This is a genomic window from Pseudomonas sp. Irchel s3a10 (assembly GCF_900187525.1).
GTDB lineage: Bacteria > Pseudomonadota > Gammaproteobacteria > Pseudomonadales > Pseudomonadaceae > Aquipseudomonas > Aquipseudomonas koreensis_G.
This window is the reverse complement of the sequence record NZ_FYDR01000010.1, coordinates 1-57671: the sequence shown is the minus strand read 5'-3', so window position 1 is coordinate 57671 and position 57671 is coordinate 1. Positions and strand designations below refer to the sequence as shown.

At 62.9% G+C, this 57671-nt stretch carries 20 protein-coding genes and 1 pseudogene (1 of these 21 running past the window's edge); 12 read left to right on the top strand and 9 right to left on the bottom strand.

From position 1 onward, the window contains the following. Positions 1-1263: the 3' end of an aminopeptidase N gene (pepN, locus tag CKW11_RS23595; protein WP_095139615.1), read on the top strand. Its footprint begins 1395 nt before the window's first position; only the last 1263 of its 2658 coding nucleotides appear in the window; its start codon lies off the left edge, out of view; it ends in the stop codon at positions 1261-1263. 212 nt (positions 1264-1475) lie between these two features. On the opposite strand, the gene katG is transcribed toward pepN, so the two are convergent. Continuing rightward, positions 1476-3752, bottom strand: a complete 2277-nt coding sequence (katG, locus tag CKW11_RS23590) for a catalase/peroxidase HPI (RefSeq protein WP_095139614.1) — start codon at positions 3750-3752, stop codon at positions 1476-1478. A 270-nt stretch (positions 3753-4022) separates the two neighbouring features. Between katG and CKW11_RS28375 the strand changes: the two genes are divergently transcribed. Further along, entirely contained in the window at positions 4023-4433 is a 411-nt protein-coding gene (locus tag CKW11_RS28375) for a hypothetical protein (RefSeq protein WP_143500091.1), read from the top strand. Between the two features lie 40 nt (positions 4434-4473). After that, complete coding sequence (locus CKW11_RS23585) at positions 4474-4908, top strand: hypothetical protein (RefSeq protein WP_095139613.1); 435 nt, start codon at positions 4474-4476, stop codon at positions 4906-4908. A gap of 42 nt (positions 4909-4950) precedes the next feature. Here CKW11_RS23585 and CKW11_RS23580 read toward each other — a convergent pair whose 3' ends face one another. Beyond that, positions 4951-7182: an LTA synthase family protein gene (locus tag CKW11_RS23580; protein ID WP_095139612.1), complete on the bottom strand. Its 2232-nt coding sequence runs from the start codon at positions 7180-7182 to the stop codon at positions 4951-4953. Positions 7183-7491: 309 nt separating this feature from the next. Here CKW11_RS23580 and CKW11_RS23575 point away from each other — a divergent pair, with 309 nt between their 5' ends. Next, positions 7492-8508: an ABC transporter substrate-binding protein gene (locus CKW11_RS23575; RefSeq protein WP_095139611.1), complete on the top strand. Its 1017-nt coding sequence runs from the start codon at positions 7492-7494 to the stop codon at positions 8506-8508. 39 nt (positions 8509-8547) lie between these two features. Here CKW11_RS23575 and CKW11_RS23570 read toward each other — a convergent pair whose 3' ends face one another. Further along, positions 8548-8745, bottom strand: coding sequence for a helix-turn-helix transcriptional regulator (locus CKW11_RS23570; protein WP_003224191.1), 198 nt, complete (start codon positions 8743-8745; stop codon positions 8548-8550). Further along, on the bottom strand, positions 8742-9116 hold the full coding sequence (locus tag CKW11_RS23565) for a hypothetical protein (RefSeq protein ID WP_095139610.1): 375 nt from the start codon (positions 9114-9116) through the stop codon (positions 8742-8744). Before CKW11_RS23565 ends, CKW11_RS23570 begins: the two co-directional genes overlap by 4 nt. Positions 9117-9299: 183 nt before the next feature. Here CKW11_RS23565 and CKW11_RS23560 point away from each other — a divergent pair, with 183 nt between their 5' ends. Then, positions 9300-9794: a hypothetical protein gene (locus tag CKW11_RS23560; RefSeq protein WP_095139609.1), complete on the top strand. Its 495-nt coding sequence runs from the start codon at positions 9300-9302 to the stop codon at positions 9792-9794. Between the two features lie 69 nt (positions 9795-9863). Here CKW11_RS23560 and CKW11_RS23555 read toward each other — a convergent pair whose 3' ends face one another. The 4 genes from CKW11_RS23555 to CKW11_RS23540 form a co-directional block, all read right to left on the bottom strand. After that, positions 9864-10343, bottom strand: coding sequence for a copper chaperone PCu(A)C (locus tag CKW11_RS23555; RefSeq protein WP_095139608.1), 480 nt, complete (start codon positions 10341-10343; stop codon positions 9864-9866). Next, positions 10343-10948, bottom strand: a complete 606-nt coding sequence (locus CKW11_RS23550; RefSeq protein ID WP_047599796.1) for an SCO family protein — start codon at positions 10946-10948, stop codon at positions 10343-10345. The genes CKW11_RS23555 and CKW11_RS23550 overlap by 1 nt, the downstream gene beginning before the upstream one ends. Before the next feature lie 156 nt (positions 10949-11104). Then, a complete protein-coding gene (locus tag CKW11_RS23545; protein WP_095139607.1) occupies positions 11105-12511 on the bottom strand; it encodes an efflux transporter outer membrane subunit in 1407 nt (468 codons plus the stop codon). 84 nt (positions 12512-12595) lie between these two features. Beyond that, on the bottom strand, positions 12596-13390 hold the full coding sequence (locus CKW11_RS23540; RefSeq protein WP_095139606.1) for a helix-turn-helix transcriptional regulator: 795 nt from the start codon (positions 13388-13390) through the stop codon (positions 12596-12598). Between the two features lie 488 nt (positions 13391-13878). Here CKW11_RS23540 and CKW11_RS23535 point away from each other — a divergent pair, with 488 nt between their 5' ends. The 7 genes from CKW11_RS23535 to CKW11_RS23505 all read left to right on the top strand — a co-directional run bounded on the left by CKW11_RS23535 (position 13879) and on the right by CKW11_RS23505 (position 56423). Next, positions 13879-20292, top strand: a complete 6414-nt coding sequence (locus tag CKW11_RS23535) for a non-ribosomal peptide synthetase (RefSeq protein ID WP_095139605.1) — start codon at positions 13879-13881, stop codon at positions 20290-20292. Between the two features lie 268 nt (positions 20293-20560). After that, complete coding sequence (locus CKW11_RS23530) at positions 20561-33574, top strand: non-ribosomal peptide synthetase (protein ID WP_095139604.1); 13014 nt, start codon at positions 20561-20563, stop codon at positions 33572-33574. Beyond that, the gene (locus tag CKW11_RS23525; protein ID WP_095139603.1) at positions 33571-51414 is read left to right on the top strand and encodes a non-ribosomal peptide synthase/polyketide synthase; all 17844 of its coding nucleotides are present in this window, start codon (positions 33571-33573) and stop codon (positions 51412-51414) included. Before CKW11_RS23530 ends, CKW11_RS23525 begins: the two co-directional genes overlap by 4 nt. A gap of 66 nt (positions 51415-51480) precedes the next feature. After that, positions 51481-52629 carry a macrolide transporter subunit MacA gene (gene macA / locus CKW11_RS23520; protein ID WP_095139602.1) on the top strand — a complete coding sequence of 383 codons (1149 nt, stop codon included), beginning with the start codon at positions 51481-51483 and terminating at the stop codon, positions 52627-52629. A 2-nt stretch (positions 52630-52631) separates the two neighbouring features. Then, positions 52632-54590: a MacB family efflux pump subunit gene (locus tag CKW11_RS23515; protein WP_095139601.1), complete on the top strand. Its 1959-nt coding sequence runs from the start codon at positions 52632-52634 to the stop codon at positions 54588-54590. Between the two features lie 961 nt (positions 54591-55551). Next, positions 55552-55923, top strand: coding sequence for a DUF6124 family protein (locus CKW11_RS23510; protein ID WP_095139600.1), 372 nt, complete (start codon positions 55552-55554; stop codon positions 55921-55923). A gap of 140 nt (positions 55924-56063) precedes the next feature. Then, on the top strand, positions 56064-56423 hold the full coding sequence (locus CKW11_RS23505) for a DUF6124 family protein (protein ID WP_095139599.1): 360 nt from the start codon (positions 56064-56066) through the stop codon (positions 56421-56423). Between the two features lie 193 nt (positions 56424-56616). Here CKW11_RS23505 and CKW11_RS28685 read toward each other — a convergent pair. Further along, positions 56617-57671 (bottom strand): annotated as a pseudogene (locus CKW11_RS28685) (hypothetical protein); the annotation flags it as partial.

Genomic DNA, 57671 nt, shown 5'->3' with positions numbered 1-57671 from the left:
ACCTACAGCCTGACCTTCCGCCAGAGCTGCCCGGAAACCCCGGACAAAGTGGAAAAACTGCCGTTTGTGATCCCGGTCGAACTGGGGCTGCTCGACAGCAAAGGCAACGAGATTGCTCTGCGTCTGGCCGGTGAAGCCTCGGCGCAAGGCACCACCCGCGTGATCTCGGTGACCGAGGCTGAGCAGACCTTTACCTTCGTCGACATCGCTGAACAGCCGCTGCCATCGTTGCTGCGTGGTTTCTCGGCACCGGTGAAACTGAGCTTCCCGTACAACCGCGACCAGTTGATGTTCCTGATGCAGCACGACAGCGACGGCTTCAACCGCTGGGATGCCGGTCAGCAACTGTCGGTGCAGGTGCTGCAAGAACTGATCGCGCAGCAGCAGAAGGGCGAGAGCCTGGTGCTCGATCCGCGTCTGATCTCGGCGCTGAAAACCGTGCTGTCCGACGATTCGCTGGATCAGGCCATGGTCGCCGAAATGCTTTCGCTGCCGAGCGAAGCGTATCTGACCGAAATCAGCGAAGTGGCGGATGTCGAGGCGATCCACAACGCTCGCGAATTCGCCCGCAAGCAACTCGCGGACAGCCTGTTCGAAGCGCTGTGGCTGCGTTATCAGGCCAACCGCGATCTGTCGAAACAAACGCCGTATGTGGCTGAAGCCGAGCACTTTGCCCGTCGTGCGCTGCAGAACATTGCGCTGTCGTACCTGATGCTCAGCGGCAAGCCGGAAGTGCTGGCCGCTACGCAGGAACAGTTCGAAAACAGCGACAACATGACCGAGCGCCTGACCGCGCTGGCGGTGCTGGTCAACTCGCCGTTCGAAGAACACAAGGCCAAAGCGCTGGCGACTTTCGCCGAGCACTTCAAGGACAATCCGCTGGTCATGGATCAGTGGTTCAGCGTGCAGGCCGGCAGCACTTTGCCCGGCGGTCTGGCGCGGGTGAAGGCGTTGATGCAGCACCCGGCGTTCAACATCAAGAACCCGAACAAGGTGCGTGCACTGGTCGGTGCGTTTGCCGGGCAGAACCTGATCAACTTCCACGCCGCCGACGGTTCCGGCTACCGCTTCCTCGCGGATCTGGTGATCGAACTGAACGGCTTCAACCCGCAGATCGCTTCGCGGCAACTGGCGCCGCTGACCCGCTGGCGCAAATACGACAGCGCCCGTCAGGCGTTGATGAAAGGGGAGCTTGAGCGGATTCTGGCTTCCGGTCAGCTGTCGAGTGATGTGTACGAAGTGGTCAGCAAAAGCCTGGCGTAACGCGCAACGAAATGTGGGAGCGGGCTTGCTCGCGAAAGCGGTGTGTCAGACACGGAGATGTCGACTGGTATACCGCATTCGCGAGCAAGCCCGCTCCCACAGGTTTTTCGTCGCCCACGAATCCTGTAGGAGCTGTCGAGTGAAACGAGGCTGCGATCTTTTGATTCTGATTGTTTAAATCAAGATCAAAAAATCGCAGCGTGCCGCAGCTCCTACAGGTTATTCAGGTCAAACCGATCCAGCTCCATCACCTTGGCCCATGCCGCCACGAAGTCTTTGACGAACTGATCTTTCGCATCAGCACTCGCATACACCTCGGCCAGCGCCCGCAGTATCGCGTTGGAACCAAACACCAGATCGACCCGCGTCGCGGTCCACTTCACGCTACCGGTCTTGCGATCGTGTCCTTCGAACTCGTCCGCTGCCGCTGACGTCGGTTTCCACTCCACGCCCATGTCCAGCAGGTTGGTGAAGAAGTCGTTGCTCAGCGTTTCAGTGCGCGAGGTGAACACGCCATGCCGGCTTTCCCCGACGTTGGCCCCCAATACCCGCAGACCACCGACCAGTACGGTCATTTCCGGAGCGGAGAGGGTGAGCAGTTGCGCCTTGTCGATCAGCAGTGATTCGGCGGAGACCGTGTATTTGCCCTTGCTGTAGTTACGGAAACCATCGGCAATCGGTTCGAGGAAACCAAACGACTCGACGTCGGTTTGCTCCTGAGTCGCGTCGGTTCGACCTGGATTGAACGGCACCGACACCGAGTGCCCGGTGTTTTTCGCCGCTTGCTCGACCCCGGCGTTACCCGCCAGCACGATTAGATCCGCCAGCGAAACTTTCTTCCCGGATGAGCCGGCGTTGAACTCGTTCTGAATGCCCTCAAGAGTTTTCAGCACCTTGTCCAGTTGCTCCGGCTGGTTGACTTGCCAGAATTTTTGCGGGGCCAGACGCAGACGCCCGCCGTTGGCGCCGCCACGTTTGTCGGAACCACGGAAGGTCGACGCGGCAGCCCAGGCGGTGGAAACCAGTTGTGACACCGACAGGCCGGAAGCCAGCACTTTGCTTTTCAGCGCCGCCACATCGTTGCTGTCGATCAACGGGTGAGTGGCATCGGGAATCGGGTCCTGCCACAGCAGTTCTTCGTTCGGCAGTTCCGGGCCGAGGTAGCGCGACAACGGGCCCATGTCACGGTGGATCAGCTTGTACCAGGCGCGGGCAAAGGCGTCCGCCAGCTGATCCGGGTTGGCCAGGAAGCGGCGGGCGATCGGCTCGTAGATCGGGTCGAAACGCAGCGCCAGGTCGGAGGTGAGCATGGTCGGCGAAAGCTTCTTGCTTGGATCGTGCGCGTGCGGAACGGTGCCAGCGCCGCCGCCGTTCTTCGGTTTCCACTGGTGCGCACCGGCCGGGCTTTTGAACAGTTCCCACTCGAAGCCGAACAGGTTTTCCAGGTAGTTGTTGCTCCACTGGGTCGGAGTGGTGGTCCAGGTGACTTCGAGGCCACTGGTGATGGTGTCGGCGCCTTTGCCGGTGCCGAATGCGTTGCGCCAGCCGAGGCCTTGTTCTTCCAGGCCAGCCGCTTCCGGCTCAGGCCCGACATTATCGGCCGGGCCGGCGCCGTGGGTCTTGCCGAAGGCGTGACCGCCAGCGATCAGTGCCACGGTTTCTTCGTCGTTCATGGCCATGCGGCCGAAGGTTTCGCGGATGTCGCGACCTGAAGCCACCGGATCCGGGTTGCCTTCAGGGCCTTCCGGGTTGACGTAGATCAGGCCCATTTGCACCGCGGCGAGCGGATTTTCCAGATTACGTTCGCCCTGATCGGTGCGGCTTTGCTCTTTGCCGTGCAGGTCCGGTTCGGCCACCAGCGTGCCGTCCCCCGGCTCCTGCATGGCCGATTTGTCTTTGCCGTAGCGGCTGTCGCCGCCGAGCCATTCGCGTTCCGAACCCCAGTAGACGTCTTCGTCCGGCTCCCAGACATCGGGACGTCCGCCGGAGAAGCCGAAGGTCTTGAAGCCCATCGACTCCAGCGCGACGTTGCCGGTGAGGACGATCAGGTCGGCCCAGGAAATATTGCGGCCGTATTTCTGCTTGATCGGCCACAACAGACGCCGGGCCTTGTCGAGGCTGACGTTGTCCGGCCAGCTGTTGAGCGGGGCGAAACGCTGTTGCCCGGAGCCGGCGCCACCACGGCCATCGGCGGTGCGATAGGTGCCGGCGCTGTGCCAGGCCATGCGAATGAACAGCGGGCCGTAGTGGCCGAAGTCGGCCGGCCACCAGTCCTGGGAGTCGGTCATCAGCGCACGCAGGTCTTGTTTCAGGGCCTGGAAGTCCAGGCTCTTGAAGGCTTTGGCGTAGTCGAAGTCCTTGCCCAGCGGATCGGACTTGGGCGAGTGCTGGCTGAGGATCTTCAGGTTCAGTTGATTCGGCCACCAGTCACGGTTCGTCGTACCACCACCGGCGGCGTGGTTGAACGGGCATTTCGATTCGTTTGCCATGTTCGGATCCTTATCAGGTCTTGTGCGGCCGGCTCGTGCCGGCTTCGGACTTGTAAGGCTAGACCGGACTTGGGCAGTCAGCTAATAGGCCGGCTATTGGGGCGTGATAGGAAAACTCTTTAATGATTGTTGTTTTGGAATGAGTTGAAAATTTTTTAGCCCGAAATCGACTAAGGAACTGTCATTTCTGACAGTGCGCGGAGGAATTAATAAAAAATATATTGGCTGCAGGCTAACAGGCCTGATTAATCTCATAAGGGAATAGCGAATATGTCCAGCCAAGAAAGCAAAATTGCAGAGCTCGTCAAGAATTACAAAGATACTGGTTGGTTTACTGCATATGTTGGAGGCAAAGAATTTCTTAAAGCTACTACGGTAGTCTTTCACGAAGCGGGTGCAGATGAATATTGGATTATTGCAGACCAACCCGATAAAAGCTGGGTAACTTTCGCAATTCCGAGTTCCTTGGTCGGTGACGGTCCGCATGTTGTTAAACATCCTTCCGGATCTCTTGTCTGGACTGCAAAATTCGACGAAAAGTCGCGTCCCGCTGAAGCCGGTTCGTCAGTTGAGGTCACTTTTTTTGATAAGCGTACTGGCGTAGAAGGCACCATTGATTTTGTATTGAAGGATGGACGGAAAGTGACGGGGAAATTCAATATTTCCAGAAAATCTCGATGAACTGCTGTGGGTAGTCAGTTTCTACTGGAGGCGCATCCATATGAAAAAATCAATTAATACAAAAGAGCAACTCGAAGCGCTGTTACAGGAGATTGGTCACGTCTCCGACGGTGTTTTCAATGCATCTGTTGGTAAAAAACCGTTCGTGTCTGCGACGAAGCGGAACGCGGTACTTTATGTAGCAAGAAACGACTTTTTAATTATTGGAGTTGACGACAATGGACGAGGTCATGTTGCGTTCTGCGTTCCACGAAGCCTGGCCGGAGACGGCCCTCATGATGTGATGTGCTACAAGGGGGACTTGAGTTGGACCGCTGATGACAATGGCAATTACCAGCTTATTAAATCAGGGCGGGCAACGGTGACGTTTTCTAGAAAAGAAGGATTTCCATACGTTGTTTCAGGTGATATCGCTTTTGATTTTTCTGATGAGGGGAAAATAACAGGTGATTTTCAAATTAAACTTCGCTCGTAAGAGTTTAGGGACGGATCCAACCAATCCGTCCCTTCCCTGATTTCAACTCGATTGCACAGTTTCATCCTCCGGCAACGCATCCAGCGGATCTTCCTGCCCCGGCAGCTCAGTAATCACACTGAAATCCGTGACCTCGACCGCACCCAATCCATAACCCAGCAAGTGAAACGAGAAAGCCTTGCGCTGTTGCGGGTTGTCGAAGCTGAAATCCATCTGCAGCGGCTGATCCGCCGTGGCGACCATCTCGGTCGGCAGGCCCAGTTGCACGTCCTGTTCGAACTCCTTGGCCTTGAGCTGAATGTACGCCGCCTGCTGCGGATCCACCGAACGCACGGTCAGGCGCACGCGGGTGTGCGAACCCTTGGGCATTTCCAGGTATTGCGCACCGATCAGGTTATCGGCCCAGTCATCCTTGATCTGTGCCTGCAGCGGAATGACGTTGTTGCTGCCGAACTGGTAACGCTGATTGAGCGGGGTGCGCAGCAGCGACAGGTCCAGCGCCATGGCCCGCGCGGCAATCTGCCGGGCCTGCTGGCTGCTTTCATTGCCCTTGAAGGTGGCGCGGTCGGCAATGAACCCGGCGCTTTCGTAGTAGCGGCAACGGCGCGGCATGTCGCACTCGGAGAAGATCCCCTGGCCATTGTGGTAGCGCAGTTTGCCGTTGGTGTAGGACATGATTTCACGCCCGCTGTCATAGTCGCGGAACAGCGAACGGCCGCTCAGCGCCGACGGCACCGGCAGATCGAAATAATCCAGGATCGATGCGCTCAGATCGACATGACCGTAGACCCCGGCATTCAGTCGCGGCAGTTGTTCGTGTTCCGGGGCTAGGGTCAGGTTGAAGCCCCAGGACGATGCCAGACGCACGCCATCGATGCCGTGGGATTCGTCCGAAGTAATCACCACCAGCGTGTCTTTGAGCACGCCCTGGCCTTCGAGGCCGCTGAGGAACTGCTCCAGCGCATCGTCCAGATAACCGACGGCAGCCTGTTTCGGCGTCTCGTAGCGCGCCAGATATTCGTCCGGTGCGGAGTAGGGCTGGTGCGTGCCGACAGTCAGCAGGGTGAGCATCCACGGTTGCTTCTGCTTCTTCAGTTGGCCGACGTAATCCAGCGCGCCTTCGAAGAACGCCTTGTCATCCTTGCCCCACGGGAACTCCAGATAGTTGGCGTTGCTGAACCATTCCAGACCATGGGTCGCATCGAAGCCGATGTGCGGCATGATCTTGTCTTTGGCCATGAAGCGCAGACCGGCGCCTTGCAGGTAATGAGTGCTGAAGCCATTCTGCCGCAGCTGCGCCGGCAGGCAGGCCTGATTGCGCTCCTGCTGGGTGAGCATTTCCACGCCTTTGGGCGTGCCATTGTTGAGCTTGTCGTAATCGCCACAGAGCATGGCGTACAGGCCGCGAATGGTCTGGTGCGTATGCAGCACGTAATCCGGGGTGTTCATGCCGCGCTCGGCCCAGCGGCTGAGATTGGGCATCAGGTCTTCCTGATAGCGGCTGCCGATGGCCTCGCGATTGGCGCGGATGTACGCGCCGGGAATGCCTTCCAGGGCGATGATCAGCACATTGCGCGCCTGTCCGGGTGCGGCCAGCAGCTTGTGGCCATTGAGATCCAGATCGGTCAGCCCGGCCATCTGTGGCGCGGGTTCTGCGACGTCACCATCCAGCCATTCCTCGGCCTGCAATTGCAGATCGGCCACTTGAGCGGCGAGCAACTGATGCGGCAGGTTGTAGAGGCGCCACGGGTCTTCATCATTCGGCCACTGGTTCTGCACGCCCCAATGCGCGGCGAACAGCAGCGCCGGTGCGGCCCACATGGCGCGGGGCAGGGCAGTAGGGGTTTGCGTGCGATTGGCGAAGCGCGTCAGCAACCAGAGCAGCAGCGCCAGCAACAGGGTGGCGCCCAACGCCGGGTGGGCGAAGCCGCCACCGGTGGAGTTCTCCACGAATTGCGGGTCAATCAGGTAATGCAGGTCGGATGGATTCGGCAACCGGCCGACAGCGCTGACCAGCTCCGCCGTCGCCACCGCCAGCAACCCCCAGAACAGCAGCAACGGCAACGCCAGCCACCACGCACGGCGATGCAGCAACAGCACCAGCAAACTGCCAATCGCCAGGTCGGACAAATAGCCCGGCGACGACGACCAGCCCAACGCCGCGCGCAGGCACACCGGTACGATCAGCACCAGCAGAATCAGGGAAAACAGGCGGGCATGCGGCTGCCGCAACCAACGCAAAAGAACGCTCACAAACAAAGACCTTCCAGCCATCAAACCGTCATAAAAGTGTGCGCGATGATACCAAGGGTGGGCTGTCTGATCGCCCTTTTAAACTCCCGGCTGATCCGCTCTCGCAAGCGCGGCGCAGGGCTTGAGGCCGTGACTGGCGTTGGTGCCAGCCCGCTAGCGACTGACGCACAGCTTGCAACGGATGGCAGATTTATTGTTTCAGGCTGTTTAAACCGGCGCACGATGGCAAACGCGGGCGTGCTATGGATATTCGATAACGGTATTTAATTTCTGTTTTTTATAGCGATAGAGTTCGGCCTTTCAGCCAATTCACCCTGCTGTGAGGTTGCCATGGCCACACTGTTCAAACGTTCTGCGCTGACTCTGTTGGCCACATCTCTGACAGGCAGTCTGCTGCTCAGCGGCGGTGCGCAGGCCGAAGGCAAGATCAGCATCGCCCAGCAATTCGGCATCGGTTATCTGATTCTCGATGTGGTCCGTGATCAGCAGTTGATCGAAAAACATGGCAAGGCGCAGGGACTGGAAATCAAGGTCGACTGGAACAGCATCTCCGGCGCCACCGCCATGAACGAAGCACTGCTGACCGGCGCACTGGACGTGGTCTCCGCCGGGGTGCCGCCGATGCTCACCGTGTGGGATCGCACCCGTGGCAAACAGAACGTCAAGGCGATTGCCTCGCTCGGCTCGATGCCCAATTACCTGCTGACCAACAACCCCAACATCAAGACCCTGAAGGATTTCAGCGACAAGGATCGCATCGCCGTACCCGCAGCGGGCGTGGGTTTCCAGTCGCGTACCTTGCAGATCGAAACGGCCAGGGAATTCGGCAATGACCAGTACAAAAAATTTGACGACATCTCGGTCAGCCTGCCGCACCCGGATGCCACGGCGGCGCTGATTGCCGGCGGTTCGGAAATCAACTCGCACTTCTCCAGCCCGCCGTTTCAGTATCAGGCGCTGCAAAACCCCAACGTGCACAAGGTGCTCAGTTCCTACGACGTGCTCGGCGGTCAGGCCACGTTCAACGTGCTCTACACCACGGAAAAATTCCACGACGAGAATCCCAGGACCTACAAGGCGTTCTACGACGCGTTGGCCGAAGCGGAAAAAATCATCAAGGCCGACAAACCCGCCGCCGCCCAGGCGTACATCCGCGTCGAACAGTCCAAGCTGCCGCTGGCGCTGGTCGAGCAAATCGTCAGCGATCCGGAAATCGACTTCACGGTGGTGCCGCAGCGCACGTTTATCTATGCCGAGAAACTGCAGGAACTGGGCGTGCTGAAGAACAAGGCCGGCAGCTGGAAGGATTACTTTTTTGAAGAGGCGCATGGTGGCGCGGGGAGCTGACACCTCTCAGGCAGCGCCCATCGCCGGCCAATTCGGCGATCAGTTCAAACCGTCGTCGAAGATGCTTTCAATTGGTAACTCGAACGCCCGGGCAATCTGAAAGGCCAGTGGCAGGCTCGGGTCGTAACGCTCGTTTTCGATGGCATTGATCGTCTGACGTGACACCTTGAGGCGTTCAGCCAGATCGACCTGCGACCAGTTGCGCTCGGCGCGCAGCGCCTTGAGGCGATTTTTCATTGGTAGCGACGTCGCGCGATTTGCAGGCCGACAATCCACATCGCGCCCATCACCGGCCACACGCAAGTCCACGATATGTGCGGGGCGCCGATGTTTTCCAGAAAACCGTAACTGAAGGTCAGCAACGCTGAGGCGGCGAAGGCAAACCCCAGCGCTTCGAACTGGATACGCAGATGCATTTCGTCCATGCGCCGCATGTTGCGCACGATACTCCAGCACATCAGTCCTGCCGGAATAACCGGTGTCAGCGCAACGACTGAGCGCAGAATCATGTTGGCGTCCGTCAGGTATTGCGTGGCAATCACTGAGACCGTCAACACCAGCATGTAGAGGATCAAGGCTGCGCCCATTTCGAGGTAGTACCGGTTCATTTTTCAACTTCCTGTGTAAAAGACCCTTTACATACTGGCTAAACTTTTTCCCCATGTAAAGCAAGCTTTCCATCAGCCTCGAACGGGTTGTTTCTGGACAGCCTGATGGCCACTTAGTAGCATTCGAGCCCAACGGACTTTCCCTCTGCACGTCGTCCGACGTGGAGTTCTCAAGGAATCGACATGCGCGAGCCCACCAATGGCGAACAACGAACAGTCGTGACCTTGGTCAACGGTGAGATTCATCACGAAACCCGGATCAGTTTCAGCTCGGTGTCGGTCGTCAATGGCGAGGTGCGGGTGCATACCGCTGAAGGCAATCAAAGAAATCTCCAGGTACCGGGCGCGGACTTCTCATTGCGCTTTGATCTGGATGGGGTGCAGCAGATTCCGCTGGCGCAGCAGGCGTCCGTTGAAACGGTGCCCGTCGACAACAACCTGAAGCTGTTCACCTGGAAAACCGTACTGATCACCTTCGGGCTGTGGACGGTGGTCAACCTGATTACTGGTTGGCTGGGATTCTTTGCGGCGGCCGGCTATCTCGGTTATCGCTGGAGTCAGGTGTTGAAGTGCAAGCAGCAGTTGGCTGCGGCGCCCGTGGTGAAAACTGCGGCGGCATCGCGCCCGGGGATGTCGAGAGAAAGCGTGCGTAATGCGCTGGCCCGCAAGCGTGGCTGACATGCGCGAAAAAAAAGGGGCGACCTGATCATCAATCAGGCCGCCCCTTTTTATTGCCGCAAAGTCAGATCAATGCATCTTGCTGTGATCGTGGCCTTCCATGTGCGTCAGCGCACGGACTTCGGCTTTGACTTCGACGGTTTGTTTCTCGCCCTTGGCGTTTTCCACGGTCAGGGTCAGCGGCACGCTTTCGCCTTCCTTAAGCTGGCCGGTCAGGCCCATCAGCATTACGTGGTAGCCGTTCGGGTCGAAGGTGACGGCTTTGCCGGCCGGCAGGTCGACCGACTTGACCGGGCCCATGCTCATCACGTCGTTCTTCATGCTCATTTCGTGGATCTGCACATCTTTGGCCACCGGCGAGGCAACGCTCAGCAGTTTGCTGTCGCTGTCCGCGGTGACGGTCATGAACGCGCCGCTGGCCGATTGGGTCGGCACGGTCGCACGCACCCAGGCATCGTCCACTTTGGTCTGAGCCGAGGCTTGAAACGCCAGGCCCAGCAGCGACAGAGCGCAAACGGCGCGTTTGATGTTGTTCAAAACGGGGTGCATCAGCAGACCTCCATAACGGTGAGCAAATCTTCCGTGCACTCTTGTGCCGAAAGCGATACAGACAGACCCATGCGCAGCTGGCCGCGCGAGTCGTAGACGTAACTGGTGGACGTGTGGGAAATCGTATAGGTGTCGCCGGCCGGCACCTTCTCGAAGAACACGTCAAATTCCTTGGCGGTGGCCTGGGTTTCTTCCAGCGTGCCGTACAGCGCGACGAAGCTCGGGTCGAAGGCTTTGACGTAGGCGTCGAGGATCTGCGGCGTGTCGCGTTCCGGGTCGAGGGTGATGAAGATCACCTGCAGACGGTCGCCGTCCTTGCCCATCAGCTTCTTGATTTGCGCAGCGCGGGCGAGGGTGGTCGGGCACACCGCCGGGCATTGGGTGAAGCCGAAGAAGATCATCGGCATCATCCCGCGAAAGCTCGACAGCGTCATGGTTTCGCCGTCGGTGTTCTTCAGCTTGAAGGTGCGCCCGAGGATCTTGTCACTCAGGTCCTTGCCGTACTTGTACGACAGTTGGCCACGGGTGTCGCAGCCCGCGAGGAGGCCCAGGCCCAGCACGCCCATTCCCGCAAGCACCTTGCGGCGAGTCAACAAAGCCGTCATCTAATACCGCCTTTTGCAGCCCGTCAGTCGGCAGGACTGGCGGGGGGTTAACCGTAAAAGCGGCGCATGATACCAAACTGACGGCAGACGCCGGCCACGGATCGCCGCGCGGCGCAGGATCGGGCGACAAAAGGTGTAAGAAAAAGTGACGACGGACTACTGAACATTCGCCTCATCGGCCCGCCAGCCGCCGCCCAGCGCGGTGTACAGGTTGACCTCGGCGACCAGTTGCGCGAGACGATCAGTGATCAGCCCCTGCTGCGAACTGAACAGCGAACGCTGTGCATCGAGAAACACCAGGCTGCTGTCGACGCCGTTCTGATACCGGTGCTGCGCCAGGTTGTAGTAGTCCTGAGTTGCCTGTACCAGATCGCGCTGCGCCTGCAATTGCTGCTGATAAGTGCTGCGCGCCGCCAGGCCGTCGGCGACTTCCTGAAACGCGGTTTGAATCGATTTCTCGTATTCGGCGACCGCCACATCCTTCTGCAATTTCGAGTAATCCAGACTCGCGCGCAGGCTGCCGGCGTTGAAAATCGGCAGGTTGATTTGCGGCTGGAACGTCCACGCCCCGGAGCCGGCGCTGAACAGCCCGGAGAGATCGCGGCTGGAGGTGCCGGCGTTGGCGGTCAGGCTGACACTGGGGAAAAACGCCGCGCGCGCCGCGCCGATATTGGCGTTGGCCGCTTTCAGTTTGTACTCGGCCTGCAGAATGTCCGGGCGCCGTTGCAGCAGATCCGAGGGCAATCCGGCCGGCAATTGCTGGACCAGATCGCTGGCCAGTGGTTGCGCCGGCAGTTGCTCGGGGACTGGCGCGCCGATCAGCAGCGTCAGGCTGTTCAGATCCTGCGCCACCTGGCGTTTGTATCGCGCCAGATTGGCCCGCGAACTGTCGACGCTGGTTTGCGCCTGCGCCTGTTCCAGCGCTGAAGACTTACCGGCGTCGCGGTTGCGGGTGGTCAGGCGCAGGCTTTGCTCATCGGCGGCCAGGGTCTGGCGCGTCAGTTCGAGCAACTCCTGATCGGCGCGCCAGGTCAGGTAGGCGTTGGCGACGTTGGCCACCAGACTCAGCTCGGCACTGCGCCGCGCCTGTTCGGTCGCCAGCCAGGTTTGCAGCGCCTGCTCGCTGAGGCTGCGCACTCGGCCGAAAAAATCCAGTTCATAGGCGCTGACGCCCAGGTTCACCGCATAGGTTGAGTTGATCAGCGCCTTGCTGCGAGTCACGCTGGGCGGCATGCGCTGGCGCGACCCGCTGGCATTGGCCGACACCGCCGGCAGCAGATCGGCGCGCTGGATCCGGTATTGCGCTTGAAACGCCTCGACGTTCAGCGCGGCCACCCGCAGATCGCGATTGTTCACCAGCGCGCTTTCGATCAACTGTTGCAGGGCCGGATCGTTGAACAGCGTGCGCCAGTCTTCAGTGCGCGCTGCGGCGGGTGTCGATGTCGGATAAACCGCGCCTTGCGGGTACTGCGCAGCGCTCGGTGAAGCAGGGCGCTGGTAGTCGGGAATCAACGAACAACCGGTCAACAGCACGGCAAGGGACAACAGGGAAATGCGCAGCATCGAACGCTCTCATGCAGAAAAAACACGTGCCGGGGACTGCGTCCCCACACCATCATCAAACACCGTTGAACCACGGTCGCGCGGTTACGCCCCGGCCATCCAGCGCGCCAGGCCATGCCGTCCGCTGACCCCCAGTTTGGCGGTCGCCCGTTTGAGGTAGGTCTCGACCGAACTGCTCTTGACCCGCAGCTTCTCGGCCAGTTGCGGCACGGTGCCGCCGGTCAACAAACCGAGGCAGACTTCTTTCTCCCGCGCCGACAGCACAATGCCGCCCAGCGCCAGACGCTCGTCGAACACCTGCTGCAACGGCGCCTGTTCCAGGTCGGCCAACGGCAGGCGCGGTTGTTTGGCGATGATCTGCCGACTGAGCTGTGCGTGCCGCTCGATCAGCGGCAGCAGGGTGTCGGACAGGCTTTTGAGAAACGACAGCTCCGGCAGGGAAAACACCCGGTGCGTGTGCGGTCGATAGAACGAGATGACGCAACGGCGGTTGGAAGTGCGCGACACCAGATTGCACTGGTGCACGCTGTGCTGCGGATGGCGGGGCTGTAGTGAGGCTTTGAGTTGAATCAGCAGGGAGTCATTCATCTCGATCATCTTCTGCAACAGCGGATGATCGTCCGGGCGCGGCAACGAGTCCGGCGGCGGGAAGGTCTGCGGCAGGCCCGCGCTGCCCAGCGCCTTGATCTCGACCACGCTGGCCTGGCGCTCGTCCAGCGTCCATTCGCTGAGATCGACGCGATTGACCGGCACCAGAGTGTCGACCAACTGAAACAGGTTGCTGGCGAAATGATCGTCGCCGGTGCTGGCAATCAGTTCACCCAGTTGCCAGTAGAAATGCGGGTTTTCCATGTTGCGAATGCTGCCGGTCAGATTCATATCCTTGTCATCCCTGGTTCCGAGTCATCACCGAGTCGTCCGCTGTTTATGCAAAAGCCGCCCACGCAATCGTCTCTCCTTGAAACTGATCTGGGGCGGGATTTAAGCCTATGGATTTGTCCTACGTCTGTAGGGGAAAACAGGGACACAAAGTGCCATCATTTCTGAAAGTTGGCGCCGGGCTTCTGACGCCGTTTGGTACAGATGTCGCGCATTGCGTGACTGTTTGGTCACGGCAAGACCCTGAAAACCGGGGCTATTGCGTTTTTGTGAGGTCATCACGCAGGTCGATGGCAGCGCTGGTGTGTGGCATTTTTCCTACAAGATTTTCAGTCTTTCCTCTCCGAACTTTTAGAGGGTTCCCGCCCAATCAGGGTCAACAAGTGCTGACAGGCGTGCACCGGGGGCGGGGTTGTCCGGGTTTTACGTGTCATGTCGGCATCGGGGCCGATGCTTGAATAGGCGCAAAATCACCTGAGAAGGATCTTATGCCGCCTATTTCTGCCCCTGCGGTGGCCACGCCGTCCGCATTGCTCCAGACGTATCCGCTGACCGCTGCGCAGCTGGATATCTGGCTGGATCAACTGAGTCGCGGTGATTCGCCGCTGTACAACATCGGCGGCTACCTGGACCTCAGCGGCCCGCTGGATCCGGCACGGATGCAGGCTGCGCTGCAAGCGCTGGTGGCCCGGCATGACGCGATGCGCACGGTTCTGCTGCCGGGCGCCGGGGCTGATGGCTTGCCGTTGCAGCAGTTCGCCCGGTCAGTAGCGGTGCCGATGCCGATCAACGATGTGTCGACGCACAGCGACCCGGAATCGGCGGCGCGGGCATTGGTTCAGGCACGCATCGATCAACCCTTCGTGCTGGACGGCGGCTGCCTGTTCCGCTTTCTGTTGATCCGCCTTGATGAGCAGCGACATTGGTTGTCCGTGCAGGCTCACCACTTGATCGTCGATGGCTGGGGTTTCGGCGAAATGTTCAAGTCGCTGGACGAGATCTACAACGCGCTGGCGAGCGGCCAACCGGCACCGGTCGCCGCGCCGTCGTACATCGACTTCATTGAGGACAATGCGCGCTATCACGCGTCGCCGCGTTATGCGCAGGATCGCGCCTACTGGCTGGACAAATACCAACACTTGCCCGAGCCGCTGTTGCTGCCACGGCATCAGCAGAGTCTGGCCGGCCAGACCGCGCAGACGCAGGTCTACGCGCAGCCCTTGCCGGCGCTGCTGCACGAGCGCATGCAGCAGGTGGCCCGGGCGTTCGGCGCCTCGGCATTCCATGTGCTGCTGGCAGCGCTGCATGTCTACTTCAGCCGCACTGAGCAACGGGACGAATGGGTGGTTGGATTGCCGATTCTCAACCGCTCCGGCGCGCGCTTCAAATCCACGCTTGGGCTGTTCGCCCAGGTCAGTGCGGTGCGCATGGGCTTCGGTCGCCAATGCACGTTCGCCGAACTGATCACGGCGATTCGTGATGAGTTGCGCCAGGACTTTCGCCATCAGCGCTACCCGGTGAGTGAGATGAATCGTGCCTTGGGTTTGCTGCGTGAGGAGCGCTCGCAGCTGTTCGAGGTCACGGTGTCCTACGAGCAGGGCACTCACGATTATCGCTACGGCGAGGCCTCGGGACGGATCATCAAGGCTTCGAACGTCGAGGAGGCCACACCGCTGGCGGTGCATTTGCTGAGCAATCTGGCCAATGACGACGCGCGACTGTACCTGATCTACAGCGAGGCGTATTTCAATGCCGATGAAGTCAAGGCATTGACCGAGCGCTGGTTGCTGATTCTGGAGCAGGGGCTGGAAGCGGTGAATCTGGCTGTGGCGGATTTCGACCTGAGCACACCCGAAGAAAGCGCGCTGCTGCAGCAGTGGAATGCCACGCGGGTGGACTACCCGGCTCCGACGACCATTCAGCAGCGTATCGAAGCGCAGGCGACGCTACGGCCGCAGGCGCTGGCGGCGGTGGATCAAGGGCAAGGCCTGACCTATGCCGAACTCAATCAACGCGCCAACGCGCTCGCTCATCATCTGCTCGATCTCGGGGTGCGCGCGGATGACCGGGTGGCGATCGTCGCCCGACGCGGCCTCGACACACTGGTCGGGCTGTTGGCGATCCTCAAGGCCGGGGCCGCGTATGTACCGCTGGATCCGGCGCATCCGGCCGAGCGCCTGAGCTATCTGCTGGAGGACAGCGCGCCAATCGCGGTGCTGACCCAGTGTGCATTGCGCGGGCATTTGCCGGCGCTGTCGGTGCCGGTGATCGAGCTGGATCAGCCGAGCTGGTCCGCCGCTCATGTCGGCGCGCCGAAGGTGCCGGGGCTGACCCCGGCCAACCTCGCTTATGTGATTTACACCTCCGGCTCGACCGGTCTGCCCAAGGGGGTGATGGTCGAGCACCGCACCCTGTGCAATCTGGTCGATTGGCACGCTGATGTCTTCGACCTGCATGCCGGCAGCCATACCTCAAGCCTGGCCGGTTTCGGTTTCGATGCGATGGCCTGGGAAGTCTGGCCGGCGCTGTGCGTGGGCGCGATCCTGCATCTGGCGCCGGTCAGCGAGGGCAATGAAGACATCGATGCGCTGCTCGACTGGTGGCGTGCGCAACCGCTGGACGTGAGCTTCTTGCCGACGCCGATCGCCGAATACGCGTTCAGCCGTCAGCTCGATCACCCGACGTTGCGCACGCTGCTGATCGGTGGCGATCGCCTGCGCCAGTTCCCGCGCCAGCCATCGTTCGAAGTGATCAACAACTACGGCCCGACCGAAGCCACGGTGGTGGCGACCTCGGGGCGCATCAGCGCCGGGCAGGCGCTGCACATCGGCAAACCGGTGAGCAACGCCACGGTGTATCTGCTCGACGAGCAGCAGCAACCGGTGCCGCTTGGCGTGACGGGCGAGTTGTACGTCGGCGGGGCCGGGGTAGCCCGTGGTTACCTGAACCGCGCCGAGCTGAGCGCCGAGCGTTTCCTGCGCGATCCGTTCAGTGCTCAACCGGGCACGCGCATGTACCGCACCGGCGACCTCGCGCGCTGGCGCGCCGACGGCAATCTGGAGTATCTGGGGCGCAACGATGATCAGGTGAAAATCCGTGGCATCCGGATCGAGCCGGGGGAGATCGAGAGCGCACTCGCCAGCCATGCGGCGGTGCGCGAAGCGGTGGTGCTGGTGCGCGACGGGCAATTGCTGGCGTGGTTTACCGAGCAGGCGCCGCTGGACATCAACGAGCTGCACGCGCAGCTGAAAACCCGCCTGAGCAGCGCCATGCTGCCGGGCGCCTACGTGCGTCTTCCGGCTCTGCCGCTGACCGCCAACGGCAAGGTCGATCGCAAGGCACTGCCGGCGCCCGGGCCGGACGATCTGATCCGCCGCGAATACGAGGCGCCGCAGGGTGAGGTCGAAATCGCCCTGGCGCAGATCTGGGCCGAAGTCCTGCAAGTCGAGCGGGTCGGGCGTCACGATCACTTCTTCGAACTCGGCGGGCATTCGTTGCTGGCGGTGATTCTGATCGAGCGCATGCGTCAGCTCGATCTGAGCAGCGACGTGCGCGTGCTGTTCAGTCAGCCGACTCTGGCGGCGCTGGCGGCTTCCGTCGGCAGCGGTCGGGAAATCGAAGTGCCGGCCAACCGCATCGCCGCCGATTGCACCTGCATCACGCCAGAGATGTTGCCGCTGGTACAACTGCAGCAGGCGGACATCGAACGAATCGTCGCCACGGTGCCGGGCGGCGCGGCCAACGTGCAGGACATCTATCCGTTGGCACCGCTGCAGGAAGGCATTCTCTACCACCACATCACCGCTGAGCAGGGCGATCCGTACCTGCTGCAATCGCAACTGGCGTTCGACAGTCTTGAGCGCGTCGAGGCTTTCGCTGCAGCACTGCGCGAGGTCATGGCGCGCCACGACATTCTGCGCACTTCGGTGCTCTGGGAAGGCCTGAGCACCCCGGTGCAAGTGGTGTGGCGCGAGGCGATTCTGCCGGTGCAGGAGGTCGAACTGGATCCGGCCAACGGCCCGGTCATCGACCAGTTGCACGCGCGCTTCAACGCCCGGCGTTATCGCCTCGACGTCAGCCAGGCGCCGCTGATGCGCCTGGTGTATGCCCGTGATCCGGCGCTGAATCGGGTGGTGGGGATTCTGCTGTTCCATCACCTTGCAATGGATCACATCGCTCTGGAAGTGATGCGCGGCGAGATGCAGGCCAGCCTGTCGGGGCAGGTCGTGGCGCTGGCGCCGCCGGTGCCGTATCGCAATTACGTGGCGCAGACGCGGCTGGGCGTCAGTGAGCAGGAACACGAGGCGTTTTTCCGCGCGCAACTGGCGGACATTGACGAGCCGACCCTGCCATTCGGACTGCAGGAAGTGCAGGGCGACGGGCGCGGCATCGACGAAGCGCAGCAGGCGCTGCCGGCTGACGTCTATCAGCGCCTGCGCACCCAGGCACGACAGGCCGGGGTCAGTGTGGCGAGCCTGATTCATCTGGCGTGGGCGCGGGTGCTGGCGGCGACGTCCGGCCAGCAGCGTGTGGTGTTCGGCACGGTGCTGATGGGGCGTATGCAAGGCGGCGAGGGCGCCGACCGGGCTTTGGGCGTGTTCATCAACAGCTTGCCGCTGCGCATCGATGTCGACGCCGGGGTGCTCGACGCGGTGCGCGCCACCCATGCGCGGCTGACCGCGCTGCTCGGGCATGAGCACGCGTCGCTGGCATTGGCTCAGCGCTGCAGCGGCGTCGCCTCGCCGTCACCGTTATTCAGCGCGCTGCTCAACTACCGCCACAGCGATGAGTCCGAACTGTTGGAGCCGTCCAGCCAGGCCTGGCAGGGCATCGAAACCCTGGCCAACGAGGAACGCACCAATTACCCGCTGACCATGAGCGTGGATGATTTTGGCAACGGCTTGCGCCTCACTGGCAGGACCGTAGCGCAGATCGGTGCGCAACGGATCTGCGGTTACATGCAAGCGGCGTTGAGCGGCCTGTTGCAGGCGTTGGAGCAGACTCCGCAACAACCGTTGAACCGCTTGCCGATCCTGCAAGACGAGGAGTTGCAACGCTTGCTGATCACGTTCAACGCCACCGACGTCGATTGTCCGCTGGAGCAGCCGTTGCACAGGTTGTTCGAAGCACAGGTGCGGCGTAAACCTGAAGCTGTCGCGCTGCAATCCGCGCAAGGCAACCTGACTTATCGCGAACTCAACGAGCGTGCCAACCGTCTGGCCCATCACCTGCGTGAACTCGGCGTGCAACCGGACTCGCGCGTAGCGATCTGCGTCGAGCGCGGGCTGGATCTGATCGTTGGTCTGCTCGGCATCCTCAAGGCTGGCGGCGCCTATGTGCCGCTGGATCCGGACTATCCGCTGGAGCGTCTGAACTACATGTTGCAGGACAGCGCGCCGGTCGCATTGCTGGTGCATGGCGCCACGCGGCAATTGCTGGGCGAGCCGGGTGTGACGCTGATCAATCTGGATCACGGCAGTTGGGAGCAGCAGCCGTCAGGCAATCCGCAGGTGCCGGCCCTGAGTGCTTCGAACCTCGCTTACATGATCTACACCTCGGGTTCCACCGGGCTGCCGAAAGGCGTGATGATCGAGCATCGCAGCGCGTGCAATATGGTGCATTGGGGTTCGCAGATTTCGCCCCCGACCGAACACGGTGCGTTGCTGCAAAAAGCGCCGTTCAGCTTCGACAGTTCGGTGTGGGAGATCTTCTGGCCGCTGTGCTCCGGCATGCGTCTGGTACTGGCGCGGTCGGACGGCAATCGTGATTCGGCGTATGTGGTGCAGACCATTCGCGAGCAGCAGGTCACAGTGGTCAAGTTCGTCCCTGCGTTGCTTCAGCAGTTCCTCGAGCAGGACGGTGTCGAGCAGTGCACCAGCCTGACCGATGTGCTCAACGGTGGTGGCGAGCTCAGCGCGGCGCTGGCCCGCCAAGTGCGTGATCGCCTGCCGTGGGTGCGTTTGCACAATGTTTACGGCCCGACTGAAACCACAGTGGACAGCACGAGCTGGACGCTGGAGCCGGACATGCCGGTGCCGGACAACGTGGTGCCGATCGGCACAGCCTTGAGCAACACCCGGCTGTACGTGCTCGATGCTTACGGTCAACCGGTACCACAAGGCGTCAGCGGTGAGTTGCACATCGGCGGCGTCGGCGTGGCGCGTGGTTATCACGGCTTGCCGGAAATGCAGGCCGAGCGTTTCATTGACAGTCCGTTTGTGGCGGGTGATCGCCTGTACCGAACGGGGGATCTGGCGCGCTACAACAACCACGGCGAGCTGGAATTCCTCGGCCGCAATGACTTCCAGATCAAGCTGCGGGGCTTGCGCCTGGAGCCGGGGGAAATCGAAGCGCGGCTGATTGAGCATCCGGCGATTCGCCAAGCGGTGGTGATGGTGCGTGATGAGCGTCTGGTGGCCTGGTACACCGTGCGCTCGGGTGTAGAAGCACCCAGTCTGGAGGCCTTGCGCGCGCATGTGCTGGAGCGTCTGCCGGAGTACATGGTGCCGGGCGCGTTCGTATTGCTCGACGCGTTGCCGCTGACACCGAACGACAAGATCGACCGCAAGGCCCTGCCGGAACCGGGGGCAGATGCAGTCATCAATCGCCCATACGTGGCGCCCGAGGGTGAAGTCGAAACCGCGCTGGCGCAGATATGGGGCGAGGTGCTCGGCGTCGAACAGGTCGGTCGTCACGACAACTTCTTCGAACTCGGTGGGCACTCGCTGCTGGCAGTGAGTCTCGTAGCACGGATGCGTCAGAGTGGCCTGCACACCGACGCCCGGGCGCTGTTCAGCCAGCCGACCCTGGCGGCACTGGCGCTCAGCACCACACCCGAGGCGCAGCAAGTGTTCATCCCGCAAACCACCATCCCGAGCCTCAATCGCAAACGCCGGATCTGACCCGTAACTCATTGTGCAAACCAAACCCTGTGGAAGCGGGCTTGCTCGCGAATGCGGTGGATCAGTCGATGTTGATGGCGACTGTTACACCGCATTCGCGAGCAAGCCCGCTCCCACAGTGGTATTGCGGCGGCCGAGCCGGCGGCTTGTCCCCGCTTCCCATGTCAGCCCCCCAGGCCCCGATGTTTTAGTTTTTCCAGGCTGCGCACAGCAGGCACGGACTCGCGGCTGCGCGCTCCTTTTTCTCGTATTTACAGCAGGTTATCCCATGCATTTCAGCGAACTGATGGCTGTTCTATCCACCCATGCGATCCGCCTTCAACAGGAAGATGAAGACTTGGTCATTCTGGGCAGCGACGACGCGCTGGACGATGCGTTGTGGGACAGCCTCAGCGAACACAAGGCGCAGTTGCTGGAACTGGTCGCACAAAACGGTGGCGACTGGCTGAGCCCGGCGTTTCGCATCACCCCGGACATGCTGCCGCTGGTGACCCTGGATCAGCCGACCATCGACCGACTGGTCGCCAAAGTACCCGGCGGCGCCGCCAACCTGCAGGACATTTACCCGCTGGCGCCGCTGCAGGAAGGCATGCTCTATCTGCACCTGTCGGCGCCCGCCGGCGACCCCTACGTGTCGCAAGCGCGGTTCGCCTTTGACAGCCGCGAACATCTGGAAGCCTTCGCCGAGGCGTTTCAGTGGATGATCGAACGCCACGACATTCTGCGCACTTCCTTCGTCTGGGAACGCCTGGATGAACCGCTGCAAGTGGTGCAGCGGCAGGCTCGTCTGCACTGCGAAGAAATCGCCCTCGTGCCGGGCGCGGATGCACTGACGCAACTGCTGGAGCGCCACGACCCTCGGTTCTTCCGCCTCGACATCCAGCAGGCGCCGCTGCTGCGTCTGGTGTACGCCATGGACCCGGCCAACGGTCGCGTGGTCGCACTGTTGCTGTTCCATCACCTGATCATGGACCACGTCGCGCTCGACGTGGTGCGCCGTGAAACCCGCGCGCATCTGCTGGGCCAGACCGCGCAGGTCGGGCCGCCGGTGCCGTATCGCGATCACCTGGCCAAGGCCCGTCTGCGTCTGGACGAGCAGGTTCACGAAGGGTTCTTCCGCGAGATGCTCGCCGACATCGACGAGCCGACCTTGCCCTGTGGTCTGCAGGATGTGCAAGGCGACGGGCAAAGCATCGAAGAAGCCTTGCTGATGCTCGACACCGATATCAGCCGGCAACTGCGCGGCCAGGCGCGTCAGCTCGGCGTCAGTGTGGCGAGCCTGATGCACCTGGCGCTGGCGCGGGTGCTCGGCCAATTGTCCGGGCGCACGGCGGTGGTATTCGGCACCGTGCTGTTGGGGCGGATGGAGGCGGGCGAGGGCGGCGAACAGGCGCTGGGAATGTTCATCAACACCTTGCCGCTGCGGGTGGATGTCGGGCAGGACGGCGTGCGCGCCGGGGTGCTGGCCACCCATCGACGCCTGACCGCGTTGCTCGGCCATGAACAGACCTCACTGGCACTGGCTCAGCGTTGCAGCGCGGTGGCAGTGCCGACGCCGTTGTTCAGCGCGATCCTCAACTATCGCCACAGCAGCAGTGAAGAGATCGCCGAGGTCAGTGAACTGGCCCCCGGCGTGCAAGTGCTGGGCGCCCGCGAGCGCACCAATTACCCGCTGACGATCAACATCGACGACCTCGGCGAAGACTTGCGCATCACCGCGCTGGCCGATGCGGCGCTGGGCGCCGAACGCATCGCCGCTTATCTGCACACCGCGTTGCACAGCCTGCTGCAGGCCTTGCAATCGACCCCGGATGCGCCGCTGCAACGTCTGAACATTCTGCCAGCGGCCGAGCGCGAATACTTGGTGCACGGGGTCAACTCGCCGTTGCCACAGTTCCCGGAAACCCCGCTGATTCACCAGCAGTTCGAAGCCCACGCGGCGGCGCGCCCCGAGGCCACAGCGCTGCTGTTCGAAGAGCAGACGCTGAGCTACGGCGAACTCAATCGCCGCGCCAATCAACTTGCGCATCATCTGCTGGCGCTGGGGATTCGCCCGGATCAGCGCGTGGCGATCTGTGTCGAGCGCGGCCCGCAGATGATCATCGGCCTGCTCGGTGTGCTCAAGGCTGGCGCCGGTTACGTGCCGATCGACCCGGCGTATCCACTGGAGCGCATCGCCTACACCCTGCAGGACAGCGCCCCGGCGGCGGTGCTGACCCAGGCCGATACGCTGGACCGGGTTGGCGCGCTCAACGTGCCGATCATCGATCTGGACAGCCTGCAGTTGCAGGCTGAACTCGGCAGCAATCCGCAGATTCCCGAGCTGAGCCCAAGTCATCTTGCCTACGTGATCTACACCTCGGGTTCCACCGGGCTGCCCAAAGGCGTGATGGTCGAACACCGCAACGTGGTGCGGCTGTTTTCGGCGACCCACGACTGGTTCAACTTCAACCCGCAGGACGTGTGGGCGCTGTTCCATTCCTTCGCTTTCGATTTCTCGGTGTGGGAAATCTGGGGTGCGCTGGCGTTTGGCGGACAATTGTTGCTGGTGCCGCAGGCCGTCAGCCGCTCGCCGGACGACTGCTACGCGCTGCTGTGCCGCACTGGCGTGACCGTACTCAATCAAACGCCAAGCGCCTTCCGCCAGTTAATCGCGGCGCAGGGCCGCAGCCCGTTGCAGCACTCGTTGCGCGAAGTGATCTTCGGCGGCGAAGCGCTGGAACCGGGCCTGCTCAAACCGTGGTACGCGCGGGTCGGCAATGCCGGTACGCGGCTGGTGAACATGTACGGCATCACCGAAACTACGGTGCACGTGACCTATCGCCCACTGCAGGCAGCGGACGCGTTACTGGTCGGGCGCAGCCCGATTGGCGTGGGCATTCCCGACCTGCAACTGTACGTACTCGACGCGCAGCGCGAACCGGTGCCGGTCGGCGTGATCGGCGAGTTGTACGTCGGTGGCGCCGGGGTTGCCCGGGGTTACCTCAACCGCGAGGCGCTGACCGCCGAGCGCTTTATCGCCGACCCGTTCAGCGGCCGTGCCGAGGCGCGTCTGTACAAGACCGGTGACCTGGCGCGCTGGTCAGCGGATGGCAGCCTCGAATACCTGGGGCGCAACGACGATCAAGTGAAAATCCGTGGTTTCCGCATCGAACTCGGTGAAATCGAAGCTCGCCTGGCAGCCTGCGCCGGGGTGCGCGAAGCGGTGGTGATCGCCCGCGAAGACAGCCCCGGTGACAAGCGTCTGGTGGCCTACTGGCTGGCCGCCGAAGACGCTGAGCCGAGTGCTGCGCAATTGCGCGACGAGTTGCTGCTGTCGCTGGCCGAGTACATGGTGCCGAGCGCCTTTGTGCGCCTCGACGCGTTACCGCTGACCACCAACGGCAAGCTTGATCGCAAAGCCTTGCCGCAACCGGACAGCGATGCGTTCGCCCGTCGCGGTTTCGAAGCCCCAGTGGGGCCGGTGGAAACCCTGATCGCCGGAATCTGGCAGACCCTGCTCGATGTCGAGCAGGTCGGGCGGCACGACAATTTCTTCGAACTCGGCGGCCATTCGCTGCTGGCGGTGAAACTGATTGAGCGCATGCGCCAGCACGACTTGCAGTGCGACGTGCGCGTGCTGTTCGGCCAGCCGAGTGTGGCGGCACTGGCGGCGACTCTGAGTCACAGTCACGCCCTGCGGGTGCCGGACAATATGATTCCTGCCGATTGCACGCGGATCACCCCGGACATGCTGCCGCTGGCCACGCTGGATCAGGCCGCCATCGACTGCGTGGTCGCCAGTGTGCCCGGCGGCGTTGCCAATGTGCAGGACATCTATGGTCTGGCACCGTTGCAGGCGGGGATTCTCTATCACCATCTGGCGACCAGCGCCGGTGACCCCTACGTGCTGCAGGCGCAATTCGCCTTCGCCGGTCTGGCGCAGATCAAGGCCTTCGTCCGTGCGTTGAACGCGGTGATCACACGCCACGACATTCTGCGCACCAGCGTGATCTGGGAAGGGCTTGAAGAGCCGGTGCAAGTGGTCTGGCGCGAGGCGCCGCTGGCGCTGGAACGAGTCGATGCCGAGCTGCTTGAGGGCGATGTGCTGGAACAGATGCAGGCGCGGTTCGATCCACGGCACTACCGCCTCGACCTGCGCCGGGCGCCGCTGATGCGTCTGGCCTACACCGAAGACCGAGCACAGCAGCGCTGGGTCGGCATCCTGTTGCTGCACCACATCGTGCTCGACCACACCGCACTGGAAGTGCTGCTCGCGGAAATGAACGACAGCCTGTACCCGAGCGGCGCCGATCTGCCGGCGCCGGTGCAGTACCGTAACTACGTGGCGCAGGCGCAACAGCAGGCCGATACCCAGGCGCATGAAGCGTTCTTCCGCGACATGCTCGGCGACATCGACGAGCCGACCGTGGCCTTCGGTGTGCAGGATGTGCATGGCGACGGCAGCAGCATCGTCGACAGCGAGCAGGCGCTAGACGCCGGCGTGGCCGAGCGGTTGCGCGAGCAGGCACGCTGCCTCGGCATCAGCGCCGCCAGCCTGGTGCACCAGGCCTGGGGCCAGGTGCTGGCGCAGGTTTCGGGGCGTGAAGAGGTGGTGTTCGGCACCGTGCTGCTCGGGCGCATGCAGGGTGGCGAGGGCGCCGATCGCGCACTCGGCATGTTCATCAACACCTTGCCGTTGCGGGTCAGTGTTGGCGCCACTGCGGTGGAGCAAGGCGTGCGCGCTACTCATGAGCGTCTGGCGCAACTGCTGGCGCATGAGCAGGCCTCGCTGTCGCTGGCCCAGCGTTGCAGCGGTGTTGCCGCATCGCTGCCGCTGTTCAGCAGCTTGCTCAACTATCGCCACAGCGCGGCCGAACCGGCAGGTGTGGCTTGGGACGGGATCGAGATTCTCAGCTCGCGCGAGCGCAGCAACTATCCGCTGGTGGTCAGCGTCGATGATCTCGGCACCGGTTTCCGCCTGAGCGTGCAAGCGGTGCCGCAAGTGGATAGCGCACGGGTCTGCGATTACTTGCAGACCGCGCTGCACAACCTGCTGACCGCCCTCGAGCACAATCCGACCACGCCGCTGCGGCAGATTTCGGTGATGTCGCCGAGCGAGCGGCAGCGGGTCCTGGTCGGGTTCAACATCACCGGTCGCGACTACCCGCAGGCGCAGACCGTGCAGCGTTTGTTCGAGGCCCGGGCGGCCGCGCACCCTGAAGAGTTGGCGGCGGTGCAAGGGGCGCAGCAGTTGCGCTATGGCGAACTCAATCAGCGGGCCAATCGCCTGGCGCATCACCTGATCGGCCTTGGCGTGCAGCCCGATGACCGGGTCGCCCTGTGTGCCCGGCGCAGCCCGGACATGCTGGTCGCGCTGCTGGCGATCCTCAAGGCCGGCGCCGGTTATGTGCCGGTTGATCCGGCGTATCCACCAGAACGCATCGCCTACCTGTTGCAGGACTGCGCCCCGGTGGCCGTCGTGGCGCAGGCAGCGACCCGCGATCTGCTCGGTGGCGTGCCGGTCATCGATCTGGACAACGACCTCTGGCAGCACCTGTCGGATGCCAATCCGCAGCTGCCGGCATTAACCCCGAAGCATCTGGCTTACGTGATCTACACCTCCGGCTCCACTGGCCAACCGAAAGGGGTGATGGTCGAGCATGCGACCCTGGAAAACCTTGTGCACTGGCACGCTGAAGCCTTCGACTTGCAGGCCGGCAGCCAGACCGCGAGTGTCGCCGGCTTCGGTTTCGATGCGATGGCTTGGGAAGTCTGGCCGGCACTGTGTGTCGGCGCGACCTTGCACCTGCCGCCGCAGTCGATCCGCAACGAGCACCTCGACGAGCTGCTCGACTGGTGGTGCGCGCAGCCGTTGCAGGTCAGCTTCTTGCCGACGCCCGTGGCCGAATACGCGTTCAGCCGGCAATTGCAGCACCCGACCTTGCGTACGCTGCTGATCGGTGGCGACCGCCTGCGTCAGTTCAGTCGTGCGCAAACCTTCGACGTGATCAACAACTATGGCCCGACCGAAGCGACAGTGGTCGCCACCTCGGGGCCGGTCGAACTGGATCAGCCGCTGCATATCGGTCGGCCGATCGCCAATGCGAAAGTCTATGTGCTGGACGCCGAGCAGCGCCCGGTGCCGGTGGGTGTGGCGGGCGAGTTGTATGTCGGCGGGGCGGGTGTGGCGCGCGGTTATCTGAATCGCCCCGAGCTGAGCGCTGCGCAGTTCCTCTTCGACCCATTCAGCGACGAGCCGCAGGCGCGCATGTACCGCACCGGCGATCAGGCGCGCTGGCTGGCCGACGGCAATATCGAGTACCTGGGGCGCAACGACGATCAGGTCAAACTGCGTGGCGTGCGTATCGAACTCGGTGAAATCGAAGCCGCGCTCGGCAGCCACGTTGCGCTGCAGGAAGCGGTGGTGCTGGTTCGCGATGGGCGGCTGATTGCGTGGTTCACCGAGCACACGGCGGTCGATATTCAGCAGTTGCACACGCATTTACAGGCACGCTTGCCGGATGCGCTGCTGCCGGCGGCTTACGTGCGGCTGGACGCATTGCCGTTGACTGCCAACGGCAAGATCGACCGCAAGGCCTTGCCGGAACCGGAGCAGGGCGCGTGGCTCAGTCGCGAATATGAAGCGCCACAGGGTGCGCTGGAAACCGCGCTGGCGCAGATCTGGATCGACGTGCTGAAAGTCGAGCGGGTCGGGCGTCACGACAACTTCTTCGAGCTGGGCGGGCATTCGCTGTTGGCGGTGAGCCTGATCGAGCGCATGCGCCAGATCGACCTCGCGGCTGACGTGCGCGTGCTGTTCAATCAGCCGACCCTGGCCGCACTCGCCGCCGCTGTGGGCAGCGGTCGTGAAGTTGAGGTGCCGGCCAACCGCATTCCGCCGGGCTGCACGCACATCACCCCGGACATGCTCAGCCTGACCGAACTCGATCAGGCCAGCATCGAGCGCATCGTCGCTACTGTGCCGGGCGGGGCCGCCAACGTGCAGGACATCTATCCGCTGGCACCGTTGCAGGAAGGCATTCTTTATCACCACTTGAGCGCCGAACAGGGCGATCCGTACCTGCTGCAATCGCGGCTGATCTTCGACAGCGTCGAGCGCTTGCGCACCTTCAGCCAAGCCTTGCAGCAGGTCATCGCGCGTCACGACATTCTGCGCACCAGTGTGGTCTGGGAAGGGCTGGCGAGTCCGCAGCAAGTGGTCTGGCGTCAGGCGCCGCTGGTGGTGCAGGCGGTGCCGCTGGATCCGGCGCAGGGCGACGTTCTCGAGCAGTTGCACGCGCGCTTCGATGCCCGGCACAACCGCCTCGACCTGAGCCAGGCGCCGCTGATGCGCATTGTCTATGCCGAAGACCCGGCGCAGCAACGGGTGGTGGCGATCATCCTGTTCCAGCACCTGATTCTTGACCACACCGCCATGGACGTGGTCGGCCAGGAAATGCGCGCGTTCATGTTCAATCAGGCCGACAGCCTCGGCACGCCGATGCCGTACCGAAACTACGTGGCGCAGGCGCGTCTGGGGGCCAGCGAGCAGGAGCACGAAGCGTTCTTCCGCGACATGCTCGGCGATATCGACGAACCGACTCTGCCGTTCGGTCTGCATGACGTGCAAGGCGATGGCGGCGACATTGAGGAGGCGCAGCAAGCCGTCGATGCCGGGTTGACCCTGCGCCTGCGGGAGCAGGCGCGGCAGTTGGGTGTCAGTCCGGCGAGCCTGATGCACCTGGCCTGGGCGCAGGTGCTGGGCGTGCTTGCCAACCGTCGCGACGTGGTGTTCGGCACGGTGCTGTTGGGGCGTTTGCAGGGCGGTGAGGGCGCGGATCGCACCCTCGGCGTGTTCATCAATACCTTGCCGCTGCGGGTGGATGTCAGCGAAGGCGTGCGCGCTGCGGTCAAGACTACCCACGCACGGCTGACCGCGCTGCTGGCCCATGAACATGCGCCATTGGCGCTGGCCCAGCGTTGCAGCGCAGTGTCCGGGGCGCCGCTGTTCAGCGCCTTGCTCAACTACCGGCATACCGCTGCCGAGGCGCAGCCGCGTGACGGTCAGGGCATCTGGGAAGGCGTGCAATTGCTTGGCGGCGAAGAGCGCAGCAACTATCCGCTGACCCTCAGCGTCGACGATCTCGGCGAAGATTTTTCCCTGTCCGTGCTGGCGCTGGCGCAGATCGGCGCGCAACGGATCTGCGGCTACATGCACACCGCGCTGGAACATCTGGTGCAAGCACTGGAACAGGCGCCACAGCGTCCGCTCAACCGTTTGCCGATTCTCGCGGTCGAGGAATACGAGCGCTTGCTGGTCGGTTTCAACCCGACTGCGGCGGCATACCCGCGCGGTGCAACGATTCAGGCGCTGGTGCAAGCGCAGGCCGAGCAGCATCCGCAAGCGCTGGCGGTGGTGCAGGGCACGCAACAACTGACTTATGCGCAACTCAATCAGCAAGCCAATCGCCTGGCGCATCACTTGCTCGACCTCGGGGTGCAACCGGACGACCGGATCGCCGTGTGCCTGCAACGCAGCCCGCAGATGCTGGTGGCGCTGCTGGCGATTCTCAAGGCCGGCGCCGGTTATGTGCCGGTCGATCCGGCGTACCCGGCCGACCGCATCGCCTACCTGTTGCAGGACAGCGATCCGGTGGCGGTGCTGGCGCAGGGTTCGACCCGCGAGTTGCTGGGCCGGGTGCCGGTGATTGATCTGGACAACGCCCTCTGGCAACACCTGCCGGAGACCAATCCGCAACTGCCGACGCTGACCCCGGCGCATCTGGCCTACGTGATTTACACTTCGGGATCGACCGGCCAGCCGAAAGGCGTGATGGTCGAGCACGCAACCCTGGAAAACCTTGTGCACTGGCACTGTGAGGCGTTCGACCTGCGCGCCGGCAGCCACACCGCCAGCGTCGCCGGTTGCGGTTTCGACGCGATGGCCTGGGAGGTCTGGCCGGCGCTGTGTGTCGGCGCGACCCTGCACCTGCCGCCGCCGTCGATCAGCAACGAACACCTCGATGAACTGCTCGACTGGTGGCGCGCGCAACCGTTGCAGGTAAGTTTTCTGCCGACGCCGATTGCCGAATACGCCTTCAGTCGTGAGCTGGGTCACCCGACCTTGCGCACGCTGTTGATCGGTGGCGACAAGTTGCGGCAGTTCCCGCGTGAGCAGACCTTTGCCGTGATCAACAACTACGGCCCGACCGAGGCCACGGTGGTCGCGACCTCCGGGCAGATCCATGCCGGACAGCTGCTGCACATCGGCCGGCCGATGAGCAACGCCAGGGTTTACCTGCTCGATGAACAGCAACGTCCAGTGCCGGTGGGTGTTGCCGGTGAACTGTACGTCGGTGGCGCGGGTGTGGCCCGTGGTTATCTGAACCGTCCCGAGCTGACCGCCGAACGCTTCCTCGAAGACCCGTTCAGTGACGAACCGCAGGCGCGCATGTACCGCACTGGCGATCTCGCGCGCTGGCTGGCCGACGGCAATATCGAGTACCTGGGACGTAACGACGATCAGGTCAAACTGCGCGGCGTGCGGGTGGAACTGGGTGAAATCGAAGCCGCGCTGTCCAGCCATCCGGCAGTGCAGGACGCGGTGGTGCTGGTGCGTGAGGCGCGGTTGATCGCCTGGTTCACCGCCCGCACAACAGTCGATATCGAGGCGCTGCGCGCGCATCTGCAAGCACGCCTGCCGCAGGCGCTAGTGCCGGCAGCCTACGTGCGGCTTGAGGCGCTGCCACTGACCGCCAACGGCAAACTCGACCGCAAGGCCTTGCCCGAACCGGATCAGGACGCCTGGCTCAGCCGCGAATACGCAGCCCCGCAAGGGCCGGTGGAGACCGCGCTGGCGCAGGTCTGGGCCGAGGTGCTGCAAGTCGAACAGGTCGGGCGGCACGACAACTTCTTTGAGCTGGGCGGGCATTCGCTGCTGGCGGTGACCCTGATCGAGCGCATGCGTCAGCTCGGTCTGAGCACCGACGTACGCGTGCTGTTCAGCCAGCCGACCCTTGCCGCGCTAGCCGCTGCGGTGGGCAGTGGTCGCGAAGTCGCGGTGCCGGCCAATCTGATTCCGTTTGGTTGCACACATATCACTCCAGAGATGCTGACTCTGGTGCAACTGGATCAGGCCAGCATCGAGCGTATCGTGGCCACGGTGCCGGGCGGTGCCGCCAATGTGCAGGACATTTATCCGCTGGCGCCGTTGCAGGAAGGCATTCTTTATCACCACTTGAGCGCCGCGCACGGCGATCCATACCTGCTGCAATCGCGCCTGGCATTCGACAGCCTTGAACGCTTGCAGGCCTTTGCCGCCGCGCTGCGTCAGGTCATGACTCGCCATGACATCCTGCGCACCGGAGTGGTCTGGGAAGGGCTGGCGACGCCGGTGCAAGTGGTCTGGCGTGAAGCCGAGCTGCCGCTGCAGGAGGTTGCATTCGATCCGGCGGGCGGTGATGTTCTGGCGCAGTTGTATGAGCGTTTCGACGCGCGGCATTACCGCATCGACCTCAGTCAGGCGCCGCTGATTCGCCTGGTGTATGCGCAGGATCCGGCCAACCAGCGGGTGGTCGCCATGCTGTTGTTCCATCACATCGCCATGGATCACACGGCGCTGGAAGTGGTGCAGCAGGAACTGCAGGCGCTGCTCTTCGGTCACGGCGAAGCGCTGATACCCGCCGTGCCGTATCGCAATTACGTGGCGCAGACCCGGCTGGGCGTCAGCGAGCAGGAACACGAAGGGTTTTTCCGCGCGATGCTCGGCGAGATCGACGAGCCAACGCTGCCATTCGGTCTGCTGGACGTGCACGGTGACGGCCATGACATCGAAGAAGTCCGTCAGCGCGTGCCCGACGCCGTGGCGCAGCGCCTGCGCAGCCAGGCGCGGCAGCTGGGCGTGAGCGTCGCGAGCCTGTTCCATCTGGCGTTTGCTCAAGTATTGGCGGCGACCTCCGGACATGAGCGCGTGGTGTTCGGCACCGTGCTGCTGGGGCGGATGCAGGGCGGTACCGGCGCTGATCGAGGTCTGGGAATGTTCATCAACACGCTGCCATTGCGGGTGGATCTGGGTGATGTTTCAGTGCGTGCCGGGGTGCGCGCCACCCATGCGCAACTGACCGCATTGCTCGGCCATGAACATGCGTCATTGGCATTGGCCCAGCGTTGCAGCGGGGTGGCGGCGCCGTCGCCGCTGTTCAGCGCCATGCTCAACTACCGGCACAGCGTCAGCGCAGAACAGTTGCAAGCCAATCGCCTGGCCTGGCAAGGCATCGAGAACCTGTCCAGCGAGGAGCGCACCAACTATCCGCTGAGCTTCAACGTCGATGACCTGGGTCAGGGTTTTGACCTCACGGCCATGACCCCTTCGCAGATTGGCGCGGCGCGGCTGTGTGGCTACATGCAGCAGGCGTTGGCGGGGCTGGTCGAGGCGCTGGAGCAGACTCCGCAGCAGGCCTTGAACCGCCTGCCGGTGCTGGCGGATGCCGAGCGTCAGCAGTTGCTGTTCGGTCTCAATGCCACTGACGTCGATTACGACCTTGAGCAGACCATTCACGGTCTGTTCGAAGCGCAAGTGGCGCGTACGCCGCAGGCGCCCGCCGTGGTTGCGGGTGAGCAGCAACTGAGCTACGCCGAACTCAATGCCCGGGCCAATCAACTGGCACGGCATCTGCGTGAATTGGGCGTAGGGCCGGATGCGCGGGTGGCGCTCTGCGTCGAGCGCGGTCTGGACATGGTGATCGGGCTGCTGGCGATCCTCAAGGCTGGCGGCGGTTATGTGCCGCTGGATCCGGCGTATCCGCTGGAGCGTCTGGCTTACATGCTCGAGGACAGCGGCCCGTTGGCGGTGTTGGTGCAGGGAACCACGCGCTCGTTGCTCGGTGACGTTGGCGTGCCGGTGATCGACCTGGATCAGCCGCATTGGCAAGCGCTGCCGACAGACAATCTTGCGATTGCCGAACTGGCCCCGCAGCACACCGCGTATGTGATCTACACCTCCGGTTCCACTGGCCAACCGAAAGGCGTGATCAACGAACACAGCGGGGTAGTCAACCGCTTGCTGTGGATGCAAGACGCCTATCAACTGACCTCCAGCGACACGGTGTTGCAGAAAACCCCGTTCAGCTTCGACGTCTCGGTCTGGGAGTTCTTCTGGCCGCTGATGACTGGCGCACGTCTGGTCATGGCCCGGCCCGAGGGGCACAAGGATCCGCTGTATCTCAGCCAAATCATCGAACGCGAGCACATCACCACGCTGCACTTCGTGCCGTCGATGCTCGATGTGTTCCTCGCTCACGCCGACACCGCACGTTGCGGCAGTCTGCGGCAAGTGATGTGCAGCGGCGAAGCGCTGCCGGGCAGCGTGGTGCGGCGTTTCAAACAGCAACTGCCGGGCAGCGAACTGCACAACCTCTACGGCCCGACCGAAGCGGCGGTGGACGTGACCGCGTGGAACTGCGCCGGGCCGGTCGAAAGCACCCCGGACAACACGCCGATCGGCAAACCGATCGCCAACACCCGCATGTACATCCTCGATGCCCAGCAACAACCGGTGCCGCACGGCGTGGTCGGCGAGCTGTACATCGGTGGCGTGCAGGTAGCGCGCGGTTATCTGAATCGCCCGGAACTGAACGCCGAACGCTTCCTCACCGATCCGTTCCAGGCCAATGGGCGGATGTACCGCACCGGCGACGTCGCCCGCTATCTGCCGGACGGCAATATCGAATACCTGGGCCGCAACGACGATCAGGTGAAGATCCGTGGTTTGCGCATTGAGCTTGGCGAGATTCAGGCGCGCCTGACCCAGATCGACGGCATTCAGGAGGCCGCCGTGCTCGCCCGCGAAGATGCATCCGGCGACAAGCGTCTGGTGGCGTACTACACCGGGGCACGCCTGGAAATCGACGTGCTGCGCAGCCACTTGCTGGAGCACCTGCCGGACTACATGGTGCCCGCGCTGTTCGTGCATCTCGCTGCACTGCCGCTGAGCCCCAACGGCAAACTCGACCGCAAGGCGCTGCCGGCCCCGGATCAGGCCGCATTGCCGGTGCGCGAATACGAAGCCCCGGTGGGCGACGTCGAAATCACCCTCGCACGGCTCTGGGCCGAGTTGCTCAACGTCGAGCGGGTAGGGCGCCACGATCATTTCTTTGAACTGGGTGGTCACTCGCTGCTGGCGGTCAGTCTGATCGGCCGGCTGCGTCAGGAAGGCATGGAAGCCGATGTCAGGTCGCTGTTCGAACATCCGACCCTGGCCGGCTACGCCGCAATTACCGAACGAATGGAGATCGTCCTGTGAACGTGATCGAACTGTTGGCCACATTGAAGGCTAAAGATATTCAGCTGGCGGTCGCGGACGACCAATTGCGGGTCAACGGCAACAAGCAGGCGTTGAACGACCCGGCGTTGCTGGCGCTGTTGCGCGAGCACAAACCGGCGCTGATCGAACTGATCAAGGCCGGGCAGTACTCTGCCAGCAAGCATGGTCAGGTCGAGGTGCCAGCCAATGGCATCGTCTCGGACACCACGCGCATCACCTCGGCGATGCTGACGCTGGTCGAACTCGACCAGGCGACCATCGACCACCTCGTCGCACAAGTCCCCGGCGGCGCAGCCAACGTGCAGGACATCTACCCGCTGGCGCCGCTGCAGGAAGGCATCCTGTATCACCACGTCAGTGGCGGTGACGGTGATCCGTATGTCATGCAGTCGCATTTCGCTTTCGCCAGCCGTGAGCGTTTTCAAGCGTTCGCTCAAGCGCTGCAAAGCGTGATCGATCGCCATGACATTCTGCGCACCGCTGTGCATTGGGCAGGACTGGACGCGCCGGTGCAGGTGGTCTGGCGCCGGGCCGAACTGCCGGTGGAAGAGGTGACGTTGCCTGATGCAAATGGCGACGTGCTGGCGTATCTGCACGAGCGCTTTGATGCCCGGCATTTCCGCCTCGACGTTACCCAGGCGCCGCTGATGCGTCTGGCCCATGCCTGGGATGAAGCCGGGCAACGGGTGATCGCCACGCTGTTGTTCCATCACATGGCGCTCGACCACTCGGCCCTCGACGTGGTGCGCCACGAAATGCGCGCCTGCCTCACCGGGCAGCGTGAACTGCTCGGGCGCCCGGTGCCGTTTCGCAACTACGTGGCGCAGGCGCGTCTGGGTGTCAGCGAGGCCGAGCACGAGGCATTCTTCCGCGAGATGCTCAGCGATATCGACGAGCCGACGCTGCCTTATGGTCTGCAGGATGTGCAGGGTGACGGCAGCGAAATCGTCGAACTCAGCGTGCCGGTCGCGGCGCTATTGGGCCAGCGTCTGCGGGCGCAGGCGCGAACCCTTGGCGTCAGTGTCGCCAGCCTGTTCCATCTCGGCTGGGCGCAAGTGCTGGCCGCGCTGACCGGCAAGCAGCAGGTGGTCTTCGGCACGGTGCTGATGGGTCGCATGCAAGGCGCCGAAGCGATTGACCGGGCGCTGGGGATTTTCATCAACACCTTGCCGTTGCGGGTGAACATCGACGGCCAGGATGTGCGCGCGGCAGTCAACGCCACCCACGCCCGGCTGACTACGCTGATGCGTCACGAACACGCACCGCTGGCCCTGGCTCAGCGCTGCAGTCACGTGGTGGCGCCGACGCCGCTGTTCAGCACGCTGCTCAACTATCGCCACAGCCACAACGTCACCACCGCCAGTGCCGAAACCCTTGCGGCGTGGGACGGTATCTCCACGTTGCACTCCGAAGAGCGCAGCAACTATCCGTTGACGATGAGTGTCGATGACCTCGGTGACGCCTTCAGTCTGACCTTGCTGGCGAGCACGCAGACCGATCCGCAGCGTATCTGCGACTACCTGCACTGCGCGCTGGAAAACCTCGTGCTTGCGTTGGAGCAGGCGCCGCAGACACCGATCAACCAACTGCCGATTCTGCCGGCGGCAGAGCTTGAACAGGTGCTGCTCGGCTTCAATGCCACCCATGTGGATTTCCCGACGGCACAGACCATTCAGCAGTGTTTCGAGGCGCAGGTGGCCGCACGGCCGGACGCGCTGGCGGCAGTGTTTGCCGACGCGCAACTGACCTACGCCGAACTCAATCGTCAGGCCAATGCCTTGGCGCAGCATCTGATCGGTTTGGGCGTGAAACCCGACGACCGTGTCGCCATCGTCGCCCGTCGCGGGCTGGACACCCTGGTCGGGCTGGTGGCGATCCTCAAGGCCGGCGCCGGTTACGTGCCGATTGATCCGGCGCATCCGGCGGAGCGCTTGAACTACCTGCTCGACGACAGCGCGCCAGTCGCCGTACTGACCCAAAGTCATCTGCGCGAGCGACTGCCGGCGCTAAACGTCCCGGTGCTCGACCTCGATCACTGCAACTGGCCACTGACTGCCACACAAAACCCGCAGGTACCGGGTCTGAGCACCGCGCACCTGGCCTATGTGATCTACACCTCCGGCTCCACCGGCCTGCCCAAAGGGGTGATGGTCGAGCATCACACCCTGAGCAATCTGGTCGACTGGCACTGCACCGCGTTCGACCTCTGTGCCGGGCGTCACACCTCAAGCCTCGCCGGTTTCGGCTTCGATGCGATGGCCTGGGAAGTCTGGCCGGCGTTGTGCGCGGGCGCGACCCTGCATCTGGCGCCGAACCACGAGGGCGGCGAAGACATCGATGCCTTGCTCGCGTGGTGGTGCGCGCAGCCGCTGGACGTGAGTTTCCTGCCGACCCCGGTGGCCGAATACGCCTTCAGCCAGAACCTCGAACACCCGACCCTGCGTACGCTGCTGATCGGCGGCGACCGCTTGCGGCAGTTCAATCGCAATCAGCATTTCGACGTGATCAACAACTACGGCCCGACCGAGGCCACAGTGGTCGCCACCTCAGGTTTGGTGCAAAGCGGCGACGCGCTGCACATCGGCAAACCGCTGAGCAATGCCACGGTGTACCTGCTCGACGAACAACAGCGCCCGGTGCCGCTTGGCGTTGCCGGTGAGCTGTACGTCGGCGGTGCCGGGGTCGCCCGTGGCTACCTGAATCGCCCGGACATGACCGCCGAGCGCTTTCTGCGCGACCCGTTCAGCCCCTTGCCGAATGCGCGGATGTACCGCACCGGCGACCTTGCACGCTGGCGTGAAGACGGCAACATCGAGTACCTGGGGCGCAACGACGACCAGGTGAAGATCCGTGGCGTGCGCATCGAGCTGGGCGAGATCGAAACCTGCCTCAACCAGTTGCCGGGGATTCAGGAAGCGGTGCTGCTCGCTCGCGAAGATCAACCCGGCCAGCCACGACTGGTGGCGTACTTCACCGAGCAGGCGCAGGTCGAAGCGCTGCCGGTGGGCGAGTTGCGCGCGCAATTGCTCAGCCGTTTGCCGGAATACATGGTGCCGAGCGCGTTCGTCAAACTCGCCGCGTTGCCGCTGACCGCCAATGGCAAGGTCGACCGCAAGGCCTTGCCGGCGCCGGATCTGGCAGCGCTGTTCACCCGCGAGTACGCAGCGCCCGAAGGCGAGGTGGAAACCGCGCTGGCGCAGATCTGGGCCGACGTGCTGCTAGTCGAGCGGGTCGGGCGTCAGGATCACTTTTTCGAGCTCGGCGGGCATTCGTTGCTGGCGATGCGCATGGTCTCGCAAGTGCGCCAGCGCCTGGGTGTCGAGCTGGCGCTGAGCGATCTGTTTGCCAACGCCGAACTGGCGGCTGTCGCGGCAGTGCTGAACGAGGCCGGACGCTGTGCGCAACCGCAGATCGTGCCGGTCCCGCGTGACGGCGCGTTGCCGCTGTCGTTCGCCCAACAACGCCTGTGGTTCCTCGCGCAAATGGAAGGCGCCAACACCGCCTACAACATTCCCGTGGCCCTGCGTCTGCGTGGTCGTCTCGACGACGCGGCGCTGCAACGCGCACTGGCGCGGATCGTCGCCCGCCACGAAACCCTGCGCAGCCGCTTCACGCAATTCAACGACGAAGCGCAAGTGCTGATTGCCCCGGTGGACACCGGTCTGCTGCTGCGGGTCGAAGACCTGCGTCAGCACCCGCAACCCGAGGAAACCCTGCAGGCGCTGATTCAGGGCGAAGCCTCGGGGCCGTTCGACTTGCAGGACGATCCGTTGATTCGCGGGCGACTGGTACGCCTGGCGGATGATCACCATGTGCTGTTGCTGACCCTGCACCACATCATCTCTGACGGTTGGTCGATGGGCGTTTTGACCCGCGAACTGATGGCGCTGTATCAGGCGTTCAGTCACGGTCAGCCGGATCCATTGCCGCCGCTGGCGCTGCAATACACCGACTACGCGGTGTGGCAGCGGCGCTGGCTCAGCGGCGAGGTGTTGCAACGCCAGAGCGAATACTGGCAACGGACCCTCGCTGGCGCCCCGGCGCTGTTGATGCTGCCGACCGATCGCCCGCGCCCGGCGCAGCAGGACTATGCCGGCAGCAGCGTAGCCGTAGTGCTCGACGAACGTTTGAGCGCCGGGCTCAAAGCCTTGGGCCAGCGCCACGGCGTGACCCTGTACATGACGCTGATGAGTGCCTGGGCGATGCTGCTCAGCCGCTTGTCCGGGCAAGCTGAAGTGGTGATCGGTTCGCCAGTGGCCAACCGCACCCGCGCCGAAATCGAAGGCCTGATCGGCATGTTCGTCAACACCCTGGCCCTGCGCATCGACACCTCGGGCGAGCTGAGCGTCGAAGCGCTGTTGGCGCGGGTCAAGGCGCAAACCCTGCAAGCGCAGGCGCATCAGGATCTGCCGTTCGAGCAAGTGGTGGAAATCACCCGGCCCGTGCGCAGCCTGGCGCACAGCCCGTTGTTCCAGACCTTGCTCAGTTGGGATGGCCTCGAAAGCCCGGCGCTGGCCCTCGGCGAACTGACGCTGGAAGGCGTGGCCGAGCCGAGCCACTTCGCCAAGTTCGACCTGTCGCTGAGCCTCAGTGAGTCCAACGGCATCATTCGCGGATCGCTGGAATACGCCACAGCGTTGTTCGACCAGAGCACGGTCGAGCGCTTCGTCGGTTACTTCCTGCGCCTGTTGCAGGCGATGGTCGCCAACGATCAGGCGCTGCTGGAGCAGGCGCCGCTGCTGGCGCCGGAAGAACAGCAGCGCTTGTTGGTCGAGTTCAATGCCACGGCGGTCGATTACAACCTTGAGCAGACCATTCACGGCTTGTTCGAGGCGCAAGTGGTGCGCTCGCCGCAGGCGCCCGCCGTGGTCGCGGGTGAGCAGCAACTCAGCTACGCCGAACTCAACGCCCGAGCCAATCAACTGGCGCGGCATCTGCGTGAATTGGGCGTAGGCCCGGATGCGCGGGTGGCGCTCTGCGTCGAACGCGGTCTGGACATGGTGGTCGGGCTGCTGGCGATCCTCAAGGCCGGCGGCGGTTATGTGCCGCTGGACCCGGCGTATCCGCTGGAGCGTCTGGCCTACATGCTGGAGGACAGCGTGCCGCTGGCGGTGCTGGTACAGGGTTCGACGCGTTCGTTGCTCGGCGAAGTCGCGGTGCCGGTGATCGATCTTGATCAGCCGCACTGGCAAGCGCTGCCGACGGACAATCTTTTGGTAACCGAACTGACCCCGCAGCACACTGCTTACGTGATCTACACCTCCGGTTCCACCGGCCTACCGAAAGGCGTGATCAACGAACATGTCGGGGTGGTCAACCGCCTGCTGTGGATGCAGGACGCCTATCAACTGACGTCGGCCGACAACGTATTGCAGAAGACCCCGTTCAGCTTCGACGTCTCGGTCTGGGAGTTCTTCTGGCCGTTGATGACTGGCGCCCGATTAGTCATGGCCCGGCCCGAGGGACACAAGGATCCGCTGTATCTCAGCGAAATCATCGAACGCGAACACATCACCACGCTGCACTTTGTTCCCTCGATGCTCGACGTCTTTCTCGCTCACGCCGACACCGCACGTTGCAGCAGTCTGCGGCAAGTCATGTGCAGCGGCGAAGCGTTGCCGGGCAGCGTGGTGCGGCGTTTCAAGCAGCAACTGCCTGGCAGCCAATTGCACAACCTCTACGGCCCGACCGAAGCGGCAGTGGACGTGACCGCGTGGAATTGCGCCGGGCCGCTGGAACAAACGCCAGACAACACACCGATCGGCAAACCGATCGCCAACACCCGCATGTACATCCTCGATGCCCAGCAACAACCGGTGCCGCACGGCGTGGTCGGCGAGCTGTACATCGGTGGCGTGCAGGTGGCGCGCGGTTATCTGAATCGCCCGGAACTGAACGCCGAACGCTTCCTCGACGATCCGTTCCAGGCCAATGGGCGGATGTACCGCACCGGCGACGTCGCCCGCTATCTGCCGGACGGCAATATCGAATACCTCGGCCGCAACGACGATCAGGTGAAGATCCGTGGCCTGCGCATTGAACTCGGCGAGATCCAGGCGCGCCTGACCCAGATCGACGGCATTCAGGAAGCCGCCGTACTCGCCCGCGAAGACGTGCCGGGCGACAAGCGTTTGGTCGCGTACTACACCGGGGCACCGCTGGAAATCGAAACGCTGCGCAGCCATTTGCTGGAGCACCTGCCGGACTACATGGTGCCCGCGCTGTTCGTTCATCTCGATGCATTACCGCTCAGCCCCAACGGCAAACTCGACCGCAAGGCGCTGCCGGCCCCCGATCTGGCGGCGCAGACCGCCCGTGAATACGAAGCGCCGATCGGCGAAGTGGAAATCGCGCTCGCGCAGCTTTGGGCTGAACTGCTCAAGGTTGAGCGGGTAGGGCGCCACGATCATTTCTTCGAACTCGGTGGCCACTCGCTGTTGGCGGTGAATCTGGTGGCGCGGATGCGCCGTGCCGGCCTGAGCGCCGACATTCGCGTGCTGTTCAACCAGCCGACCCTCGCCGCGCTGGCCGCTGCCGTGGGCGGTGAACCGGAGGCCGAAGTCCCGGCCAACCTGATCACTGCGGACTGCACGCGCATCACTCCCGAGCTGCTATCACTGGTGACGCTCGACCAGCCAAGCATCGACCGCATCGTCGCCAGCATCCCCGGCGGCGTGGCCAACGTGCAGGATATTTATCCGCTGGCGCCGTTGCAGACCGGCATCCTGTTCCACCATTTGTCCGCCGCACAGGGCGATCCGTACGTGTTGCAGGCGCAGTTCGCGTTTGCCGATGAACAACGCCTGAACACCTTCACTCAAGCCTTGCAGAACGTAATCCAGCGCCACGACATCCTGCGCACTTCGCTGTTCTGGGACGGGCTGCAAGACCCGGTGCAAGTGGTCTGGCGTGAGGCGCCGCTGGTGTGCGAAGCGCTGGAGCTGAATGGCACGGACGGCGATGTACTGGAGCAATTGCGCCGGCGTTTCGACGCCACGCAGTACCGCATGGCCGTCAATCAGGCACCGCTGATGCGCGTGGTGCACGCCTGGGACGCAGACAATCAGCGGGTGGTGGCGTTGTTGCTGTTCCATCACCTGGTGATGGACCACGTTGCGCTGGAAGTGCTGCAACATGAAATGCAGGCGTTCCTGAGCGGTCAGCCGCAACGTCTGGCCGAGCCGGTGCCGTATCGCAATTACGTGGCGCATACCCGTGGCGCAATCAGTGATCAGGCGCATGAAGCGTTCTTCCGCGACATGCTCGGTGACGTCAGCGAACCGAGCGCGCCGTACGGCCAGCACAGCATTGCCGAGGGCCACGCCGCAGAAGCACGCCGGGTACTCGACCTCGATCTGAGTCAGCGCGTCAGGGCCAAGGCCCGACGGCTGGGGATCAGCGCCGCGAGCCTGATGCATCTGGCCTGGGCACAGGTGCTGGGAAAACTCTCCGGGCGTGACGCCGTGGTGTTCGGCACCGTGTTGCTGGGGCGGTTGCAGGCGGGCGAGGGCGCCGAACGCGCGCTGGGGGTGTTCATCAACACCTTGCCGCTGCGCGTCGATCTCGGGCAACGCTCGGCGCAGGAAGCCGCGCTCGCCACCCACCAACAGTTGAATGCTCTGCTGCAACATGAGCATGCGCAATTGGCGCTGGCCCAGCGTTGCAGTGGTATGGCCGCCGGCACGCCGTTGTTCAGCACGCTGTTCAACTACCGCCACAGCGCCGCTGCCGGCGCGCCTTCTGCGGAGGCGACGAACGCGTGGCAAGGCATGCAGTTGCTCAATACCCAGGAGCACACCAACTATCAGTTGAGCGTGAGTGTCGATGACCTCGGCGAAGGTTTCGGCTTCACTGCACTGGCTGCCCCCGGCATCGATCCCGCACGCATCTGCGAGTACCTGCAACGGGCGGTGAGCAACCTGCTGCAGGCACTGGAACAGACACCGCAACTGAGCATTGATCAAGTGTCGATTCTGGCGCCGGACGAACGCCGGCAATTGCTGGTCGAGTTCAACGCCACCGAGCGGGAGTACCCGCGTGCGCTGACCGTGCACGCCTTGTTCGAAAGGCAAGTGGCGGCGGATCCGCACGCCATCGCTGTCGTGCATCGCGGGCAAACGTCGAGTTATGGCGATTTGAATGATCGGGCCAACCGCTTGGCCCACTACCTGATCGCTCAAGGCGTACAGCCGGGCGATCATGTGGCGATCCTGCTGCCGCGCTCGCCGCAGCTGTTGGTCGCGCAACTGGCGATTGCCAAGTGTGCGGCGGCCTATGTGCCGCTGGACATCAACGCGCCGAGCGAGCGCCAGGCGTTCATGCTTGAGGACAGCCGCGCCGTGGCGTTGCTGACCCTGCGTGGCGAAAACATCGACTATCCACTGCAGCGCATCGATCTGGATGCCGTGACGCTGAATGACCAGCCTGCGCACAACCCGAAACTGGCACAGTCCTCGGAGTCGCTGGCGTACATCATGTACACCTCCGGTTCCACCGGTACGCCGAAGGGTGTGATGGTGCCGCACCGTGGCATCGCTCGCCTGGTGCTGAACAACGGTTACGCCGATTTCAACCCGCAGGATCGCGTGGCGTTTGCGTCCAACCCGGCGTTCGACGCCAGCACCATGGACATCTGGGGGCCATTGCTCAACGGCGGGCGCGTGCTGGTGATCGATCACCAGACCCTGCTGGATCCGAACGCATTCGGTCGCGAATTGAGCGACAGCGGCGCGACAATCCTGTTTGTCACCACCGCGCTGTTCAACCAGTATGTGCAACTGATTCCGCAGGCCCTGAAAGGCTTGCGCATGGTTCTGTGCGGCGGTGAACGCGGCGATCCGGCAAGCTTCCGCCGCTTGCGGGCCGAGGCGCCGCAGCTGCGCATCGTGCATTGCTACGGCCCGACCGAAACCACCACTTACGCCACCACGTTTGAAGTGCACGAAGTGGCGGAAAACGCCGAAAGCGTGCCGATTGGCGGGCCGATCTCCAACACCCAGGTGTATGTGCTCGACGCGCATCAGCAGCCGGTGCCGATGGGCGTGACCGGCGAGTTGTACATCGGCGGGCAGGGCGTGGCGCTGGGTTATCTGAACCGTGCCGATCTGACGGCGGAAAAGTTCCTCCCCGATCCGTTCAGCGACCGTCCGGGCGCGCTGTTGTATCGCACCGGCGACCTCGTGCGCTGGCTGGCGCCGGGGCAGCTCGATTGCATCGGGCGCAATGACGATCAGGTGAAAATCCGTGGTTTCCGCATCGAACTCGGCGAGATCGAAAATCGTCTGCTGGGCTACCCGGGGATCAACGAAGCGGTGGTGCTCGCTCGGCGCGATGGTCAGGAACCGCTGCGGCTGGTGGCCTACTACACCGCGCACGACGGCACGCTGGAACTGGCTGACCTGCGTGAGCATTTGCAGACGCAATTGCCGGAATACATGGTGCCGAGTGCCTGGGTGCAACTTGATGCATTGCCGCTGAACAACAACGGCAAGGTCGATCGCAAAGCCTTGCCCGAACCGGATGCTGCGGCGTTGTTCACCCGTGAATACGTTGCGCCGCAAGGTGAACTGGAAACCGCGCTGGCGCAGATCTGGGCCGAAACCCTGCAAGTCGAGCAGATCGGCCGCCATGACCACTTCTTCGAACTCGGCGGACATTCGTTGCTGGCGATGCGCATGTTGTCGCAGGTGCGCCAGCGTCTCGGCGTTGAATTGCCCTTGAGCGAATTGTTTGCCGACCCGCATCTCAGCGCCGTGGCCGAGGTGCTGAACCGCTCCGGGCGCAGCACGCTGCCGGAGATCTTGCCGGCGGCGCCTGATCAAGCGCTGCCGCTGTCCTTCGCCCAACAACGCCTGTGGTTCCTCGCGCAAATGGACGGCGGTAACTCGGCGTACAACATTCCGCTTGGCCTGCGCCTGCGCGGGCAACTCGATGTCGAATCCCTGCAGCGCGCACTGACGCAGATCGTTGCGCGCCACGCAACCCTGCGCAGCCGCTTCGTCAGCGTCGACGATCAGGCGCAGGTGACGATTGCACCGGTCGATAGCGGCCTGCTGTTGCAGGTGGAGGACCTGCGCCAGGATCCACAGGCCGAAGCTACGGTGCAGGCACTGCTCGCGCAGGAAGCCGCGACTGCCTTCGATCTGCAACACGATCCACTGATTCGCGGACGCCTGCTGCGTCTGGCTGACGAGCATCATGTGCTGTTGCTGACCGTGCATCACATCGTCGCCGACGGTTGGTCGATGGGCGTGCTGACCCGTGAGCTGATGGCGCTGTATCAGGCCTTCAGTCACGGTCAGCCGGATCCATTGCCGCCGTTGGCGCTGCAATACGGCGACTACGCCGTGTGGCAGCGGCGCTGGCTCAGCGGTGAAGTGTTGCAGCGGCAAAGCGATTACTGGCAGCAGACCCTCGACGGTGCGCCGGCCTTGCTGACCCTGCCCACCGACCGTCCGCGTCCGCCACAGCAAGACTTTGCCGGGAGCAGCGTCGAAGTACGGCTGGATGAACGTCTGAGTGCCGGGCTCAAAGCCTTGAGTCAGCGTCACGGCGTAACCCTGTTCATGACCCTGATGAGTGCCTGGTCGCTGTTGCTGAGTCGTCTGTCCGGGCAGTCCGACGTGGTGATCGGCTCGCCGGTGGCCAACCGCACCCGGGCCGAGATCGAAGGCCTGATCGGCATGTTCGTCAACACCCTGGCCCTGCGCATCGACACCTCGGGCGAGCCGAGCGTGGCCACGCTGCTGGCGCGGGTCAAGGCGCGCACGCTGGAGGCGCAGGCGCATCAGGATCTGCCGTTCGAGCAAGTGGTGGAAATCGCCCGGCCGGCGCGCAGTCTGGCGCACAGCCCGTTGTTCCAGAGCACGCTGAGCTGGGACAGCAGCGTCGGGCCGAACCTGGCGCTGGGCGATCTGAGTCTTGAAGGGGTGGCCGCGCCGGGCCGGGTGGCCAAGTTCGACCTGACCCTGACCCTGGGTGAGGTCAACGGGGTGATTCGCGGTTCGCTGGGATACGCCACGGCGTTGTTCGATCAAGCGACCGTCGAGCGTTATGTCGGCTACTTGCAGCGCCTGCTGGCGGCGATGGTCAACGATGAGCACACCGTGTTGGAGCGGGTGCAATTGCTCGCCGAGTCTGAGCGTCAGCGCTTGCTCTACGACTTCAACGCCACTGCATGCGATTACCCGCAAACCCTGACCGTGCACGGGATTTTCCAGCAGCAGGCAGCGGCGCATCCTAAAGCGGTGGCGGTGGTGCATGGCGAGCATTCGCTGAGCTACTTTGAACTGAACGCCCAGGCCAACCGTCTAGCGCATCACTTGCTCAGCCAAGGCGTGCAGCCGGGCGACCACGTGGCGATCCTGTTGCCGCGTTCGCTGGAATTGCTGGCGGCGCAGCTGGCGATTGCCAAGTGCGCGGCGGCCTATGTGCCGCTGGATATCAATGCGCCGAGCGAGCGGCAGGCGTTCATGGTCGAGGACTGTCAGGCAGCGGCGTTGCTGACCCTCAGCGGTGAAGTCATCGACTACGCCGCGCCACGCATCGACCTCGACCGCTTGACCCTCAGCGGCCAACCGACGCACAACCCGAATCTGGCGCAGTCCTCGGAGTCGCTGGCGTACATCATGTACACCTCCGGCTCCACCGGCGCCCCGAAAGGCGTGATGGTGCCGCACCGCGCCATCGGCCGCCTGGTGCTGAACAACGGCTACGCCGATTTCAATGCGCAGGACCGCGTGGTCTTCGCCTCCAACCCGGCGTTCGACGCCAGCACCATGGACATCTGGGGGCCGCTGCTCAACGGCGGGCGCGTCGTGGTGATCGATCACCAGACCCTGCTTGATCCAAACGCGTTCGGCCATGAGTTGAGCGCCAGCGGGGCGACGATCCTGTTCGTCACCACCGCGCTGTTCAATCAGTACGTGCAGTTGATTCCGCAGGCGCTGAAAGGCCTGCGCATTCTGTTGTGTGGCGGTGAGCGTGGCGATCCGGCGGCGTTTCGTCGACTGCTGGCCGAGGCGCCGGCGCTGCGCATCGTGCATTGCTACGGCCCGACCGAAACCACCACTTACGCCACGACGTTTGAAGTGCGTGAAGTGGCGGAAAACGCCGAGAGCGTGCCGATTGGCGCGCCGATCTCCAACACTCAGGTGTATGTGCTCGACGCGCATCAGCAGCCGGTGCCGATGGGCGTGACCGGCGAGTTGTACATCGGCGGGCAGGGCGTGGCGCTGGGTTATCTGAACCGCGCCGATCTGACCGCCGAGAAGTTCCTGGAGGATCCGTTCAGCGATCAGCCGGGCGCGTTGCTGTATCGCACCGGCGACCTCGCACGCTGGCTGGCACCGGGGCAGCTCGATTGCATCGGGCGCAATGACGATCAGGTGAAGATTCGCGGTTTCCGTATCGAACTGGGCGAAATCGAAAACCGCCTGCTCAACTGCCCGGGGATCAAGGAAGCCGTGGTGCTGGCGCGCCGCGATGGTCAGGACATCACCCGTCTGGTGGCGTACTACACCGCCCACGCCGGGCGCCTGGACAGCGCCGATCTGCACGCGCAGTTGCTGGCGCGACTGCCGGAATACATGCTGCCAAGCGCGTGGGTGCAACTGGATGTCCTGCCGTTGAACAACAACGGCAAGGTCGACCGCAAGGCGCTGCCGGCGCCGACCCAGGCAGCGCTGCTCAGCCGGCTGTATGTCGCGCCGATCTCGGCGCTGGAGGAACATCTGGCGCGGATCTGGGCCGGGTTGCTGCAGCTCGAACAGGTCGGTCGTCACGACAACTTCTTCGAACTGGGCGGGCATTCGTTGCTGGCGATGCGCATGCTGTCGCAGGTGCGCCAGCAGTTGGGCGTCGAGCTGACACTCGCCGAGCTGTTCGCCAACCCCGAGCTGGCCGCTGTCGCCGAGGTGCTGAGCCGGGCGGGGCGCAGCACCTTGCCGGAGATTTTGCCGGCGCCCCGTGATCAAGTATTGCCGCTGTCCTTCGCCCAGCAACGTCTGTGGTTCCTGGCGCAGATGGATGGCGGCCACAGCGCCTACAACATCCCGGTCGGTCTGCGCCTGCGCGGTCGGCTGGATGAAGACGCGCTGCAACGGGCACTGGCACGCATCGTCGCCCGTCACGAAACCCTGCGCAGCCGTTTCAGCCAGATCGACGATCAGCCGCAGGTGCTTATTCTGCCGGCCGAGAGCGGTCTGTTGCTGGCGGTAGAAGACTTGCGTCAGCACCCGCAAGCTGACAACGCCTTGCGCGGTCTGATCGAAGAGCAGGCCTGCGCCTCCTTCAATCTGCAGCACGATGCGCTGCTGCGCGGACGTCTGGTGCGTCTGGCTGATGATCATCATGTGCTGTTGTTGACGCTGCACCACATCATCGCCGATGGCTGGTCGATGGGCGTGCTGACTCGCGAGCTGGCGGCGTTGTATCAGGCCTTCAGCCGTGGCGAAGACGATCCGCTGCCGCCGCTGGCGCTGCAATACACCGATTACGCGGTGTGGCAGCGGCGCTGGCTCAGCGGCGAGGTGCTGCAGCGTCAAAGCGATTACTGGCAGCAGACGCTGGCCGGCGCGCCGGCCTTGCTGACCCTACCCACTGATCGTCCGCGGCCGCCACAGCAGGACTATGCCGGCAGCCGCGTCGATATACTGCTCGATGAACATTTGAGCGCCGGTTTGAAAGCCTTGTGCCAGCGTCGCGCGGTGACGCCGTACATGGTGATCATGAGCGCCTGGGCGATGTTGCTCAGTCGTTTGTCCGGGCAGAGCGACGTGGTGATCGGCTCGCCAGTGGCCAACCGTACCCGGGCCGAAATCGAAGGCCTGATCGGCATGTTCGTCAACACCCTGGCGCTGCGCATCGACACCTCGGGCGAACCGAGCGGCGAGGCGCTGCTGGCGCGGGTCAAGGCGCAAACCCTGGACGCTCAGGCGCATCAGGATCTGCCGTTCGAGCAAGTGGTGGACATCAGCAAACCGCTGCGCAGTCTGTCGCACAGCGCGTTGTTCCAGACCATGCTCAGTTGGGACAACAACGACGGCCCGAGCCTGACCCTCGGCGACCTGACCTTGGAAGGCGTGGCCGGCGATAGCCATTTTGTGAAATTCGATTTGTCGCTGAGTCTTGGCGATTCGCACGACGGCATTCGCGGTTCGTTGCGCTATGCCACGGCGTTGTTCGATGAGTCGACGGTGCAGCGTTTCGTCGGCTATTTCCAGCGGCTGCTGGCCGCGCTGATCAACGATGATCAGGCCGTGCTGGCGCAAGTGCCGTTGCTGGCACCGCAGGAGGAGCAGCGCCTGCTGATCGATTTCAATGCCAGCGCCGTCGATTGCCCGCTGGAGCAACCGTTGCACGGCTTGTTTGAAGCCCAGGTGCGGCGCAAACCGGACGCTGTCGCGCTGCAATCCGAGCAGGGAAACCTGACCTACCGCGAGCTCAATCAGCGCGCCAACTGCTTGGCCCAGCACCTGCGCGAACTCGGTGTGCAGCCGGATGCGCGGGTGGCGATCTGCGTCGAGCGTGGGCTGGATCTGATCGTTGGTCTGCTCGGCATCCTCAAGGCTGGTGGTGCCTATGTGCCGCTGGATCCGGGGTATCCGGCGGAGCGTCTGGCCTACATGCTCAAGGACAGCACGCCAGTGGCGGTGCTGGTGCAGACCGCTACTCGCCGGTTGTTCGGTGAAGCGGCCGTCACGGTGATCGACCTTGACCGCAGTACCTGGCAGAACCTGCCGGATCATGATTTGCAGGTGCCTGGTCTCAGCGCCTCGAACCTCGCTTACATGATCTACACCTCGGGTTCCACCGGGCTGCCGAAAGGCGTGATGATCGAGCATCGCAGCGCGTGCAATATGGTGCATTGGGGTTCGCAGATTTCGCCCCCGACCGAACACGGTGCGTTGCTGCAAAAAGCGCCGTTCAGCTTCGACAGTTCGGTGTGGGAGATCTTCTGGCCGCTGTGCTCCGGCATGCGTCTGGTACTGGCGCGGTCGGACGGCAATCGTGATTCGGCGTATGTGGTGCAGACCATTCGCGAGCATCAGGTGACGGTGGTCAAGTTCGTTCCTGCGTTACTGCAGCAGTTCATCGAGCAGGACGGTGTCGAACAGTGCACCAGCCTGACCGATGTGCTCAACGGCGGTGGTGAACTCAGCGCAGCGCTGGCGCGCCAAGTGCGCGATCGCCTGCCGTGGGTGCGCTTGCACAACGTTTACGGGCCGACTGAAACCACGGTGGACAGCACGGGCTGGACGCTTGAACCGCATATGCCGGTGCCGGACAACGTGGTGCCAATCGGCACAGCACTGAGCAATACCCGGCTGTACGTGCTCGATGCTTACGGACAACCGGTGCCGCAAGGCGTCAGCGGTGAGTTGTACATAGGCGGCGTCGGCGTGGCGCGTGGTTATCACGGCTTGCCGGAAATGCAGGCCGAGCGCTTCATCGACAGCCTGTTTGTTGCGGGTGATCGCCTGTACCGAACGGGCGACCTGGCGCGCTACAACAACCACGGGGAACTTGAATTCCTCGGCCGCAATGACTTCCAGATCAAGCTGCGGGGCTTGCGTCTGGAACCGGGGGAAATCGAGGCGCGGTTGATCGAGCATCCGGCAATTCGCCAAGCGGTGGTGATGGTGCGCGATGAGCGTCTGGTGGCCTGGTACACCGTGCGCTCGGGCGTAGAAGCACCCAGTCTGGAGGCCTTGCGCGCGCATGTGCTGGAGCGCCTGCCGGAGTACATGGTGCCGGGCGCATTTGTCCTGCTCGACGCTTTACCGCTGACACCGAACGACAAGATCGATCGCAAAGCCTTGCCGGAGCCAGGGGCAGATGCAGTCATCAATCGCCCATACGTGGCGCCCGAGGGTGAAGTCGAAACCGCGCTGGCGCAGATCTGGGGTGAAGTGCTCGGCGTAGAACAGGTCGGTCGTCACGACAACTTCTTCGAACTCGGCGGGCACTCGCTGCTGGCGGTGAAGCTGGTCAATCTGCTGCAACGGGCCGGACTGCAATTGTCGCTGGCCGAGCTGTTCCAGCATCCGAGTATCGAGTCTGCCGCCGCGCTGCTCAGTCAGGATGAGGCGCTCAGTCAGCCTGACGGGCTGGTAGTGGTGCGTGCCGGGGTGCACGGTACACCGCTGTTCCTGCTGCATGAATTCAGCGGCAGGGACGTGTACTTCCCGACGCTGGCCCAGCACATCGGTGGCGAGTTCCCGATTTACGGTTTGCCCGGCGTACCCTTTGGGCAAGCGCAATTGCGCACGCTTGAGTGCATGGCGCAGCGCATGGTCGGAATCATCCGTGCGGTGCAGCCACACGGCCCGTATCGGCTGGCGGGCTGGTCGTTCGGCGGGGTGCTGGCGCATGAGGTCGCGCAGCAATTGCTCGGCCTCGACGAACCGGTGGAATTCATCGGCATGCTCGACAGCTACGCGCCAAACCCACTCGTCCAGGACAAGGCAATGTGGAGCGGCGAGGGCCTCGACAAGCGTCAGTTGCTCGGCCATTGCCGTGGGCGTTCGCTGATGCTTGGTGCTGGAAGCGAGACGGCGCTGGCGGCGGTGCAAGCGCTGGAAGCGCAAGTCGAACAACTGGATTTCCCCGAGCTGTTCAAGCGCTGTCAGGCGCAGCAACTGACCGATCCGGAACTGGCCACGGTCAGCGCGGCGGACGCCTGGCATTACTTTGATCGCGAAGCGGCGCATCGTCTGGCGCTGGCGCATTACCGGGTCAGCCCGGCGAGCCAGCCGATCCACTTGTTCCGTGCCCAAGAGTTGATGGACGGCCAGTCATTGCCGAGCCCGACGCGCGGCTGGGAAGAGCGCTTCGACATTGGCTTGCTGCGTTGCATCGACATCCCCGGCGATCACCGGACCATGATGAAGCACCCGCACATCCAGGCACTCGGCCAGGCCATCACTCAGGCGCTGGAAACTCTGGTGACGCCGGAGCCGACGCTGTATCAACCGCTGCTGACGATTCAGACCGGGCAGCCGGGGCATGCGCCGATTTTCTGCGTGCCGGGGGCGGGTGACAGTGTCACCGGGTTCATTCACCTGACCGAGGCGATCGGCCCGGAGTGGCCGATCATCGGCTTGCAACCGCGCGGGCTGGACGGCGTCAGTGTGCCGCACAGCGCGGTCGAAGCCGCTGCGGCGTTCTACCTGCAAGCCATCGAGCAGATCCACCCGCAGGGGCCGCTGCACCTGATCGGTCATTCGTTCGGCGGCTGGGTCGCGCATGCCATGGCGGCGCAGTTGCAGGCGGCCGGGCGCGAGGTGGCTTCGCTGACGTTGATCGACAGCGAAGCGCCGGGTGGTGACGGCACGGCGGGCAAGCCGTACACGGCCACTGCCGCGTTGCAACGGCTGATCGACACCCTGCAATTGTCCTGTGGCAAATCGCTGGGCATCGATCCTGCGACCTTCGCCAACGCCGATGACACCACGCAATTGCGTCTGCTGCACGCAGGCATGGTGCGCGCCGGGGTGTTGTCGGAGCGGGCGGCGCCGGACGCGATGCACGGCCCGGTACGCACGTTCGCCGCGGCGCTGCGCACGGTCTATCAACCGCGTCTGGCCTACAACGGGCCGGTGCGGCTGGTGCTGGTCGACGACCCGACGCTGGACGAGTGGGGCAATCAGCGCGAACACGCGGCAGTGCTCGAAGGCTGGCAGCGGCAGGTCAGCGATCTGGCGGTGTGGTATGGCCCGGGCAACCACTTCACGATTCTCAAGTCGCCCAACGTCTTCAGTTTCGCCGCGTGGTGGCATGACGGTCTGACTCTGGCGGTCGGCGAAGTGCTGTCCTGAGTGTGGTTGTTCTATCAAGACCCGGCCGCTGGCCGGGTTCATCCCTGAACGGACTTGTGGTTATTTATGGAAAAGTCGAAGTTGCGCAAAGTCGGTATGGGGTTGGCGTTGGCGGCGGTGGCCGGGTTGGTGCTGTACACGGTGCAGGCTCCGGCCGAAGCGCCGAAATACCAGACCGCGCCGGTCGAACGCTCGGATATCGAAAACACCGTGCTCGCCACCGGTTTGCTGGAAGGCGTCAAGCAGGTGGATGTCGGCGCTCAGGTGTCGGGGCAGTTGAAGTCGCTCAAGGTCAAGGTGGGCGACAAGGTAAAGAAGGGCCAGTGGCTGGCCGAGATCGATCCGCTGGTGCTGCAGAACACCCTGCGTCAGGCGCAGGTCGATGAGGAAAACCTGCAGGCGCAAAAGCGCGCGACGCAAGCCCAGCTGAAACAGGCCAAAGCGATCTACGAGCGCTATCAGAACCTGCAGGAAGACGCGTCGATCTCGCGTCAGGACTTCGAAACCGCGCAATCGAACTACGAGGTGCAGCAAGCCAATCTGCTGTCGCTGGACGCGCAGATCAAGAGTGCGCATATCCAGATCGACACCGCCAAGGTCAACCTCGCGTATACGCGGATCGTCGCGCCGATCGATGGCGATGTGGTCGGCATCGTCACCCAGGAAGGCCAGACCGTGATCGCCAACCAGTTGGCGCCGGTGCTGCTGAAACTGGCGGATCTGGACACCATGACCATCAAGGCCCAGGTGTCGGAGGCCGACGTGATTCATATCGCGCCGGGGCAGGAGGTGTATTTCACCATCCTCGGCGAGGACAAACGCTATTACGGCAAGCTGCGCGGCACCGAACCGGCGCCGCAGAACTTCCTCGAAACGCCGCCGGCCGGTACGCCGAAACAGAACACTGCAGTGTTTTACAACGCGTTGTTCGAGGTGCCCAATCCCGACCATCGTTTGCGCATTTCGATGACCGCGCAGGTGCGCATCGTCCTCGACACCGCGCAATCGGTGTTGACGGTGCCGGTGGCCGCGCTCGGCCCACGCAACACCGATGGCAGCTTTCCGGTGCGGGTGCTGGACGCCAAGGGCCAGGCGCAGTCGCGCAACGTGCAGACCGGGATCAACAACAACGTCAAAGTGCAGATCAAGCAGGGCCTCAGCGAAGGCGAACGGGTGGTGATCGGTGATCCGCTGCCCGCCGTGGCGGGGGCTTGAGCATGACGCAACCGTTGCTGCAATTGACCGGCATCACCCGCAGTTTCACCGCCGGCGACCGCGAGTTTCTCGCGCTGAAGGACATCAACCTGACGATCAATGCCGGAGAAATGGTGGCGATCATCGGCGCGTCCGGGTCTGGCAAATCAACCCTGATGAACATCCTCGGTTGCCTCGACTATGCGACCGCCGGCAGTTACAAGATCAATGGCCAGGAGACCCGCGACCTCGACGATCAGGCGCTGGCCGAGCTGCGCCGCGATTATTTCGGTTTCATCTTCCAGCGCTATCACTTGCTGCCGCACCTGAGCGCGATGCACAACGTCGAGATGCCTGCGATCTACGCCGGCATCCCCGCGCCGCAACGCCACGCCCGCGCCCGAGAATTGCTGGCACGGCTGGGCCTTGATGGGCACCTGACGCATCGCCCGAGCCAGCTCTCTGGTGGTCAGCAACAACGGGTGAGTATCGCCCGGGCCTTGATGAACGGCGGCGAGGTGATCCTCGCCGACGAACCCACCGGCGCTCTCGACACCGCCAGCGGCAAGGAAGTGATGCGCATCCTGCTGGAGCTGCACGCGGCCGGGCACACGGTGATTCTGGTGACCCACGACCCGAAAGTCGCGGCCAACGCCGAACGCATCATCGAAGTCAGCGACGGTGAAATCCTCAGCGACCGCCTCAACGAGCGCGATAGCGGGCAACTGGCCGGCGAAGAGGAAGTGCCGCCCAAGCCTGCGGCGACCCGCCGCCTGGTCGCCAGCCTCGGGCTGTTCAAGGAAGCCTTCAACATGGCCTGGGTGGCGCTGATTTCGCACCGCATGCGCACTTTGCTGACCATGCTCGGGATCGTCATCGGCATCACCTCGGTGGTGTCGATTTCGGCGATCGGCGAGGGCGCCAAACGCTACGTGCTCAAAGACATTTCGGCGATCGGCAGCAACACCATCGATATCTATTCCGGCACCAGTTTCGGCGACAAACGCGCGGCCTCGATCGAGACACTGGTGCCGGCCGACGTCACCGCGTTGAATCAGCTGTACTACGTCGACAGCGCCACCCCGGTGGTCGGTCGCAGCATGCTCTTGCGCTATCGCAACATCGACCTCGACGCGCAGATCAACGGTGTCAGCGACCAGTATTTTCAGGTGCGCGGGATCAAACTGGAGGCGGGCATCACCTTCAGCGAAAACGACGCCCGGCGTCAGGCGCAGGTGGTGGTGATTGACTACAACACCCGGCATCGGCTGTTCGCCGAGGGCGTTGATCCGCTGGGCCAGGTGATCCTGATCGGCAACCTGCCGTGCACGGTGATTGGCGTGGCAGCGGAGAACAAAAACCTGTTTGCCTCCGGCAAGACCCTCAACGTCTGGGTGCCCTACGAAACCGCCGCCGGCCGTATCCTGGGCCAACGCTTCCTCGACAGCATCAGCGTGCGGATGAAGGACGGGCAGTCGAGCAAAGTGGTGGAAGAGCACGTCAACCAGTTGATGCTGCAACGCCATGGCATCAAGGATTTCTACACCAACAACCTCGACAGCGTGCTGCAGACGGTGCAGAAAACCAGTCGTTCGCTGGCGCTGCTGCTGTCGCTGATCGCGGTGATTTCGCTGGTGGTCGGCGGCATCGGGGTGATGAACATCATGCTGGTGTCGGTCACCGAGCGTACGCGCGAGATCGGCATTCGCATGGCGGTCGGCGCGCGCCAGTCGGACATCCGTCAGCAGTTTCTGGTGGAGGCGGTGATGGTCTGCCTGCTCGGCGGGGCGATCGGAATCTCGTTGTCGTATGCCATCGGCCACCTGTTTTCGCTGTTCATCAAGGAATGGGAAATGGTGTTCTCCATGGCCTCGGTGTTGACGGCAGTGATCTGCTCGACGCTGATCGGCATCGTCTTCGGCTTCGTCCCCGCGCGCAATGCTTCGCGCCTGGACCCGATCGAAGCGTTGGCACGGGACTGATTGCCGAAGCTGATTGACCGGGCTCGTGCACTGAAGTGCACAAATCGAAAGGGACGGGTCATGAACCCGTCCCTGTTTTTCGTCCTCATTCCAACTATGGGAGCGAGCCTGCTCGCGAAAGCGGCCTCACAGCCGACCAATCCCTGACTGAATGCACTCGATCAAATGGTGGGAGCTGGCTTGCCAGCGATGGCGGCCTACCCGCTGACCAACTCCCACCTGAATGCACTCATTCCAACTGTGGGAGCGAGCTTGCTCGCGAAAGCGGCCTCACAGTCGACCAATCCCCAACTGAATGCACTCGGTCAAATGGTGGGAGCTGGCTGCCAGCGATGGCGGCCTACCAGCCGACCAACCTCCCACCTGAATGCACGCATTCCAACTGTGGGAGCGAGCTTGCTCGCGAAAGCGGCCTCACAGCCGACCAATCCCCAACTGAACGCACCCGGTCAAATGGTGGGAGCTGGCTGCCAGCGATGGCGGCCTACCAGCCGACCAATCCCCAACTGAACGCACTCATTCCAACTGTGGGAGCGGGCTTGCTCGCGAAAGCGGCCTACCAGACAAAATCAAAACAACAGAGCAAACCCCGCACATAAACATAACCCCGCAATCACGTTTAAAGTACACGAACCGTTACGCCATAACGGCTACAACGCCTTGCGCCGTTACCTACGCGTACGCCAGAATCCGCCGGCTTACACGACTATGGGGCGGGCTATATCGTTTCCCTGTCACTGAAAATCAGTGATCGGGTTTGGTAGCCCGTTTCTAAGTGTGATGGCGACACCGTGTTCAGCCCCTTTTCAGGGACTCGATTTCATGGTGGCCATGCGTGGGGCTCCTTTGGGAGCGCCGGGTTTTCCTGCTTAGACCGGTCTACCAACCCGCGTATGGCCGCCACCCTCGTTTGGTAGCGAGAGTGATGGCTCCTTACTTTTGCTAAGCAGGAGCTTCATCCATGTTCAAAGCCACACCCAACCCCCCGGACACCTCGATCCCGTACGACCCAGCCCTCGATCCGCAGAAGATAAAAGCGGCAACCGACCGCGCCATCAATTTCTACCTCAATCCCGGCGCACTGAAGATCTCGATTCCTTCAACCTCGTCATGCAAGGCGAACAGAATCTTCCTCATCGACCCCACCGTGGACGAAGAAACATTGCTCGTCGAAGCCTGCGAATCATTAGCCGCCGCCAGTGACATGGCCCGCGACATCGGCGACACCGTCGACCACTCACAGCGCCGGGCCATGCTGATGCTGCATCAGGTGATCATGCTCAGTGAACTGATGGTCAACCGGGTACTGGACGGCCGCCGCGTGCCCAACTAACTGCCCGGTCCCCTGTAGGAGCTGCCGAAGGCTGCGATCTTTTGATCTTGATCTTTAAAAGCAACATCAAAAGATCGCAGCCTGCGGCAGCTCCTACAGGTCATCATTCTTCCAAAGTGCCTCGACCGGAGTTCCAACTGATGTCCGAAATCCCACCCAATCCGCCGGCCACAGACCCGCTATCACCCTACGAATCCCTCAACTCCAGAAAACTCCACGAAGCCGCCGAACGCGCCCTCGACCATTACCTCGCACCCGCGCACATCATGGCCACACCCTACACCCCCAGCAGCATGTTCCTGGTCAACCCACAAACCGACACCGAATCCCTGCTGGCCAACGCCTGCGAATCCCTGGCCTCGGCCACGGTCATGCTCGGCGATTTCGCCGGCACGCTGGAAGGGCCGAGCCGCAATACCGCGCTGGGCATTGCGCAGGTGGTGATGCTGGGGGAGTTGGCGGTGAATCAGGCGCTGGATAATGTTGTGCTAAAGGAATAGGCGCTGACAGTTCTGGCCTCTTCGCGAGCAAGCCCGCTCCCACAGTGGATCTGCGTTTGTCACAGGTTATGTGCCCGGCAAAGATCCCTTGCAGACGTGAGCCTGCTCGCGATTGCCATTAAATAAATCAGTCCCCTTATACCCCCCGGTGCCCAGAATTACTTGACTAGTTCAGTGCGGCTCATTGGGTAACTTATGGGTTCATGCTAATGAACCACCAATCACCGTAAAACGAGCTGGTCTCCGTTACATGCACATAGGCGATTGCGTTATGCACGAAACTCAATATTTGTAGATCCACTGTCCCTTGGGTTGCCCCGGCAGGGATGAGGAGGGGAATTCGAGGTGTGGTGGGTTCGAGACTTCGGTTGACCGAACATTGCAAGGTTTGAGGCATGGGTGACGGTTCACTGACTGTTACCGTCAGAGTTAGCTTGCCCGTGAACGGGCGTACGGTGGATCTATTGACTATCTCGGTTCCCGTGTTCGTGTTGACCACCCGATGTAATCTGAAGACCCTGTCGATCGGTATTTTCACCTGTAGGGTCCTTGGGAGCGATACCTGCTCATTGCCGTACTTGGCGGTGGCGGTGAAGCTGTGATCACCCACGCTCAGGCCCGTTACAGTCAACTTCCACAGGCCCGTCGCAGGATCAACCATCGCCTCTCCCTTGTCGGTATCACCATCCTTGACCTGGACTTTCTGACCTTTAGCACCGGTGCCCTCAAGCGTAATCGAGGTGTCGCCAGTCGTGCCGCCCGGGAGAATCTCATTCCCTTTGGAGTCTTCCACTCGGGTAATTTCTGGCCGCACATCCTCAATCGCTTTGATCGTATAAGTGCGCACTGGAAACTCCAGCGCCTCACTCTCCACCGTGCTCTGACCAAGCGCCGCTTTAAACACCAATTCCAGGCTGCTGTCATCCTGCAGAGCGTTGAGCTCATCGGCTGGAAGCGGAGCAGTGAAGAACTGGTCAGCGATCCAGTCGGGGTTGGTGCCGGCCGTCGGCGCACTCCAGATCTCGCGTGTGTAGGCGCTACCGTCGGCATTGGTCCCGTGCAGGCGCAACCAGACGTATTGGTTGAGGGCGATCAGCGGCCAGTCACCCATGCGTACGGAAGCTTGGGTCAGGTTGCCGGTATGCAGTTCCGGGCCGGCGCCGTCGTTGTCGGCCTGCTCGATGGTGGGGCTGGCCAGCGCGCTCTGCGGCATTGCTTGCACCGTCAGGTCAAATACCCGGGACGGTG

What these genes read in the sequence shown, in the direction of transcription:
- katG (WP_095139614.1), bottom strand. Translation starts at nt 3,752, where the DNA reads ATGGCAAACGAATCGAAATGCCCGTTCAACCACGCCGCCGGTGGTGGT.
- CKW11_RS28375 (WP_143500091.1), top strand. Translation starts at nt 4,023, where the DNA reads ATGTCCAGCCAAGAAAGCAAAATTGCAGAGCTCGTCAAGAATTACAAA.
- CKW11_RS23585 (WP_095139613.1), top strand. Translation starts at nt 4,474, where the DNA reads ATGAAAAAATCAATTAATACAAAAGAGCAACTCGAAGCGCTGTTACAG.
- CKW11_RS23580 (WP_095139612.1), bottom strand. Translation starts at nt 7,182, where the DNA reads ATGGCTGGAAGGTCTTTGTTTGTGAGCGTTCTTTTGCGTTGGTTGCGG.
- CKW11_RS23575 (WP_095139611.1), top strand. Translation starts at nt 7,492, where the DNA reads ATGGCCACACTGTTCAAACGTTCTGCGCTGACTCTGTTGGCCACATCT.
- CKW11_RS23570 (WP_003224191.1), bottom strand. Translation starts at nt 8,745, where the DNA reads ATGAAAAATCGCCTCAAGGCGCTGCGCGCCGAGCGCAACTGGTCGCAG.
- CKW11_RS23565 (WP_095139610.1), bottom strand. Translation starts at nt 9,116, where the DNA reads ATGAACCGGTACTACCTCGAAATGGGCGCAGCCTTGATCCTCTACATG.
- CKW11_RS23560 (WP_095139609.1), top strand. Translation starts at nt 9,300, where the DNA reads ATGCGCGAGCCCACCAATGGCGAACAACGAACAGTCGTGACCTTGGTC.
- CKW11_RS23555 (WP_095139608.1), bottom strand. Translation starts at nt 10,343, where the DNA reads ATGCACCCCGTTTTGAACAACATCAAACGCGCCGTTTGCGCTCTGTCG.
- CKW11_RS23550 (WP_047599796.1), bottom strand. Translation starts at nt 10,948, where the DNA reads ATGACGGCTTTGTTGACTCGCCGCAAGGTGCTTGCGGGAATGGGCGTG.
- CKW11_RS23545 (WP_095139607.1), bottom strand. Translation starts at nt 12,511, where the DNA reads ATGCTGCGCATTTCCCTGTTGTCCCTTGCCGTGCTGTTGACCGGTTGT.
- CKW11_RS23540 (WP_095139606.1), bottom strand. Translation starts at nt 13,390, where the DNA reads ATGAATCTGACCGGCAGCATTCGCAACATGGAAAACCCGCATTTCTAC.
- CKW11_RS23535 (WP_095139605.1), top strand. Translation starts at nt 13,879, where the DNA reads ATGCCGCCTATTTCTGCCCCTGCGGTGGCCACGCCGTCCGCATTGCTC.
- CKW11_RS23530 (WP_095139604.1), top strand. Translation starts at nt 20,561, where the DNA reads ATGCATTTCAGCGAACTGATGGCTGTTCTATCCACCCATGCGATCCGC.
- macA (WP_095139602.1), top strand. Translation starts at nt 51,481, where the DNA reads ATGGAAAAGTCGAAGTTGCGCAAAGTCGGTATGGGGTTGGCGTTGGCG.
- CKW11_RS23515 (WP_095139601.1), top strand. Translation starts at nt 52,632, where the DNA reads ATGACGCAACCGTTGCTGCAATTGACCGGCATCACCCGCAGTTTCACC.
- CKW11_RS23510 (WP_095139600.1), top strand. Translation starts at nt 55,552, where the DNA reads ATGTTCAAAGCCACACCCAACCCCCCGGACACCTCGATCCCGTACGAC.
- CKW11_RS23505 (WP_095139599.1), top strand. Translation starts at nt 56,064, where the DNA reads ATGTCCGAAATCCCACCCAATCCGCCGGCCACAGACCCGCTATCACCC.